Here is a 56,569-nt window from a genome sequence, read left to right on the forward strand (position 1 = left end):
GCGCGCATCCGCCAGCTGACCGCCCTGCTCCGCGAGGCCGAGATCGGCACGCCGCCCGAGAGCCACGGCGTCGTCGAGGCCGGCACGATCATCACCGCCGAGATCGCGGGCGACGAGTCGCGCTTCCTCCTCGGCAACCGCGAGATGGCCGGCGAGAGCGACCTCGACGTCTACAGCCCGCAGAGCCCGCTCGGCGGCGCGATCATGGGCCTGAAGGTCGGCGACTCCACCACCTTCGAGGCCCCGAACGGCCGCAGCATCACCGTCAAGGTCGTCGACGTCGAGACCTGGAACGGCCACTGACCCTCAGCGCTGAGTCACTCCGCGAGATGCCACTTGTGCGCCCGACACGCCGTGTCGGGCCGTCACAAGTGGCATCTCGCGGTTGAGGGCCGACTAGCCGTTCGAGAGGCGGGGCTGGTAGCCCGCGTCGCGGAGGACCTGGAGGACGCGGTCGGCGTGCTCGGGGCCGCGCGTCTCGACGCTGATCTCGAGCTCGACCTCGCTGATCTGCAGGCCGCGGCCGTGCCGGGTGTGCAGCACCTCGACGACGTTGGCGTTCGCCTCCGAGATCAGGTCGGCGATCCGCGCGAGCTGACCCGGCCGGTCCGGCAGGCCGATGCTCATCTTGAGGTAGCGCTCGGAGGCGGCGAGGCCCCGGCTGATCACCCGCTCCATCATCAGCGGATCGATGTTGCCGCCGGAGAGGATGACCGCGGTGCGTCCCGCGTTCCGGATCTGGCCGGTGAGGATCGCGGCGATCCCGACCGCGCCGGCCGGCTCGACGACGAGCTTCGCGCGCTCGAGCAGCACGAGCAGCGCGCGGGCGGTGTCGTCGTCCTCGACGGTGACGACCTCGTCGACGACCTCGCGGATGATCTCGAAGTTGAGCTGCCCGGGCTTCGCGACCGCGATGCCGTCGGCGATGGTCGGCGAGATCGTGATGGCGATCGGCTCCCCGGCCGCAAGCGAGAGCGGGTAGGGAGCGGCGTTCGCGGCCTGGACGCCGATGACGCGCAGCGTGCGCCCCTCCTGGGCCGCCTTCTGCTTCGCGGCCGAGGCGACGCCGGCGATGAGCCCGCCGCCGCCGATCGGCACGACGATGGTCTCGACGCCCGGCGCCTGCTCGAGGATCTCGAGGCCGATGGTGCCCTGGCCGGTGATCACGTCGGGGTGGTCGTAGGGCGGGATGAAGACGGCGCCGGTGCGCTCGGCGAACTCGGCGGCCGCGGCGAGGGCCTCGTTGAAGATGTGCCCGCTCAGCACCACCTCCGCGCCGTAGTCGCGGGTCGCGGCGAGCTTGGGCAGCGCGACGCCGATCGGCATGAAGATCGTCGCCTTGATGCCGAGCTCGCGCGCGGCGAAGGCGACGCCCTGCGCGTGGTTGCCGGCCGAGGCGGCGACGACCCCGCGCGCCCGCTCCTCCTCGGACAGGTGCGAGAGCCGGAACACGGCCCCGCGGATCTTGTACGACCCGGTGCGCTGCAGGTTCTCGCACTTGAGGAACACGGGCGAGCCGAGCACCTCGGCGAGGAACGTGCTCGTCTCCATCGGGGTGTTCGCGATGACGGGGGCGAGGACGGTTCGGGCCGCCTCGAACTCGCTCAGGGTCGGTCCGACGACGCGGCTAGTCTGCATGCTCTTCGGCAACTCTCTCGGGGGTTCGGGTCGGGGAGCGCCAGGCTCCGCTCGCGACGTAGTTGACCATGACGTTGAGGGTCGCGACCACGGGGACCGCGAAGAACGCGCCCGCGATGCCGGCGATGATCGAGCCCCCGGCGACCGCGAGGACGACGGCGAGCGGGTGCACCTTGACGGCGGAGCCCATGATCAGGGGCTGGAGGATGTGCCCCTCCAGCTGCTGCACGCCGAGGACGACGATCAGCAGGATCAGCGCGATGACCGGACCGTTGTAGACCAGCGCGATGAAGACGGCGAGCGCCCCGGTGACGACCGCGCCGATCACCGGCACGAACGAGCCGAGGAAGACGAGCACGCCGATCGGGATCGCGAGCGGGACGCCGAGGAAGAACGAGCCGAGGCCGATGCCGACCGCGTCGACGAAGGCGACCAGGATCTGCACCTTCACGAAGTTGGTCAGCGTGATCCAGCCCGCCCGGCCGGCGCCGTCGACGGCGCCGCGCGCGCGGTGCGGGAACAGCCGCACGACCCAGCGCCAGATGTTCGGGCCGTCGATCAGGATGAAGAGGGTCGAGAACAGGGTCAGCAGCACGCCCGTGAGCACGTGCCCGACGGTCGAGCCGACGCTGAGGGCGCCGCTGACCAGCACTCCCGAGTCCTGCTGCACGGCGGCGAGCGCCTGCTGCGCGTACTGGTTGATGTCCGACTCGGTCAGGTGCAGCGGCCCCTCGAGCAGCCAGGTCTTGAGATCGTCGTAGGACTCCACCGTCTGGCGGCTGAGGTCGTCGAAGCCGGAGTAGACCTGGGTGACGACGAGGAAGAGCAGGCCGCCGATCACGAGCACGATGCCGAGCTCGGCGACCACGATCGCGAGCCACTTGGGCCAGTGGTGGCGCTGCAGGAACATCGAGAACGGCACGAGCAGCGCCGCGATGACGATGGCCAGCAGCAGCGGGATGACGATCAGCCGCAGCTCGATCACGAGCAGGCCGAGCACCGCGAGCGCGCCGGCGACCACGAGGATCCGCCAGGCCCAGGCTCCGGCGATGCGCATCCCGGGGCTGACGAAGGCGGCGTCCGGGTCGAGCGGGCGGGGCTGCGGATCCCGCTCGGGAGCCGCGGTGGTGCTGACGGCGTCGCGGGTGCCGGACGTGCGGCGGGACCGGCCGAGTCTCATCCGCCCAGACTAATCCCCGCCGCATTCCGCGGGCGGTATCCGCGGGCGGTATCCGCGGCGGCTCACGACGCGGCGCGGACGGCCACCGGCCGCAGCGCGAGCGCGAGTCCGACCCGCTCCCCCGGTTCGAGCCGGATCCCGGCCGCGTGCTGCACGACCAGCTCCTCGCCCTGCTCGGTGCGGACCGTCGAGCGGCGCACCGGGCCGAGGAAGCTGGTCGCGACGACCACCGCCGGCAGGGCACCCGGAGCACCGCCCGGCACGATCTCGATGTCCTCGGGGCGGAGGAACGCCGAGACGGCGCCGTCCCCCGTCGAGCCGTCCACCAGCGGCAGGTGCGCGCCGAGCACCGCGACGCCGCCGGCCGAGACGACGCCCGGGACGACGTTCGAGAGCCCGACGAAGTGCGCGACGAACGGCGAGGAGGGCCGCGCGTAGAGGTCCTCCGGCGCGCCGAGCTGCTCGATCCGACCCGCGTTCATCACCGCGACGCGGTCGGCGACGGCGAGCGCCTCCTCCTGGTCGTGGGTGACGAAGAAGGTGGTGATGCCGATCTCGGACTGCAGGCGCTTGATCTCGTCGCGCAGCTGCACGCGGACCTTCGCGTCCAGCGCCGACAGCGGCTCGTCCAGGAGCAGGACGCGCGGGCGGGTCACGAGCGCCCGGGCGAGCGCCACCCGTTGCTGCTGCCCGCCGGAGAGCTGGTGCGCGTAGCGGTCGCCCAGGCCGCCGAGCCCGACCAGGTCGAGCGCGTCCTGCGCGGCCGTCCGCCGCTCCTTCGCCGCGACCCCGCGGGTGCGCAGGCCGAACTCCACGTTCTCGCGGGCCCGCAGGTGCGGGAAGAGCGAGTACGACTGGAAGACCATGCCCATGTCGCGGCGGGCGACCGGCAGGCCGGCGACGTCGCGCTCGTCGACCAGGATCCGGCCGGAGTCGATCCGCTCGAGCCCGCTGAGCGCGCGCAGCGCCGTGGTCTTGCCGCAGCCGGACGGGCCGAGCAGAGCGATGAACTCCCCCGGCGCCACGTCGAACGAGACGCCGTCGAGGGCTTTGGCGGCGCCGTAGTGCCGCGCGACGTCGAGGAACCGGACGCGAGCGCCCGGGGAGGAAGGAGCGGTCACGGCGTGCCTTTCGAGGCGCGGCGCCCGGCGGCGACGAGTCCGATCCGCGCGAGGCGGCCGATCCCGAGCAGCAGGGCGAAGGCGAACAGGAGGGAGAGGAGGGAGAAGATCACGGCGACGTAGGCGTCCTGCTTCGACACCTGCACGAGACCGGTCTGCAGCGTCGTGCGGCTGAGCAGCGAGGCGATGGTGTACTCGCCGAGGACCACGGCGACGGTGATCAGCGCGGCGGCGACGAGGCCGCGGCGCAGGTTCGGCAGCAGGACCCGGGTGAGCACGCCGAACGGGCCGGCGCCCAGCGAGCGGGCGGCCTCCGAGAGCGTGATCGCGTCGAGCCCGGCGAGGTCCGCGGCGATCGCGCGGTAGGCGTAGGGCAGCACGAGCACGCCGTAGGCGAGCGCGAGCGTCCACGGCGCGGAGCCGACGAGCCGCGTGATCACCGAGTACACCGGCGCCAGCCCGACGACCAGCACGATCGCGGGGACGGTCAGCGGGAGCAGGCAGACCAGCTCGAGCACCCGGCGCAGCCGCGGCAGGCGGATCTCGACCAGGAGCATCGTCGGCACCAGCAGCACCAGCACGATCAGGGCGGTGACCACCGCGAGGATCAGCGAGTTGCCGATGCCCTGGAAGAGCGCGCGGTAGCCGCGCTCGTTCTCCGGGTCCAGGATCGCGGTCCAGTGCGAGAGGTCGTAGCCGCCGGCGCCGCGGAGGGTGAACTCGGCCATCGCGATCAGCGGCACCGCGAAGGCGAGGCCGGTGACGACCAGGACGATGCGGGACAGCGCGCGGGTCACCGCTGCCACCGCCGCGCGCGGCGCTGCAGCAGCGCGTAGCCGGACATCAGCACGATCATCACGAGGAGCATCCCGAGCGCAAGCGCGCCGGCCAGGTTCTCCCGGCCCAGGACCGTCTCGCTGACGAGCGCCGCGCGGATCTGCAGCGGCACGATCTGCGCGCCCTGGCTGATCAGCGCGGCGGCCGTGGCGAACGAGGAGAACGCGTTGGCGAACAGCAGCAGCACCGAGCCGAGGAAGGAGGGGGCGAGGACGGGGACCGCGACGCGCCACCAGTAGCTCACCGCTCCCCCGCCGAGCACGGCGTTCGCCTCGGCCCACTCGGGGCGCAGGCCCTCGAGGGCAGGCAGGAAGGTCAGCACCATCAGCGGCACCTGGAAGTAGAGGTAGGGCAGGATCAGCCCGGGCAGCTGGTAGAGCCAGACGCCGTCGGCGTAGAGGTCGACGCCTGCGCCGGCCAGGAGGGTCGTGACCAGGCCCTGGACGCCGATCGTCGCGATGAAGGCGAACGCGAGCATCACGCCGCCGAACTGGGCGAGGACGCTCGCCGCGGCGTCGACGATCGTGCGGAGCGGTCCGCGCGGATCGGCGCCGAGCAGGGCCAGGCAGACGATGCCGCCGAGGACCGCGCCGACGACGGCGGTGAGGGCCGAGAGGCCGAGCGAGGCGCCGAACGCGGACAGGACGACGGGTTCGCCCAGCGCCGCGACGTTCGCGAGCGTCGGCCGGCCGTCGCCGTCCACGAAGCCGGTGCCGACCGCGAGGACGGTCGGCACGGCGAGGAACAGCAGGACGTAGACCGCGAACGGAGCGACGCCCAGCGCTGGGGGGAGACCGCGCCGTCCCCGGGGCGCGCGGGCCCCGGGGACGGCGCGGACGGCGGCGGTCGTCACTGGATCGCCGCGCCCCACTTCTCGGCCAGTAGGGCCGAGGCGGCCTCGGTCTGCTCGGAGGTGAACTGGACGAGGTCCTCCGGAGCGGCGCCGACGGCGTCGAGGGCCTCCGTGTCCACCGTGCCGGCGTCGACCATGGCCGCCAGGCGCACGGGGTAGGCGCCCGCCGCGAGGTAGAGGTTCTGCGCGGCGTCGGAGTAGAGGTACTCCTGCCACAGGCGCGCGGCGGCCGGGTGCGGCGCGTCGGCGTTGATCGCCTGGTTGTAGTAGCTGCCGACCGCGGTGCCGGGCAGCACCGTCGTCGTCCACTCGCGGGTGCCCTCGTTCGCCTTCGCGGCGGCGAGGTTGTTGTAGCTCCAGTCGAAGACGACGGGGGTCTCGCCGGAGGCGACGGTCGCGTCGGTCGGGTCCAGCGGCAGGAAGTTGCCCGCGTCGTTCAGCTTCTCGAAGAAGTCGATGCCGGGCTGCACGTCGTCGGCCGAGCCGCCCGACTGCAGGGCGGCGAGCTGCACGGCGGCGGCCGCGGCTCCGGCCTGGGTCGGGTCGCCGTTGATCGCGACCGAGCCGCGGTAGTCGGCGCCGAGCAGGTCGTCGAGCGACTCGGGGGCGGGCACGGCGTCGGCGTCGTAACCGATCGACATCAGGCCGGTGTAGTCGTTCACCCAGAGGCCGGTCTCCTCGCGGTTGCCCTCGGGGATGTCGTCCCAGGTCTCGACCTTGTACGGCGAGAACAAGTCGGTGTTCGCGAGTGCGACGGCGGCACCGAGGTCGAAGACGTCGGGAGCGGTGTCCTGGCCGGCGAGGTTCTGCGCGGTGCTGATCTCCTCCGCGGAGGAGACGTCCGGGTCGGCCGAGTTGACGGTGATGCCGTACTCGTCCTCGAAGCCCGAGATGAGCTCGCCGTAGTTGGCCCAGTTGTCGGGCAGGGCGATCACGTTGAGCTGGCCCTCGGCCTTCGCGGCCTCGATCAGGGCGTCGAGTCCGCCGAGGTCGGCGGCCGAGGTCGCGGTCGAGGCGTCGACGGACGCGTCGCCGGACGCGGAGCCGGACGAGGCGCCGGCGTCGCCGGAGCAGGCGGTCAGGGTGAGAGCGAGAGCGGCGGTCGCGGCGGCGAGCACGCCGGCGCGGGGGAAGCGCTGGGTCGTCAAGAGTCCTCCAGGAGTCGGGTGGGTGGGCCCCTGCGGGCGCCTCGGGAAACGTAGGGGCGGCTCCCGACATCCCGGGGCCGCCCGGATGAACCGGACGGGAACACTCGGCGCCGGGGCGGGATCCGCCGATGTCGGCGGCCTTCGCTAGCGTGGTGACACCATGACCGAGCAGCTCAGCCCCGCCCTCGCGCGCCGCATCGCCCTGGCCGCCCAGGGCTTCGGTGCCGCGCCGCCGCCGCGGGTCGGCACGCGGCAGATCCTCGGTGTGATCGACCGGATCCGGCCGCTGCAGCTCGACTCGGTCAACGTCTTCGAGCGGAGCCACTACCTCCCCGTCCTCGCCCGCCTCGGTCCCTACGACCGCGCCCTCCTCGACGCGGTCGCGTTCTCGCCGAAGGGCCACTACCTCGAGTACTGGGCGCACGAGGCGGCGCTGATCCGGCGTGCCGACCTCCCTCTCTACCGCTGGCGAATGGAGCACTACCGCCGCGTCCGCCTGCCCGAGCACGAGGGCTGGGCGGCCGAGAACCGGTCCACGCTCGACTGGCTCCGGGCCGCGCTCGCCGACGGGCCGCTGCGCGCCTCGGAGATCGAGCACGAGGCGAACACCCGCACGGGTCCGTGGTGGGGCTGGTCCGACATGAAGCGCGGTCTCGAGGTGCTCTTCCGCTGGGGCGAGGTGGTGACGGCCGGGCGCACGCGGTTCGAGCGCTCCTACGCGCTCGCCGAGCAGGTGCTGCCCCGCGAGGTGCTCGACGCCGAGGTCTCCACCGAGGACGCGGTCCGCGAGCTGGTGCGCCGCTCCGCCCTCGCGCTCGGCGTCGGCACCCTCGGCGATCTGGCCGACTACCACCGGCTGCTGAAGGCGCCGACGCTCGCGGCCGTGCACGACCTGGTCGACGCCGGCGAGCTGGTGCCCGTCGAGGTCCGCGGCTGGGAGCGCTCGGGCCGGCCGCTGCCGCTCTGGCGGCACGCGGCGGCGCGGCGCCCTCGCGAGCTGCGGGCCGACGCGCTGCTCTCGCCCTTCGATCCCGTGGTGTGGCACCGCCCGCGCGCCGAGCTCTTCTTCGACTTCCACTACCGGATCGAGATCTACACCCCCGCGGCCCAGCGCGTGCACGGCTACTACGTGCTGCCCGTCCTGCTCGACGACGTGATCGCGGCGCGGGTCGACCTCAAGAGCGACCGGCAGAACGGCGTGCTGCGGGTGCAGGCGGCCTGGCGCGAGCCGGGAGCGCCGCCGGACACCGCCGAGCGTCTCGCCGCGCTGCTCGTCACCGCCGCGCACTGGCAGGGGCTCGACTCGGTCGACGTCGTCGGCCGCGGCACGCTGGCGGCGGATCTCCTCGTCGCGCTCACCGCCGGGCACCGGGAGGTCCTCGCATGAGCGGTCCGCAGGAGCGGCAGGGGCCGATCGCGCTCGCCCTGTCGGAGAAGTGCGTGGGCCTGCTGCTCGAGCGCGGCACGATCAAGGGCGTCAGCTCGATCGATCTGGCGCACGCCGCGGGGATCTCGCTGCGCACCTTCCACCGCTACCTCGGCGGAAAGGAGGACTGCGTGCGGCCCGTGCTCTACGCGGCGATCGCCGCGATGGGGCGCGAGCTCGTGGCGCGGCCCGCCGCCGAATCGCTCAACACCGCGCTGGGCGCCGCGTTCGCCGCGGCGGCCTCCGGTCCGCAGCTGGAGCGGACGCTGCGGCTGATGCCGCTGCTCACCGAGACGCCCGGCATGCGCGCGGTCTGGGCGCAGTCGCTGCACGACGGCGAGGCCGCGCTCACCCCGAGCATCGCGCAGCGGATGGGGCTCCCCGCAGCGGACGAGCCGCGCGCGGCCGTGCTCGCCACGGTCGTGCTCGCGCTGGTGCGGCGGGCCCTCGTGGACGCCGTCGCGACGGGCACGGACCCGGCACCGGTCTTCGACGACTACCTGACGACGCTCGACGGCGGCCCGCTCGCGGCCGGCGCGCCTGCTGCGCGCTGAACGACGCCGGGTCTCGATACGCCGCTGCGCGGCTACTCGACCACCATGGCGGAAGCGCCGCTGTGCGGCCCCGCACCACCAGACCGCGCACTCTTCCATGCTGATCGAGTAGCCCGCGCAGCGGGCGTATCGAGATCCACCAGCGTCAGAAGTCGAGTCTGCAGACCTGGCGTGTTGATGACGGCGGGTCTCGATACGCCCCTACGGGGCTACTCGACCAGCATGACTGCAACGCCCCGCGGCTCAGCGACCAGCATGGATGCACCGCTCCGCGGTCACCCGACCGGCATCTGCCGGCCGCCTCCTCCGTGGCGTCAGAACTGGACGCGGGGCGGCTCCGAGATGGCGGCGAGGTCGCCGACCTCGAAGAACTCGCGCTCGGAGAAGCCGAGGCGGCGGGAGAAGAGCGTGTTCGGGAAGACGGTGACCTTGGTGTTCATCTCGCGGACGCCGCCGTTGTAGAAGCGGCGGGCGGACTGGATCTTGTCCTCCGAGTCGACCAGCTCGCCCTGCAACTGCAAGAAGTTCTGGCTGGCCTGCAGCTGCGGGTACGCCTCCGCCACGGCGAAGATCGACTTCAGCGCCTTCTGCATGTGGTCCTCGGCGGCCGACGCCTCGGCGGGCCCCTGCGCGGAGAGCGTCTCGGCCCGGGCGCGTGTCACCGAGTCCAACACCTGCCGCTCGTGCGAGGCGTAGCCCTTGACCGAGTCGATGACGTTCGGGATCAGATCCGCCCGCCGCTTCAGCTGGACGGTGATGTCGCTCCAGGCCTCGTCCACGCGGACGTTCAGCGTGACCAGGGAGTTGTAGGTCGCCCAGAGGTAGATCCCGAGGACCACGACGAGCACGACGACGATGATGAGCGGGACGAGCCATTCCATGCCGACAAGTGTAGGGAAGGACCCCGCGACGTCCGGCGGAGTCCGGCGCATTCGCAGAGAGACCGGCAGCGCTACTTCAGGGTCTTCTGCATCAGCACCGTGCTCAGCCAGCGCTCGAACTTGAAGCCGACCCGGCCCATCCGGCCGACCTCGACGAAGCCGTACTTCGCGTGCATCGTCAGCGACGCCTCGGCGCCCTTGTCCGCGATGACGGCCATGACCTGGCGGATGCCGACGGCCTTCGCGCGCTCGAGCAGCTCGGTCATCAGCGCCTTGCCGAGGCCCTTGCCGGTCGAGGCGGCGCGGAGGTAGATCGAGTTCTCGACGGTGAACCGGTAGGCGCGCTTGGACGACCACGGCGACACCATCGCGTAGCCCAGGATCTGACCGGACGGCGAGACGGCCACGATGAACGGCAGCCCGAGCTTCTGGTTCCGCGCGAACTTGGAGCGCCACTCCTTCAGCGTCGAGTCGTCCTCGTCGAAGGTCACCACGGTGTTCCGGACGTAGTGGTTGTAGATCTCCTGGATGTCCGGCAGATCGGCGTCGCGCGCCTCGCGGATCTCGAAGGAGAACTCCGGCTCGGGGGCGGGCTGTCGCCGCAGGTGCGGCGGGAGGACCCGGCGCTGCTCGTACTCTTCCTCGAGCATCTCGCTCCTTCTCGGCGGTGGTGGTGGGCGTCTGCGCTCCCGGGCGACGGCCGGGATCCGGGCCAGCGTAGCCGGGGCGGCGGAGCGCCGCACCCGCGGCGGGCCGCGCGCGGGTCAGTCCAGGAGAGCCCAGTCGACCGGTTCGGCCCCGCGCTCGGCCAGCAGCTCGTTCGCGCGGCTGAACGGCCGCGAGCCGAAGAAGCCGCGCGAGGCGGACAGCGGGCTGGGGTGGGCGCTCTCGACGATGCCGGAGTCGCCCAGCAGCGGTCGCAGATTCGCCGCGTCGCGCCCCCAGAGGATCGCGACGAGCGGCTGCTCCCGGGCGACGAGCGTGCGGATCGCGTGCTCGGTGACCCGCTCCCAGCCCTTGCCGCGGTGCGAGGCGGGCGCACCCGGTGCGACGGTGAGGACCCGGTTGAGCAGCAGCACGCCGCTGCGGGTCCAGCCGCTGAGGTCGCCGTGCTCGGGCGGGGCGACGCCGAGGTCGTCCCGCAGCTCGCGGTAGATGTTCCGCAGGCTCCGCGGCAGCGGCCGGACATGCCGGTCCACGGCGAAGGACAGCCCGATCGGGTGCCCCGGAGTCGGGTACGGGTCCTGCCCGACGATCAGGACGCGCACGTCCTCGAGCGGGGCCGCGAAGGCGCGGAGCACCTGCGCCCCGGCCGGCAGGTAGGGCCGCCCGGCCGCCGTCTCCGCGCGGAGGAAGTCGCCCATCGCCGCGATGTCGCCGGCGACCGGGGCGAGCGCCTCGGCCCAGCCGCGGTCGATCAGGCCGGCGCCGGCCAGCTCCCGCAGGTCCACGCTCAGCTCGCGGCGAGGGTGGCGACCGACACTCCGGCCTCGCCCGCGCTCGCGCGCCAGACCGAGCCGGCGCCGCGGACGCGCAGCGCGCCCGTGCCGACGGTGAGGACGGTCGACTCGTCGATCGCGACGCCGCCGTCGACCAGTCCGGCCTCGACGGCCGCGACCAGACGGCCGAGCGTGCCCCACTGCGCGGCGTGCACGTCGATCGAGACGTCGACGAGCCCGATGCCCTCGAGCACCGTCACCTCGTCCAGCTCCTCGGCCGCGTGCTCCGGCGCGACGGCGACGCCGCCGATCCGCGAGCCGCCGACGATCGCGCGGTCGGCGGCCACCGCCGCACCCGCCGAGTAGCCGGCGTAGGGCACTCCGGACGAGACGAGGTCGCGCAGGCGCGGGAACGACGCCTCGAGCGCGTCCCGGTACGCGGGCGTCAGTCCGCCGGCGACGAAGATCCCGTCGACGTCGTCGAAGACCGCCGGGTCGATCCGACCGCCCTCGGGCTTCATCACTGCCACCGGGAGGAGCTTGCCGGCCGTCGCGAGCGTCGCAGCCCAGCCGGCGTAGACCTCGGGGCCGAGTCCGTCGTGGACGACGACGATGGCGATCCGCGGGCCCTCGATGCGGCCGGCGTCGACGGCGCGGTCGTGCGCCTCGGTCAGGAAGGCGCCGTAGAGCTGCTGGTCGTGCTCGACTCCGCCGCCGCCGCCGATCAGGTGGACGCTCACTCGTCGTCCTCCGCGAGGGCCCCCGCCACCGGGGGCAGAGCCGACCACGGGAAGACGATCCAGCGCGGCGTGCGCCGCCAGAAGAAGTCGGGCTCGAGCACCGTGCGCGGCTTCGTGTAGAGGGTGACGGTCTGCACCTCCGCGCCCATCGCGCGGATCAGGTCGACCGAGAGGGCGAGGGTGTGGCCGGAGTCGGAGACGTCGTCGACCAGGAGGATGCGCTTGCCGCGCACCGACGCCTCGTCCAGCAGCGGCGGCAGCACGACGGGGGCGGCCAGCCGCGCCTCGACGCCGGTGTAGAACTCGACGTTCAGCGCACCGCAGCTCTTGATGCCCAGCGCGTAGGCGACCGCGCCGGCGAGCAGCAGGCCGCCGCGCGCGATGGCCACGACCAGCTCGGGGCGGTAGCCGGAGGCGACGACGTCGTCGGCGAGATGGCGAGCGGCGTCACCGAACTCGAGCCAGCCGAGGACCTCCTTCTCCGTGGCGGCGAGGAGGGCGGCGGAGTCGTCGGCGTCGGAAACCATGAGGGACAGGCTAGAGCGTCGCGAGGCCCCGCGTCACATCACGGGGCCTCGCGAGCGGCGCCTGTCACGCCTTCGGGGTGAGCGCGCCCTTGATCACCTTGTGCGGAGCGGCCTGCGCGACCGGCTTGATCGTCACCAGATCGAGGTTGACGTGCGGCGGCAGCTCGACGGAGGAGACGATCGCCGCGGCGACGTCCTCGGCCACCAGCGGGGCGGGGACCTCGGCGTAGACCTTGTCCGCCCGCTCCTTGTCGCCGCCGAAGCGGACGAGGGAGAACTCCTCGGTGTGCACCATGCCGGGCGCGATCTCGATCACGCGGATCGGCTCGCCGGCGAGCTCGAGGCGGAGGACCGCGACGAGCGCATGCGCGGCGAACTTCGCGGCGTTGTAGCCGCCGCCGCCCTCGTAGGCGACGTGGCCGGCGATCGAGGTGACGGTGACGACGTCCGCCGAGCCCTCGGAGCCGGCGTCGGCGATGCCCGCCCGCAGCAGCGGGAGCAGGGCGCTCGTGACGAGCTTGACCGAGAGCACGTTGATCTCGAACATCCGGGTCCAGTCGGCGGGGTCGGACGCCTCGACCGAGTCGAGGCCGAGGGCGCCGCCGGCGTTGTTGACGAGCGCGTGCACCGCGCCGGTCTCCGCGAGGTGGTCGCGCAGGGCGTCGACCTGGGCCGCGTCGGTCAGATCGGCGACGAACACGCTCGCACCGGTCTCCGCGGCGAGCGCCTCCAGCCTCTCCCGGCGGCGGGCGACCGCCACGACGTCCCAGCCGTGCTCGCGGAACAGGCGGACCGTCGCCGCCCCGATCCCCGAACTCGCTCCTGTCACCACGACGCGTCGAACCACGCTCGTCCTCTTTCCGTCAAGCCTCGGACACCATCGACTCCGTCGTCGGAGCCAACGCTAGCCTGGCCGCATGCAGCCCGCCGACCCGGCTCCCGTCACCGCCGGGTCGCCCACTCCCCCCAAGCGCCGCGTGCCCCTCTGGGACAACGCCCGCTTCGTCTGCGTCGCGCTCGTCGTCATCGGGCACGGGATCCAGCGGCTCACCGCCAACTCGGACACGTCGCTGATCGTCTACCTGACGATCTACGCCTTCCACATGCCGGCCTTCGCAATCATCTCCGGCTACTTCTCCAAGGGCGGAGCGCCGAACGCCCGCGCGATGCGCCGGGTGCTGACCGACATCCTGCTGCCCTACCTGATCATGGAGACGATCTGGACGCTGGTGCAGTTCGCGGTCGAGGGCAAGCAGGAGTTCAACCCGACCAAGCCGAGCTGGACCCTCTGGTTCCTGCTCGCGCTCGGCATCTTCCGGCTGGTCCTCCCCTATCTGGCGCTGCTGCGCTGGCCGCTGCTGATCAGCGTCGTCCTCGCGGTCGGCGTCAGCTACTACGACAACATCGACTCGACGTTCTCGCTGGCGCGCGCGATCGGGATCCTGCCGTTCTTCGTCTTCGGCTGGCGGCTGCGCGGCTGGAAGGCGGGCTCGCGGCTGCTGGTGGACCGCTGGCTCGATCTGACGCCGCGGCAGATCCTGCTCTCGCGGGTGATCGCCGTCGCCCTCTTCGCCGCGACGGTCGTCGTGATGACCGTCAACATCGACGCCTTCCGCGCGGCCGACCTGCGCTACTGGTTCTTCTACGACCGGCCCTACGACGCGCTCGGCGAGACGGCCTGGTGGGCGGGGCTCGTCCGCCTGGCGCTGATGGCGGCCGCGGTCGTGCTCTCGCTCGCGCTGTTCAGCCTGATCCCGCGCCGCCGCACGGCGATGACGGCCTGGGGCCAGTCGACGATGTACGTCTACCTGCTGCACAGCTTCGTCCTCTATCCGCTGCGGGAGTCGGGTCTGCTGTCGGCGACCGAGAGCACTCTCGCGCTCGTGCTGATGGTCGTCTTCTGCGTCATCGTCTCGGTGGCGCTCTCGCTCGGCTGGACGCGCACCGTGTTCCACAAGATCGTCGAGCCGAGGGCTCAGTGGCTGTTCGCACCGGTCGCCGACGAGCGGCCCGAGCGGGCGAACCGCGCGGACCCCACCGGGTCCAAGCGCGACCCGCAGCCGACCTCCGGGATCCGCACCCGCCGCTGACCCGGCGCGGTTACCCCGTGTGTCGAGCGCCCTGGCCGCGTCCACGGCCCGCACCTAGGCTCGTCGCGACGGGGAACGGCCCTCCGTTCCGAACCGACGATGCGATGGGATGCACCATGACCGACTCCGAGAAGTGGCAGTTCGAGACCAAGCAGATCCACTCCGGAGCCGCGCCCGATCCCGTCACCAAGGCGCGCGCGACCCCGATCTACCAGACCACCTCCTACGTCTTCGACAACGCCGAGCACGCGAAGAACCTCTTCTCGCTCGCCGAGTTCGGCAACATCTACACGCGCATCCAGAACCCGACCCAGGCGGTCGTGGAGGAGCGCCTCACCGCGCTCGAGGGCGGCTCCGGGGCGCTGCTGCTCGCGTCCGGCCAGGCGGCCGAGACCGCGGCGGTCCTCAACATCGCGCAGGCCGGCGACCACCTCGTCTCGTCCTCGTCGATCTACGGCGGCACCTACAACCTCTTCAAGTACACGCTGGCCAAGCTCGGCATCGAGACGACCTTCGTCGAGAACCAGGACGACCAGGAGGAGTGGCGCCGCGCGGTCCGCCCGAACACGAAGCTCTTCTTCGCCGAGACCATCGGCAACCCGAAGATCAACATCCTCGACATCCGCGCCGTCGCCGATGTCGCGCACGCGGCGGGCGTCCCGCTGATCGTGGACAACACGATCGCGACGCCGTACCTGATCCGGCCGTTCGAGCACGGCGCGGACATCATCGTGCACTCGGCGACCAAGTTCCTCGGCGGTCACGGCACGGTGATCGGCGGCGCGATCGTCGACGGCGGCACCTTCTCCTGGACCGCGAACGCGGCGAAGTTCCCCGGGCTGACCACGCCCGACCACTCGTATCACGGCGCCGTGTACACGGACGCGGTCGGCGACTCCCTGGCGTACATCATCAAGGCCCGCGTGCAGCTGCTGCGCGACCTCGGCGCCTCGATCGCCCCGGCGAGCGCCTGGCAGCTGATCCAGGGCATCGAGACCCTGTCGCTGCGGATCGAGCGCCACGTGCAGAACGCGCAGGAGATCGCGGAGTACCTCGAGAACCACTCCGACATCGCGACGGTCAACTACTCGGGGCTGCCCACCTCGCCCTGGTACGCGGCGGCGAACCACTACGCGCCGAAGGGCGTCGGCGCCGTGCTCTCGTTCGAGCTCAAGGGCGGGGTGGACGCGGGCCGCGCCTTCGTCGACTCGCTCGTGCTCTTCTCGCACCTGGCGAACATCGGCGACGTCCGCTCGCTCGTCATCCACCCGGCGTCGACCACGCACTCGCAGCTCACCCCGGAGCAGCAGCTCACCGCCGGCGTCACGCCGGGGCTCGTCCGCCTCTCGGTCGGCCTCGAGAACATCGACGACCTCCGCGCCGACCTCGCCCAGGCCCTGCAGGCCGCCCGCAGCGTCGTCGAGGCCTCCCGCGCCAACGCCTGAGCATCATGCTGGTCGAGCGACCGCGCTCCATGCTGGTCGAGTAGCCGCGCAGCGGCGTATCGAGACCCACCGTGCTGACAACGCCGGATCTCGATACGGCCGCTCCGCGGCCTACTCGATCAGCATGAAGCGTACGGCCGCGTTGTGACTTGCTCGATCAGCATGTGGCGTACGGCCGCGGCCGCGGCCTACTCGATCAGCATGGGTCCACGCCGCGACCTACTCGATCGGCGGGCGGGCGTCACCCCCGCGTAACAAAGGCGGGCGCCTCGCCGCACTCTGCCACGATGGACACCGCTATGGACTGGCAGCAGACACTCGAGGACACCGTCCCTTCGGCGTTCATCACCGAGCGCCAGCTCCGCTCGGTGATCGGCAAGCCGCCCGCCACCGGCGCCTGGCGCGAGGGCGACCACCCCGGCGGCCGGCGCTTCGTCGAGATCGGCCCGTTCGCCTTCGAGGCCGGCGGCCGCCTCCCGCACGTCCGCGTTGCCTATGAGAGCTGGGGCGAGCTCTCCCCCGCCCGCGACAACGCGATCCTCGTCCTGCACGCCCTCACCGGCGACTCGCACCTGATCGGCCGCGGCGACGCGGGCCACGCGACCGACGGCTGGTGGTCCGGACTCGTCGGCCCCGGCCTCGTGATCGACACCGACCGCTACTTCGTCGTCGCCCCTAACATGCTCGGCGGCTGCCAGGGGTCGACCGGCCCCGCCTCCCTCGCACCGGACGGGCACGAGTGGGGCTCCCGCTTCCCGTACACGACGATCCGCGACCAGGTCGGCGTGCAGACGCTCTTCTCCGACCGGCTCGGCATCGACCGCTGGCACACCGTCATCGGCGGCTCGATGGGCGGGATGCAGGCCCTCGAGTGGGGCATCGACCACCCGGAGCGAGTCGCCCGGCTCGCGGTCCTCGCCGCTCCCCCGCGCGCCACCTCGGACCAGATCGCGCTCAACTTCGTCCAGCTCGAGGCGATCCGCAACGACGCCGCCTTCGCGGGCGGCGCCTACTACGACGCCGGCGACGGCAAGGGCCCGTACCACGGCCTCGCGCTGGCGCGCCGGATGGCGCTGCTCAACTACCGCAGCCCGTCCGAGCTCAACGACCGCTTCGAGCGGAGCTGGCAGTCCGGGCTCAGCCCTCTCGGCGGCGGCGGCCGGTTCGCGGTCGAGTCCTACCTCGACTTCCACGGCAACAAGTTCACCCGGCGCTTCGACGCCAACAGCTACATCACCCTCGTCGAGGCGATGAACTCCCACGACGTCGGGCGCGGTCGCGGCGGCGAGGCCGAGGCGCTCGAGCGGATCACCAGCCCGACGCTCGTGCTCGGCATCGACAGCGACCGCCTCTTCCCCGTCGAGGGGCAGCGGATCATCGCGGCGCACGCGCGCGGCAACATCGACGGCGACGACGTCGCGGTGATCACCTCGACCTTCGGCCACGACGGCTTCCTGATCGAGGACGACGCGGTCGGCGGGCACCTCGCGAGGCTGCTCGCGGTCTGACGCGGCGAACCGGGGTCACCTCCCGGCCGTGCGGCGGGCAGTGACTATCGTGAGGAGGGGGTCCGCCCCGCGCCGCCCACCGGAAGGAGCGTGCCCGTGCCGTTGATCCGCAGCGCTCGCGAGCGCGATCGTCTCCTCCGCCAGTCCGCCTGCGGCATCGGCCTCCTGATCGACGCCACGGCGATCGCCCTGGTCCTCGGCCCCGCCGCCCTGCATGCCGACGCCGTGCCGTTCGCCGTGGCGCTGATCCTGGGGCTCGCCGTCGTCCACCTGCAGCTCGGCCGCAGCGGGCGGATGCTCTGGGTGCTCCTCCTCGCCGCCGGCGGCCTGCTGCTGAGCATCGGCCTCGCCGTGGCGGTCGGCACCGGCGCCGGCTTCGAGGGCTACGTGCTCGTCGGCACCGCCAACGCCGTCACCAGCACCGTCGCCGTGGTGGTGACCACCTCCGTCCGCCGACTGCTGCTGCTCCTGCCCGTCCTCGTGCCGAGCGTCCTCGTCTCCACGATCGTCGCGGCGGACGCGATGCTCTCGAACGCCCTCGTGCAGACCCTGCTCCCCTGGGGCACGCTCTGCGGCTTCGCCCTCTGGATCAGCACGGCGGTCCCCCGGGTCGTCCGGCGCATCGACAGCATCGGCAACGCGCACCGCGTCGAGCGGCAGGCCAGCGAGACGGAGGCGCAGCGCCGCCAGGGAGCGCGGCTCCTGCACGACACGGTGCTCGCGACGCTCACCCTGCTCGCCCACTCCGGCCGCGGCGTCTCCGAGGACGCGCTGCGCCGCCAGGCCGCGCAGGACGCCCAGCTGCTGCGCCAGCTGCGCCTCGGCGGCACGCCGACGCCGAGCGCGTCCGGCTCGTACCAGCTGACCAGCGTCACCTCGTCGCCGGCCGCGAACTCCCTCGAGGACGTCCGCGACCGGTTCGGGCGGCTGGGACTCGAGGTCGTCCTGCACGGCTCGGGCGAGGTCGTCCTCGAGGGCGCCGCACTCGACTCCTTCCTGCTCGCCCTCGCCGAGTGCCTCGAGAACGTGCGCCGGCACTCCGGGGTCGACTCGGCCGACGTGACGATCACCGAGGACGAGCAGACCGTCCGCGCGATGGTCACGGACGCCGGCGCGGGCTTCGACATCGACACCGTGCCCGCGACCAAGCTCGGCTTCAAGGAGTCGGTCGTCGCCCGGCTCGCGGACGTCGGCGGCCGCACCCGGCTGTTCAGCTCGCCCGGCTCGGGCACGACCGTGGTGCTGGAGGTGCCGAAGTGAGCGCCGGCACCGAGAACGCGTCACCGCTCCTCGGCGGGACCGGTGTCGGTTCGGCGCCTCGCAGTCGCTCGCCGCGGGCGGCGGGGGCGAGGAAGGGGCAGCAGGAGACGCTGGGCACCAGCTACCTCGGCAGCGGCCTGAACGGGATCGCGGCGGCGCTGATGGTCTACGAGCTCCTGGTCTTCCTCGTCACCGTCGAGGAGTACGACCGGCCCGGGCTGGTCGTCCTCGCCTGGCTGCTCCTCGTCGCCTCCTTCACCGCGACCGTCGTCGCCATCCACATCTGCGGTCAGCGCCTGCCGCCGGCCGCCTACCTCGCCCTGCTCATCGGGAGCGCCGGCGCGGTGGCGCTCGATCTGATCGCCGTCGCCGGGCACGGCCCGTCCGCCGCCGTCCCGACCGCGGCGGTGGCCGCCGCCGTCGCGCAGGCCGCGATGATCGTGCACCGCCGCAGCATCGAGATTCTCGCCGTCGCCCTCGTCATCGCCGCCGCCGAGCTCGTCGCGTACGGCGCGATGGGCTCGGGCGACGAGACCTCGTTCTCCGTGCGCATCAGCGCGATCGCCGTCACCCTCGCGCCCGCCGTCGTGGCCGTGGTGATGATGCGCGGCTTCCGCCGGATGGTCCAGCTGGAGATCGACCGCGCCCTCGTGCAGAGCACCACGCTCGGCCCGCGCTACGCGGTCGGCATGCTCGCCTCGGAGGAGCTCGCCCGCCTCGACCTCGCCGCGGAGCGCCTGCTCGCCGAGGTCGGCGACGGCACCACGGCCCTCCCCCTCGATCCTCAGCGCGCCGCCCACGCCGCCGCCCTCGCCACCAGCCTCCGGCTGCACCTGATAGAGGGGCGCCGCGAGACCTGGCTGCACCACGCGATCCAGGAGTCGGAGCTGCTCGCGCCGCTCGTCGAGCTGCACGACCCCGACGGAACGGCCGGGCTGCTCAGCCACCGGCAGCGCGACGGCCTGCTCTCCGCCATCTGGCTCATCCTCGACGGCGCCTCCGGGCTCACGGTCGTCCTGCACGTGGACGCCGGAGCACCGCGCGAGCCCGGCGACGACGCCCCGCCGCGCACCCTGCTGGTGCCGCTCACCCTGCAGTCCGAGGGCGTGCCCGTGCGCGGAGTCGATCCCGCGACGTGGGAGGCTATCGCACAGGTCGGGTCGTTCCGCGACACCTCCCACGACGACGAGCTCCGGATCGAGATCGACTGCCACGTCGAGAATCCGGCCGACCGTTGAGCAGCAACGACCGCCCCGCCCTCCCGCCGAGCCGAAGGACACCGATGACCTCCACCTCCGAACCGAAGATCACGCTCGCCGTGGTCGACGATCACAAGATGCTCCTCGGCGCCCTCACGGAATGGATCCGCGGCGCCGCCTCGGACATCCAGCTGGTCGCCGCGGTCGCCTCCTGGCCGGAGCTGCTCACCCACCCGGAGTTCCCCGTCGACGTCGTGCTCCTCGACCTCGACCTCAAGGACAACATCCCGATCTCGGTCAAGCTGTCGACCCTGAAGACCACCGGCGTGAAGACCGTGCTGATGAGCACCTACTCCGAGCCGGCCGTGGTCCGCGAGGCGCTCGCCTCGGGCGCCCTCGGCTACCTCGTCAAGACGGAGGACGCCGACATGATCGTCGAGGCGATCCGCGCGGCCAAGGACGGCCACTCCTACATCTCGCACGAGCTCGACATGGCGCTCTCCACCGGCGACTCCGACGGTGCCCCGAAGCTCAGCGCGCAGGAGCGTCGCGTCATGGCGCTCTACGGCGGAGGCGAGCCCGTCAAGTCCGTCGCCTTCGAGCTCGGCATCTCCGAGGAGACCGCGAAGTCCTACCTCAAGCGGATCCGCGAGAAGTACCGCGTGGTCGGCATCGACGTCGGCACCAAGGTCGCGCTGCGCAAGCGCGCGATCCACGACGGGATTCTCATCGAAACGGACTGAGTTCGATTGCGCGGCGGTCCCCGCCCGCCGCGCCGCAGTCGGCTCCGCGAGAGGGGCGCGTTCCGCAGAGCGTCTCGCGGCGGCTGCGGAGATCCGCTGGCACGCGGATCTCCGTCTGCGCCGCTGCGTGGTCGGCGGCGTCTGCAGACGCGACGGTCCGGGCGACGCCGACCCATGCTGGTCGAGTAGCGCTGCGATCATGCTGGTCGAGTAGCCCCGCAGGGGCGTATCGAGACCCGCCCACCGCACGCACGTGAGCTCGGCAGACCCGCCTTCTGACGGTGGTGGATCTCGATACGCCCGCTCCGCGGGCTACTCGATCAGCATGTGCGGTCCTCGCTCGCGCGAGATGCGTGCCCCCCTCGCATGCCTGCCGAGTAGCCCCGCAGGCGCGCTCCATGCCGGCCGAGTAGCCCCGCAGGCGCGCTCCATGCTGGTCGAGTAGCCCCGCAGGGGCGTATCGAGACCCACCGGCGTCAGCAGGGCGGCCTGCAGACCCCCCGTCCGGTGCCGGCAGGTGCGGCGGCGCCGCCCTACAGGGCGTTGATCGGGACGCTGCCGGTGGCGGGGCGGGCCGGGTCGCGCGGCGGGTCCACCGTGCCGCGAGCGCGGTCGATGGCGATGCTGGCGAAGGCGAGCAGGATGCCGGCGACGGTCAGGACGACGCCGACCCAGATGGGCGACAGGTAGCCGAGGCCGGCGGCGATCGTCACGCCGCCCAGCGCCGCTCCGACCGAATTGCCGATGTTGAGTGCCGAGTGGTTCAGCGCTGCTGCGATCGTCTGGCTGTCGCGGGCGACGTCCATCAGCCGGGTCTGGATGGCCGGCGACGCCCCCGCCGAGAAGCCCGCCGCGAGGAACGTGAACACGACCAGGCCCACGACCGACGTCGCGGTCAGCGCCAGGCCGATCAGAGACACGAGCACCCCGAGGAACAGCACCACGAGCGCGAGCCGCACGTTCCGGTCGGCCGCCCAGCCGCCGGCGAGGTTGCCGACCGTCATGCCCAGGCCGATCACCACCAGGATCCACGGCACCGCACCCAGCGGCAGCCCGGTCACCTCCGTCGACAGCGGCGTGATGTAGCTGTACATCGCGAAGAGGCCGCCGAAGCCGATCGCGCCGATGGCGAGGGTCATCCAGACCTGCAGCCGTCCGAAGGCCTTCAGCTCGTTGCGCATGGTCGCCCCCGGGTTCCCCTGCTGGAACGGCACGAGCAGCCAGACCGCGACGACGGTGACCGCGAAGATCGCCGCGACGACGAGGTAGGCGCTGCGCCAGCCCGCGTTCTGCCCCACCCAGGTGATGGCCGGCACCCCGACGACGTTCGCGATGGTCAGCCCCGAGAGCACGAAGGCGACGCCCTTGCCGCGCTTGCCCGGCCCCATCAGATCGGCGGCGACCAGCGACGCGATGCCGAAGTACGCGCCGTGCGGCAGCGCCGCGACGAAGCGGGCGGCCAGCACGAGCGGGAAGGTCGGCAGCAGCGCCGACGCGACGGTGCCGATCGTGAACGCCGCGAGCAGGATCAGCAGCAGGCGCTTGCGCGGCCAGCGCGCGGCCGCGGCGGCGATGGTCGGGGCGCCGACGACGACCCCGAGCGCGTACGCCGAGATCAGCAGCCCGGCCTGCGAGTTGGCCTGCTCGGAGCTGACCGCGTAGACGCCAGGGAGCAGGTCCGCGGCGAGCTGCGGCAGCAGGCCCATCGCGACGAACTCGGTCGAGCCGATGCCGAAGCCTCCCATCGCGAGGGCGAGCAGGGCGAGGCGGGTCCGGGCCGGGGAGAGGGTCACCGGACCACGATAGCGAGGAATCGGAGCGGATCGAAACGATTCGAGTCGGAGAGCGCTCCCGCGCGGCTCACTCCTCCAGCGCGCGGCCCAGTCGCTCGATCTTGGCGTCGATCTCGCCGGAGTAGCCGGGCCGGATGTCGGCCTTCAGCACCAGCGAGACCCGCGAGCCGTAGGCGCCGACCGCCTCGGTGGCGCGCTTGATCACGTCGAAGACCTCGTCCCACTCGCCCTCGATCTCGGTGAACATCGAGGTCGTGCGGTTCGGCAGACCGGAGTCGCGGACGATGCGGACAGCGGCGGCGACGGCGTCGTGGACGGAGGCGTCGGGGCCCTCACCGCCGGACGGAGCGACGGAGAATGCGACGAGCACGAGGGACCTCCCAGCGGATCCGACCACCGGACCCGCCGTCCAGCCTAGGCGCGCACGCCCTCGGCAGCGGGAGCGCGGCTCCCCGTCCGCCACAGCTCGCGGAGCACCCAGCCGAGCAGCACGAGCAGCAGGACGTTGCGCACGGTGAGCGCCAGCACCATCCCCGCGTTGGAGTAGAGCAGGAAGAGGTAGAGGTACGGGTAGACGATCTGCGTGAACACCGCGATCGCCAGCGTCAGCTTGGCCGGCGTCGCGAAGCCGCGACCGGCGACGACGAGCCCGACGATGACGGGCGGCGCCAGCCAGACGATGTACTGCGGCGAGAGCACCTTGTTGATGTCGATCAGGACGAGTACGAGCCCCAGGCTCAGCAGCGGCAGCAGCCGCACCGGCGACGCCTTCGCCCGCAGCGCCCGGAGGCCGAGCAGCACGGTGCCGATCACCGCGAGCGCGAGCGCCGGGTTCATCAGCTCGGCGGCGACGTTCGTGAAGGGGCCGTGCATCTCGAAGGTGTTGATGTCGGCCGCGTACCAGACGTAGCTGCCGGCCCAGCCGCCGATCGAGAGCCACATCCAGAGCATGCTGACGGGCGCCTCGATCTGCAGGCCGCGCGTCGTCTGGTCGGTGACGAAGCTGAAGACGTACTCGCCGCCGCCGAGCGCGTACACGCCGGCGATGATCGCGACGGAGAGCCCGGCGCCGACGGCCACCAGCCGCCAGCGGCCGCGCAGCACGAGGACGGCGGCGCCCAGCAGGGCCGCGGGCCAGACCTTGATCCAGGTGGCGACGGTGAGCGCGAGCGCGGCGATCACCGGCCGGCTCGAGGCCCAGAGCAGCCCGGCGATGGCGAGCGGAACGGTGAACGCGTCGATCCGGCCGACGGCGATCGGCCCGAGGAGCACCAGGAAGAGCAGCCACCAGCGCGCCGCGGCGAGTCGGGCCGGGATCCGCCGGTGCAGGAGCAGCGCGAAGGCGGCCGCGTCGACCGCGATCACGCCGGCGAGCCAGGTCAGGTCGTAGCCCGCCTCGCCGAAGAGCCAGGCGGCGCTGATCGGCACGAGGGCGAGGATCGGATAGACCCAGCCCGTGTCGAAGCCGACGAGCCCGCCACCCTCGACGGCGGTCCGCATCCAGCCCTTGTAGACGATGCTGACGTCGCCCATCGGCAGACCCGGGGCGAACAGGGCGAGCAGCGAGAGCAGCACGTGCACGAGCGCGAAGCCGCCCCAGAGCACGGCGGCGGAGTCGCGGTTCTCGCGCAGCCACGCGATCGGGCCCGAGGAGGCCCGGGGGGCGGCGGTCGCTGAGGCGGCAGGGGTCGGCACCGCGTCAGTGTAGAGGGCCCCCCGATCGCGCCCCTGAACGCCCGCGGGCGGCATCAGTAGCCGGCGAAGGCGTCGGTGCGGACCTTCTTCGCACCGGCCGCGCGCAGGGCGCCGCGGACCGAGTCGACGAACTCGGGCGAGCCGGAGACGAAGCCGACGCGGCGCGGGGCGTCCGGCACGGCGTCGGCGAGGCGCTCGGCGGTGATCCGGCCGGCCACGTGCGACCAGCCCTCGGGCAGCCGCGCCGGGGCCTCGGGCGAGACCAGCACGACACGGGCACCGGAGGCGCGCAGCAGCTCGCGGTACGCCACGTCCTCGAGCCGCGGCGCCGCGTAGACGACGACGACGTCCCGCTGCGGCCCGGCCGCGATCGCCGTCAGCTGGCTCGCGAACGGCGTGATGCCGATCCCGCCCGCGACCAGGAGCAGCGGCGTCGCCGGATCGGCCGGCAGCACGAAGTCGCCGCCGACACTCGTCGCGCGGACGACCGCGCCGGGCTCGAGTCCGGCGAGCGCCCGCTTGAAGCTGCTCGCCTTCTCGGGCAGGCGCATCGCGACGGCGATCTCGCCGTCGGCGGGAGCGGAGGCGATCGAGAAGGTGCGCCGGCTCCCCCGGCCGTCGGAGCGGTGCGGCACGTCGAGCTCGAGCCACTGGCCCGCCTCGAAGCGCACCGGCGTCCGCGGGGCGAAGCGGTACTCCGTGATGCCCGGCGCGATGACGCTCGAGGAGCGCAGCTCGAGCGAGAGCCGGCGGCGCTGGCCGAAGAAGAAGGCGATCGCGTTGCCGGCGACCAGGCCGAGCTCGGGGCTCGCGTGCAGCGGGCCGAGCGAGAACGGGACCGTCGTGAGCAGGGCCGCGACGACCGCGACGAGCAGCTGCTGGGAGCGACGCGGGGCGAGGGTCAGCGGCTCGGTCAGCATGAAGGCGCCGGCGAACACGAACGGGTAGGCGGTCAGGACGAGCGACAAGGCGGAACCCGGTTCCTGGCCGAGCACGACCGAGTTGAGCACGGAGACGGCGCCGGCGACGGCGATGTACACGACGACGATCGCCCAGCGGCGCACCCGCGCGACGACGATCAGTGCGCCCAGCAGCACCCACGGCCAGAGCGCTCCGGTGGGCAGGGCCCAGGCCGCGGCGGTCAGCGAGCCCGCGAACGGGGTGTCCTGCAGCAGTCCCTGCGCGATGCCGACGATCAGCACCGCGACGGCGGCCGGGTTGAAGAGGTGGCGCCCCCGCCAGACCAGCAGGTACTTGGAGGCGGCGGCGATCACGCCGATCAGCGCGACGACGAGCAGCGCGCGCGGCTCCGCGGTCGGGAAGAGCAGGAACGCGATCAGCAGACCGGTCACCAGCGAGGACTCGAGGTGGGCCGGCGACCCGACCAGCCGGGCGATCAGCCAGGTCGCCCCGGTCGTCGAGACGATCGCCACCACGGCTGTCGCCGCGATCTCGATCGGCGTGAAGAAGATCAGCCCGGCGGCGGAGTAGCCGAGGGCGACGACGAGGAGCGCGGCGAGCGTCAGCCAGACCAGCCGGTACATGGTGATGCGACCGAGGGCGCGATCGAGGGTGCCGATCATCAGAAGACCTCTCCGGGGAAGCGGGGCGAGTAGTGCAGCCGGCCGGTGCTGAGCACGCGGACGAACTCGAAGTCGAAGCGCTCGGCGAGCACCTCGGGCGGGCAGACGAAGAGGGCGGTCGCGAGTCCGTCGGCGACGAGGGTGCTGTCGGCGACGACCCAGGTCGCGACGACCGTGTCGACCGGGCGGCCGGTCCGGCCGTCGAGGACGTGGTGCAGTCCGTCGCCCCAGACCCGGCGGTTGCCCGCCGAGGCGCAGAGCGCGCGCTCGCCCGGGTCGGCGACGCCGATCGCCCGGCTCGCGTCGAAGGGGTGCTCGAGGCCGACGCGGTAGGCGCCCGCGCCTCGGGCGCGGAGATCGCCGCTCGCGTCGACGACGACCCGCTCGACGCCCACGCTCGCGAGCTCGTCGAGGACGAGGTCGACGAGCTGCCCCTTGCCGGCCGCGCCGACGTCGAGGACGACCCCGGCGGTGGTGCGGAGCGTCGCTCCCCCGCCGCCGCGGGCGTCGGACCAGGACGGCGCGGGCACGACCGGGCCGCGCGGCACCAGCGAGTAGGCCGGGTTGTAGCCGAGCTGCTCGAGCGCGTCGCCGACGAACGGCGTGACGCCTCCCCCGGTCAGCGCGAAGAGCGCGTCGTAGAGGGCGAACAGCTCGACCGCCTCCTCCGGGAAGACGTGCTCCCCAGGGGTGCCGCGCAGTCGCGAGGCGGCGGAGTCGTCGCGGAACCGCGACCACGTGCGGTCGTACGCCTCGATGCGGGCCTCGACCCGCTCGCGCACGACCGCGGCGAGGGGTGCTTCCGTGTCGATCTGCCAGGCGGTGCCGATCGCCTCGAAGCTCCAGGCGTGCTCGAGCACGCGCCGACTGTCGGCCGGCACGGTCTCAGGGTGCGGCGATTCAGGCGGCGGCATCGGCCTTGATCGTCTCGACGGCGTCGTTGAAGCCGCCGGAGGTGAGCGAGGAGCCGGAGACCTTGGTCACGTCGAGCTCGTCGAGGCTCTTGCCGACGACCTCGCCCGAGATGCCGCTGGCGAAGCGGCTCTGGTACTCCTGGCCGGTCGGGTTCTCGGACTCGGGGGTCACGGTGACCGCGGTGACGACGCCGGACTCGAGCGTCAGCGAGACGCCGACCGACTCGTTGCCGCCGGGCGAGGTGTAGGAGCCGTCGGCCTCGTAGGTGCCGTCGGCGTAGGCGCCCGTCGCGGCGGAGCCGGTCGAGTCCGTGCCGGTCGACTCGGAGGAGGCGCTGGAGGTCGCGGCGGGCGCACTGGTCGCGGCGGCGCTCGAGCCGGCGTCCTCGGTCCCGGCGGTGGCGGTGCTCGAGCAGGCGGCGAGGGCGGCGAGGGTGCCTGCTCCGGCGAGGAGGGTGAGGGCGTAGCGGACGGGAGTCGTGGTCTTCGCGATCATGTCTGTTCTCCTGAGTGGGGGGCGGACGCGGCTGTCGTCCCGACGCTAGGGCCGGGAGCCATGAGGTTCCGATGAGGCGGCTGTGCGGCTCCGATGCCCGGATCGCGCGGGGAGGCCGCCTCTCCTGGGACAACGGCGCGGGCACGCGATCGGTTCAGTTCAGGAGTCGCGCGACGACGCCGGGCAGCTGCTCGGCGATGTCGAGGGCGGCGATCGGTCCGCCTCCTGAGGCTGCGGCACCGGCCTGCGCGTGCAGGACGGCCGCGGCGGCGGCGACCGCCGCGAGGTCCTCGTCGCCGAGCGTCGCGCCCCGGCTCTCGGCGTCCGCGGCCCGGCCGGCCAGCAGCGCGCCGAGGACTCCGCCGAGCACGTCGCCGCTGCCCGCCGTCGCCAGCCAGGGCGTCGACCCGCTGACCTCGTGGCTGACGCTCCCCGAGACCACGTGCGTGGTGCTGCCCTTGAGCAGCACGCAGACCCCGAACCGCTCCGCCGCCCGGCGCGCCCACCCACCGGCGTCGGCGGCGATCGCGGCCGCGTCGACGTCCACCCCGGCGCGCGAGAGCAGGCCCGCCAGCTCGCGGTAGTGCGGAGTGACGACCACCGGCCCGCGGGCCTCGTCGATCAGGTCGAGCGCGCCCGCGTCGAGCACCACGGGGACCCCCGAGTGCAGCGGCTCGAGCAGGGCGGCGCGCTCGCCCGCCGAGCGGTCGTCCGCGCTCGTTCCCGAGCCGAGGAGCCAGGCCTGCACCCGTCCGGGCGAGGTGACGACCTCCGGCCGACGCGCGAGCACGAGAGCGGACGGCCGCTCGGGCCCGAGGTAGCGCACCATGCCGAGACCGGTGCGCACCGCCGCCTCGACCCCGAGCACCGCGGCGCCCGGGTACCGCTCGGACCCGGTCGCGATCCCGAGCACCCCGCGGCTGTACTTGTCGTCGTCCGCGCGCGGCACCCGCACGGCCAGTGCCGCCTCCGCGAGCCCGAACTCCCTCTGCCCATCCGTCATGCCGCCAGCCTAGGTCGCACCCCCGACGCCGCCCTCCGCGAGATCCACCCGCAGCAGAACCTCGTCACCCGCGCGCCTGCTGACGCCTGGTCTCCTAGGGAAAGATCACCTCATACGTAGGGGAGAACCATGCTGATCGAGTAGCCCGCGGAGCGGGCGTATCGAGATCCACCACCGTCAGCACGTGAGTCTGCAGACCCGCCCTGGCTGGCGACGGCGGGTCTCGATACGCCCCTGCGGGGCTACTCGACCAGCATGAAGGGCCGGCGACGCTGCCCCCGCAGCCGGCGACGCTGCCGCCGTGAAGCCCAGCCGGCGAAGCCGCTGCCATCCCACCGCAGTCGGCGAAGCCGCTGCCGCCCACCGCAGCCGGCGAAGCCGCTGCCGCCCACCGCAGCCGGCGAAGCCGCTGCCCCCCTCGCCAGAAGTGGAGGCGCGGGCCGGGGAGGTGGTGATCGCAAGGCGGAGGAGGGAGCGATACCGGCGGTATCGCGACCGACGACAACGCCGCGAGCGCCGCCTCCCCGGCCCGCGCCTCAGCGGCGGGTGGCGTCGTCGACTTCGCCGACCAACTCCTCGATGATGTCCTCGAGGAAGAGGACGCCGGTGGCCCGGCCCTGCTCGTCGAAGGCACGGGCCAGGTGCGCGCCGGTGCGGCGCATGATCGCGAGGGCGTCCTCGAGGTCGGTGGCCTCGAAGATCGAGGCGAGCTGGCGGATCCGCTTGGCCGGAATGGGCAGGCGGAACTTCGGCCCCTCGGTGTCGCCGTCGAGGTCGAGCACGTCCTTGAGGTGGATGTACCCCTCGGGCTGCCCGTCCTCGCCGAGCACGACGTAGCGCGAGAAGCCGTGCTTCGCGACGGCGCGCTCCACGTCGGCCGGCGACGCTCCGGCGGGGAGGCTGACGATCCCGTCGAGCGGCAGCGCCACGTCGTGCACCTTCTTCTCGGTGAACTCGAACGCGGCGAGGAGGGTGCCGTTGCTGCGCAGCGTCCCCTCGCGGGTCGACTGGTCGACGATCGTCTGCACCTCCTCGAGCGTGAAGGTGCTGTTCGCCTCGTCCTTCGGCTCGACCCGGAAGAGCCGCAGCACCCCGTTCGAGATCGCGTTGAGCGCGACGATGATCGGGCTGATCACGCGCGCGATCGCGACGAGCGGCGGCGCGAGCAGCAGGACGGCCCGGTCCGGCATCGAGAACGAGATGTTCTTCGGCACCATCTCGCCCAGCACGACGTGCAGGAACGACACGATCACCAGCGTGATCACGAACGCGACCGTGCCGGAGAACTCGTCCGGGATGCCGACCGCGTGCAGCGGCACCTCGAGCAGGTGGTGGATCGCCGGCTCGCTGACGTTGAGGATCAGCAGCGAGCAGACGGTGATGCCGAGCTGGGTCGTCGCCAGCATCAGCGTGGCGTGCTCCATCGCGGCGAGCGCGGTGATCGCGCTGCGGCGGCCGCTCTCGGCGAGGGGCTCGATCTGCGAGCGGCGCGCGGAGATGACCGCGAACTCCGCTCCGACGAAGAAGGCGTTCGCGGCGAGCAGCACCACGAGCCAGGCGATTCCTGCCCAGTCACTCATGGTCGGCCTCCTGGCGTCCTCGGTGCGGTCGGCCGACGTCGGCGAGCGGGTCGGGGATGCCCTCGCCCGCCGCGTCCGGGTCGGGGGTGAAGCGGAGCCGGTCGATGCGCCGGCCGTCGAGCCGCTCGACGCGGAGCGAGCCGCCCTCGACGGGCACCTCGTCGCCGACGGCGGGCAGGCGGCCGAGCTCGCTCATCACGAAGCCGGCGACCGTCTCGTACGGCCCCTCCTCCGGGATGACGACGCCGGCGCGGTCGCGGACCTCGTCGGGCCGGAGCATGCCGGGGAAGGTGGTGGAGCCGGGCAGCTTGACGACGTCGGGGCGCGAGCGGTCGTGCTCGTCCGCCACCTCGCCGACGAGCTCCTCGACGAGGTCCTCGAGCGTCGCCACGCCCGCCGTTCCGCCGTACTCGTCGACGACGACGGCGAGCTGGAAGCCGCGGCCGCGCAGCTCGGTGAGCAGCACGTCGAGCTTCATCGTCTCGGGCACCCGCAGCGGCTCGGAGCGCAGCGCGGTGACGGGCACCTCGGAGCGCTTGCCGCGCGGCACCGCGACCGCCTGCTTGACGTGCACGACGCCGACGATGTCGTCGATGTCGTCGTCCGTGATCGGGAAGCGCGAGAGGCCGGTGGTCCGCGCGAGGTCGAGGACGTCCTGCGCGGTGCTGGAGCGCTCGAGCGTCGAGAGCCGCAGCCGCGGCGTCATCACGTCGCCGGCCGAGAGCGCGGAGAAGCGGAGGGTGCGCCCGAGCAGGTCGGCCGTGTCCTCCTCGAGCAGTCCGGCGCTCGCGGAGTGCCGCACCAGGCTCGAGAGCTCCTCGGCGCTGCGGGCGCCCGAGAGCTCCTCCTTCGGCTCGATGCCGGCCAGGCGGAGCAGGGCGTTGGCGCTGCCGTTGAGCAGCGCGACGGCCGGGCGGAAGACGGTGGTGAACGCGGTCTGGATCGGCACGACCAGCTTCGCCGTCGCGCGCGGCAGCGCCAGAGCGAAGTTCTTCGGCACCAGCTCGCCGAGGATCATCGACAGCAGCGTCGCGATGACGATGGCGAGCACCGTCATGATCGGCGTGAGCACCTCGTCCGGGATGCCGAGGCCGCCGAACGGCACCCGCAGCAGCGACGAGAGCGCCGGCTCCATCGTGTAGCCGGTCAGCAGCGTCGTCAGCGTGATGCCGAGCTGGGCGCTGGAGAGATGCGTCGAGGTGACGCGGAGTGCGGCGATCGTCATGCCGAGGCGGGTCTCGCCGCGGTCGCGGCGGGCCTCGAGGTCGGCGCGGTCGAGGTTCACCAGGGCGAACTCGCTGGCGACGAACACGCCGGTGCCGAGCGTCAGCAGCAGGCCGACGCCGAGCAGGAGCCACTCAGTGCCCACGGGGATCACCTCCGGCGAGGAGGAGGCCGCTCAGGAGGACCGGGATCGAGGAGTGCCGGACGAGCCGGCGCGAGGGCGGATGCGCAGAAGGGGGGTCGTCCATTGTGGCGTCGAGTCTAGCGGGAGGACCGCCGCCGCAGAACTGCCCTCAGAGCCACTTCTTGCGCTTGAACACGGCGTAGAGCACGAAGCCGAAGACCAGCATCAACCCGATCGCCCACGGATAGCCGAGCCGCCAGTGCAGCTCCGGCATGTCGTCGAAGTTCATGCCGTAGATCCCGGCGACGAGCGTCGGCGCGAACAGGATCGCGGCCCACGACGAGATCTTCCGCACCACGTCGTTCTGCGCGAGCCCGGTCTCGGTCTGCCGGCGCGAGACCAGGGTCGAGTGCACGGTCAGCGCCTTGTCGAGGATCGCCCGCAGCGCGTCGACCGCCTCCGTCACCCGGATGGTGTGGTCGAGCACGTCGCGGAGCGACCGGTGCAGCTCGACGTGGTCGAGCGTCGCGTCGGCGCCCGGAGCCGCGTCCGGCGCCTCGGCGAGCTCGCGCAGCAGCGCCGTCAGCGGCTGGACCGAGCGCTGGAAGTGGATGACCTCGCGGGAGAGCCGGTAGATGCGCTCCGAGAGGCCGTCGTCGGTGCCGTCGCCGAAGAGCTGGTCCTCGATCTCGTCGACGTCGCCCTGCACGCCGTGCACCACGGGCGCGTACTCGTCGACGACCTGGTCGAGGATCGCGTACAGCACCGCCTCCGGCCCGCGGGAGAGCAGCGCCGGATCCCCTTCGAGCCGCTTGCGCACCGCCGCGAGGTCCGGCGAGTCGGCGTGCCGGATGGTGACGACGAAGTCCGGCCCCACGAACACGTGCAGCTCGCCGAAGACGACCGTCTCGTCCGCGTCCACGTAGCGCGCGGGCCGCAGCACCACGAACAGCCCGTCGTCGTAGCGCTCGAGCTTCGCCCGCTGGTGGCCGCTCAGCGCGTCCTCGACGGCGAGCGGATGGAGGCCGAACTCCTCGGCGACCGCCTCGACCTCCTCGCGGCTCGGGCGGTAGAGCCCGATCCACGCCATGCCGTGCTCGTCGCGCATCAGCTCGAAGGTGTCCTCGAGCGAGTCCGGGTTGCGGATGCGGTGACCGCCGACGTACACGGCGTTGTCGACGATCGTCATGCGCTCGGTTCTAGCACGCGCGCGCCGGGTGCCGGCTGACCGTCACCGGCTGACCGTCACCAGCTGACCGGCAGCGCCTTGCCCTCCTCGTAGCCCGCCGCCGACTGCAGCCCGACCAGCGCGCGCTCGTGGAACTCGGCGACGCTGCGCGCCCCCGCGTAGGTGAAGGAGGAGCGCACCCCCGAGGTGATCATGTCGAGCAGGTCCTCGAGCGAGGGGCGCAGCGGGTCGAGGTAGATCTTCGACGACGAGATGCCCTCGGCGAAGAGCCGCTTGCGGGTGAGCTCGTAGGGGTCGAGGCGGTCGAAGCGCTCCTGCACCGCCTTGGCCGAGGCCATCCCCCAGCTCTCCTTGTAGATCCGGCCGGCCGCGTCGCTGCGCAGCTCCCCCGGCGCCTCGATGGTGCCGGCGAACCAGGAGCCGATCATCACGGAGGCGGCGCCCGCCGCGAGCGCGAGCGCCACGTCGCGCGGGTAGCGCACGCCGCCGTCGGCCCAGACGTGCGCGCCGAGCTCGCGGGCCCGCTCCGCCGTCTCGAGCACCGCGGAGAACTGCGGCCGCCCGACCGCGGTCATCATCCGGGTGGTGCACATCGCGCCGGGGCCGACACCGACCTTGAGGATGTCCGCGCCCGCGTCGACGAGGTCGTGCACCGCGTCAGCGGTGACGATGTTGCCGGCGGCGATCGGCACGCCGAGCTTCAGCGCCGAGACGGTGCGCAGCGCGCGCAGCATCCCCTCCTGGTGACCGTGCGCCGTGTCGAGCACGAGCACGTCGACGCCCGCGGCGACGAGGGCGCGCGACTTGGCCGCGACGTCGCCGTTGATGCCCACCGCCGCGGCGATCCGGAGGCGCCCGTCAGCGTCCAGCGCCGGGTCGTAGATGGTCGAGCGCAGCGCGCCGGTGCGCGAGAGCGTGCCGACCAGCGCGCCGTGGTGCAGCACCGGGGCGAAGTCGAGATCGGCCGCGACCATCAGGTCGAAGGCCGCGCGCGCGGTGGGGACGTCGTCGGCGTCGATCGAGGCGGAGGCCCCGTGCACGAGGTCGCCGAGCCGGGCGTCCTCGAGGGCCGTCGCGAGCCGCGAGGCCGGGACGCAGCCGAGGATCGTGCCGTCCTCCTCCTGCACCACGAAGCCGTGGCCGGCGACGGCCGGAAGGATCGCGAGCGCCTCCTCGACCGTCGTCGACGGCGAGGCGGTGAGCGCGCCGGAGAAGGCGACCGGCTGGTCCTTCACCCAGCGGATCGCCGCATCGAGCTGCTGCAGCGGCAGGTCCTGCGGCAGGACGCCGAGCCCGCCGCGCCGGGCGAGAGTGGCCGCGAGCCGGGGGCCGGTGACCGAGTTCATGTTCGAGGAGACGATCGGGATGCTGGCTCCGGTGCCGTCACCGGGGGCGAGCGACACGTCGAGCCGGCTGGTCACCGAGGACCGGCCGGGTACGAGGAAGACGTCCGAGTAGGTGAGGTCGCCGGAGGGGGTTCCACCGTAGAAGCGCATGGAGACGACGCTACTCCGGCCCGCCTGGGGACGTTCGCCGGAGGATCCGGGCTAGGCTTGACGACCGGGACGGGACCGGGCGACGACGCCCAGATGCGTGTCGGATGCGACGGTGCCGTCCGGATGATCGAGAACGAATCAACGGAGAGAGTGGGCGATCGGCTGTGTCGAGCCAGTTGACCGGAGCGGGAACAGATCAGGGCTCGGAGGACTTCGGAGCCAACGAGTGGCTGGTGGAGGAGCTGTACGAGCAGTACAGCGCCGACAGGGCCTCGGTGGACGAGTCCTGGTGGCCGATCCTCGAGCGCTACGGCAAGCAGCTCGGCGGTGCCGCGCCCGCCGCACCGGACGCCCCCGCCGCCCAGGCCCCGGCCCCTGCGAAGGAGTCCGTCGCCGAGCGCGTGTCGACCAGCGCCGGCGGAGCGGTCAACCACCCCGCCACGTCGGCGACCTCGGTGTCGAAGACCACCTCGAAGCAGCCGAAGGCGCAGCCCATCCCGGCCGACGCGCCCGTGAGCAAGCCGGTCGAGGACGCCGCCCCCGCGGAGGAGGACGTCGTCTCGCCCCTGCGCGGCATGGCGAAGAGCCTCGCCACGAACATGGACGCGAGCCTGTCGATCCCGACGGCCACCAGCGTCCGCACCATCCCGGCGAAGCTGATGATCGACAACCGCATCGTCATCAACAACCACCTGCGCCGCACGCGCGGCGGCAAGGTCTCCTTCACCCACCTGATCGGCTGGGCGCTGATCCGCGCCCTGAAGGACTTCCCGAGCCAGAACGTCTACTACGACGAGCCGGGCGGCAAGCCCTCGGTCGTCGCCCCCGCGCACGTCAACCTCGGCATCGCGATCGACATGCCCAAGCCCGACGGCACCCGCGCCCTGCTCGTCCCGAGCATCAAGCGCGCCGACACGCTGAGCTTCACCGCCTACCTCGCCGCCTACGAGGACCTCGTCAAGCGCGCCCGCGGCAACAAGCTCGCCGCCGGCGACTTCGCCGGGACCACCCTCTCGCTGACCAACCCGGGCGGCATCGGCACCGTGCACTCCGTGCCCCGCCTGATGAAGGGCCAGGGCTGCATCATCGGCGCCGGCGCCCTCGAGTACCCGGCCGAGTTCCAGGGCTCGTCCGAGAAGACGCTCGTCGAGCTCGGCATCGGCAAGACCATCACGCTGACCTCGACCTACGACCACCGCGTCATCCAGGGCGCCGGCTCGGGCGAGTTCCTCAAGATCGTGCACGAGCTGCTGCTCGGCAAGCGCGGCTTCTACGAGGACATCTTCTCCGCGCTGCGCATCCCCTACGACCCGATCCACTGGTCGACCGACATCGCCGTCGACCTCGCCGAGCGCGTCTCGAAGACCTCGCGGGTGCAGGAGCTCATCAACTCCTTCCGCGTCCGCGGCCACCTGATGGCCGACGTCGACCCGCTGGAGTACGTCCAGCGCTCGCACCCGGACCTCGCCATCGAGAACCACGGCCTCACCTTCTGGGACCTCGACCGCGAGTTCGTCACCGACGGCTTCGGCGGCTCCCGCCAGCTGAAGCTCCGCGACATCCTCGGCATCCTGCGCGACTCCTACTGCCGCACCGTCGGCGTCGAGTACATGCACATCCAGGACCCGGAGCAGCGCGCCTGGATGCAGCAGAAGCTCGAGCGCGGCTACGAGAAGCCGGGCCACGACGAGCAGCTGCGCATCCTCGGCCGCCTCAACGAGGCCGAGGCCTTCGAGACCTTCCTGCAGACCAAGTACGTCGGCCAGAAGCGCTTCTCGCTCGAGGGCGGCGAGTCGCTGATCGCGCTGCTGGACGCCGTCCTGCAGGGTGCGGCGGACGCGGACCTCGACGAGGTCGCCATCGGCATGGCCCACCGCGGCCGCCTGAACGTGCTGACCAACATCGCCGGCAAGACCTACGGCCAGATCTTCCGCGAGTTCGAGGGCACCCAGGACCCCAAGACGGTCCAGGGCTCCGGCGACGTGAAGTACCACCTCGGCACCGAGGGCACCTTCCGCGGCGCCGGCGGCGAGGAGATCCCCGTCTACCTCGCGGCGAACCCCTCGCACCTCGAGGCCGTCAACGGCGTGCTCGAGGGCATCGTCCGCGCCAAGCAGGACCGCAAGCCCATCGGCACCTTCACCACCCTGCCGATCCTCGTCCACGGCGACGCCGCGATGGCCGGTCAGGGCGTGGTCGTCGAGGGGCTGCAGATGTCGCAGCTGCGGGCGTACCGCACCGGCGGCACGATCCACATCAACATCAACAACCAGGTCGGCTTCACGACCCCGCCGCACGAGGCGCGCACCTCGATCTACTCGACCGACATGGCGAAGACGATCCAGGCGCCGATCTTCCACGTGAACGGCGACGACCCCGAGGCCGTCGTGCACGTCGGCCAGCTCGCCTTCGAGTACCGCCAGCGCTTCAACCGCGACGTGGTCATCGATCTGATCTGCTACCGCCGCCGCGGTCACAACGAGGGCGACGACCCCTCGATGACCCAGCCGCTGATGTACAGCCTGATCGAGGCCAAGCGCTCGGTGCGCAAGCTCTACACCGAGGCGCTCGTCGGTCGCGGCGACATCACCGAGGAGGAGTACGACCGCGCGCACCAGGACTTCCAGGACCGCCTGGAGCGCGCCTTCGCCGAGACGCACGCCGCGCAGACCGGCGCGATCCCGGTGATCAGCGCCGACGGCGACTCGGTGGCCGACCTCGAGCTGCCCGACGCGCAGCAGGGCGAGGACTACCCCGGCGAGCCCGAGGTGACCGGAGTGAAGGCCGAGGTGGTCACCCGGATCGGCGACGCGTTCAACTCGCCGCCCGAGGGCTTCACCGTGCACCCGAAGCTCCAGCAGCTCCTCACCAAGCGCCAGGAGATGAGCCGCTCCGGCTCGATCGACTGGGCGTTCGGCGAGTTGCTCGCCCTGGGCTCGCTGCTGCTCGAGGACACCCCGGTGCGCCTGGTCGGCCAGGACACCCGCCGCGGCACGTTCGTCCAGCGCCACGCGGTGCTGCACGACCGCGACAACGGCCAGGAGTGGCTGCCGCTGATGAACCTGTCCGATTCGCAGGCCCGCCTGTGGATCTACGACTCGCTGCTCTCGGAGTACGCGGCGATGGCGTTCGAGTACGGCTACTCGGTCGAGCGGCCCGACTCGCTCGTGCTCTGGGAGGCGCAGTTCGGCGACTTCGCGAACGGCGCCCAGATCGTCATCGACGAGTTCATCTCCTCCGCCGAGCAGAAGTGGGGCCAGCGCTCGTCGCTCGTGCTCCTGCTCCCGCACGGCTACGAGGGCCAGGGCCCGGACCACTCCTCCGCCCGCATCGAGCGCTACCTGCAGATGTGCGCCGAGCGGAACATGACCGTCGCGCGCCCGTCGACGCCGGCGTCGTACTTCCACCTGCTGCGCCGCCAGGCCTACTCGCGCCCGCGCCGCCCGCTGGTGGTCTTCACGCCGAAGGCGATGCTGCGGCTCCGAGGGGCGTCGAGCCCGGTCGAGGACTTCACCTCGGGCCGCTTCGAGCCCGTGATCGACGACGCGCGGATCCAGGACGCGTCGGCCGTCACCCGGGTGCTCCTGCACGCCGGCAAGGTGCACTACGACCTCCGGGCCGAGCTGGAGAAGAAGCCGGACGACGGCATCGCGCTGGTGCGCGTCGAGCAGTACTACCCTGCGCCGATCGAGGAGCTGCGCGCGATCGCCGCGCGCTACCCGAATGCGGAGTTCGTCTGGGTGCAGGACGAGCCCGAGAACCAGGGCGCCTGGCCGTTCATCGCCCTGAACGTCGCGCCGCAGCTCGACCGTCCGATCCGCGTCGTCTCGCGGCCGGCCGCCGCCTCCCCCGCCGCGGGCTCGGCGAAGCGCCACGCCTCCGAGCAGGCCGACCTGCTGGGCCGGGCGCTGCAGCGCTGACGACGCCCGGAGCCGCCCCCTCGGCGGCGGCTCCGGCTCGCAGCATCGACGTCGGCTCGCTGGAATCCTCGGATCCGGCGAGCCGGACGTCGTTCCGCACGCCGAACTCCGTCGACCGCTTGCCCGGGACACCTCCGGCACGCAGAAACGCCTCCGGCTCGCCGGAACGGGCGGCTCCTGTGAGCCGAGCGCGTTCCGGCGAGCCGGAGGTCGTCGAGCGGGTGCGTCGAAGGGCTAGATGCGCGCCGGAGTGGCGGCGTGGCTCGCCTGGGCGTCGCGCAGCATGCCGAGCACCTGGGCGCGGAGGTCCTCCGGCGCCGTCTCCTTGCAGGCGCGCTGCACCGCGACGGTCAGCACGACGCCGACCTTCGCCTCACCGGAGCAGTCGGGGCAGTTCGCCATGTGCTCGCGGATGTCGGCGGCGTCCTCCTTGCAGAGCTCGTTGTGGAGGTACTCCTCGAGCTCGGCCTTCGCCTTCGTGCAGCCGCAGTCGGTCATTTCGTGCTCCCGGTGGTGAAAGCGGCGCGGATCCCGCGCTCGCGTGCGTAGTCGGTGAGTCGTTCGCGCAGCATGCGCCGGCCGCGGTGCAGCCGGCTCATCACGGTCCCGACGGGGGTCTTCATGATGTCGGCGATCTCCTGGTACGAGAAGCCTTCGACGTCGGCGAAGTAGACGGCGAGCCGGAAGTCCTCCGGGATCGCCTGCAGGGCCTCCTTGACGGCGGTGTCGGGGAGGTGGTCGATCGCCTCGGCCTCGGCCGAGCGGCTCGAGGTGGCGGTGGTCGACTCGGCGCCGCCCAGCTGCCAGTCCTCGAGCTCGTCGATCGCGCTCTGGTACGGCTCGCGCTGCTTCTTGCGGTACGAGTTGATGAACGTGTTGGTGAGGATGCGGTAGAGCCACGCCTTGAGGTTCGTGCCCTGCTCGAACTGCTTGAACGCGCCGAACGCCTTCGCGAACGTCTCCTGGACGAGGTCCTGGGCGTCGGAGGGGTTCTTGGTCATCCGCAGACCGGCCGCGTACAGCTGGTCGATGAAGGGCAGCGCCTGCTGCTCGAACAGCGCGCGGAGATCCACCGGGGCGTCAGGGGCGACGTCGTCGAGGGCCTCCTCGACGGTCTCCTCGATCGTCTCGGCCTCCTCCGTCGCGGGCGCCTCATCGGCGGTGCTGGGGCGTGTGCTGTCGTCGCGAGTCATCACACGCGATTCTAAGCCGCGGCGCCGGGAGGCCGCCTGTCGTGCCGGCCGGGGTCGCACGAGGTCGATCGTCGCAGTCATGCCTCGCCTCCCGCCTGATCCTGCCGTCGGTCCGTTCGCCGACTACTCTGACAACCGATGGTCTTCTCGCGTTATTCCGCTCCCGAGTTCGATCCGTACGGCGACGCCCGCGCGCTCCCCGGCGAAAAGGACTGGTCGGCGCCCGCTGCCGCCGGCGCCCTCGACGCCGTGGTCGAGCTGCCCGGCTCCAAGTCGCTGACGAACCGCGAGCTCGTCCTCGCCGCTCTGGCCGACGCTCCGTCCGTGCTGCGCGCGCCGCTGCACTCGCGTGACAGCGCGCTGATGATCGAGGGCCTGCGCTCGCTCGGCACGACGATCCGCGAGGAGGGGGCCACCGGCTCCTTCGGCGCCGACCTCGTCGTCGAGCCGGCCGAGGAGCTCTTCGGCTCCACGACGATCGACTGCGGACTGGCCGGCACGGTGATGCGCTTCCTGCCGCCGCTCGCGGGGCTCGCGCTCGGGCCGACCACCTTCGACGGCGACGCCTACGCCTACAAGCGGCCGATGGGAGCCACGATCGCCTCCCTCCGCTCGCTCGGCGTCGACGTCGCCGACGACGGGCGCGGCTCGCTCCCCTTCACCGTGCACGGCTCCGGCTCGATCCGCGGCGGCGACGCCGTGGTCGACGCCACCCGCTCGAGCCAGTTCGTCTCGGCCCTGCTCCTCGCCGGCGCGCGCTTCGACGAGGGCCTGCGCCTGCGACACGAGGGCGGCGCGCTGCCGAGCCAGCCGCACATCGACATGACGATCGCGGCACTCGAGGCCCGCGGCGTGAGCGTGGACGCGTCGACCCCCGGCGCCTGGACGATCGCGCCGCAGACGATCGCCGGCGCCGACGTCCTGATCGAGCCCGACCTCTCCAACGCCGCGCCGTTCCTCGCCGCGGCGCTCGTCACCGGCGGCACCGTCCGGTTCCGGCACTGGCCGGCCGAGACGACCCAGGTCGGCGCGCACCTCGAGCGCATCCTGCCGCTGTTCGGCGCGACCGTCGAGCGCGACGGCGACGACCTCGTCGTCCGTGGCGGCGACGAGATCCTCGGCGTCGACCTCGACCTCTCGGAGGGCGGCGAGCTCGCCCCCGCCCTCGCGGCCCTCGCCGCGCTCGCGAGCGGCCCGAGCACACTGACCGGCATCGGCCACATCCGCCACCACGAGACCGACCGCCTCGCCGCCCTCGCCACCGAGATCAACGGCCTCGGCGGCGCCGTCACCGAGCTCGAGGACGGCCTGCGCATCGAGCCGGCACCGCTGCACGCGGGGCGCTGGCGCACCTACTCCGATCACCGCATGGCGCACGCCGGCGCGCTGATCGGCCTCGTCGTTCCCGGCGTCGCGATCGAGGACATCGCGACGACCTCGAAGACCCTTCCGCAGTTCCCCGAGCTCTGGACCGCACTCGCGGGCGCGGTCTGACCCGTGTCGTGGTGGACGGACAGCGGCCTCGACGCCGACGGTGTGCTCGACGACTTCGACGGCTACGACGAGTCGGACGCGCGCGTGCGGCCGAACCCCAAGGGGACCAAGCCGCGCACGAAGAACCGGCCGGCCTACGAGGACGCCGAGATCGCGGTGGTGCTCGGCGTCGACCGCGGCCGCTACACGGTGATGATCGGCGACGGCACGCCCGAGGAGCACGAGTTCACGGCGGCGCGCGCCCGGGAGCTGCGCAAGCAGGCGATCGTCCCCGGTGACCGCGTCGACGTCGTCGGCGACTCCAGCGGCGACGAGGGCACGCTCGCCCGCATCGTGCGGATCCGCGAGCGCTCGACCCTGCTGCGCCGCAGTGCCGACGACACCGACGCGATCGAGCGCGTGATCGTCGCCAACGCCGACCAGATGGTCTGCGTGGTGGCCGCCGCCGACCCGGAGCCGCGCACCCGCCTCGTCGACCGCTATCTGGTCGCCGCCTTCGACGCCGGCATCACCCCGATGCTCTGCATCACCAAGACCGACCTCGCCGACCCCGCGCCGTTCCTGCGCAACTTCGAGGGCCTCGATCTGCGGGTGTTCCTCTCCAGCCAGGACGAGCCGCCCGTCGACGAGATCGCCGAGGCGCTGCTCGGCCACGAGACCGTCGTCGTCGGCCACTCCGGAGTCGGCAAGTCGACTCTCGTGAACAAGCTCGTCCCCGACGCGCACCGGGCGATCGGCCGGGTCAACACGGTGACCGGGCGCGGCCGGCACACCTCGTCCTCCACGGTCTCGCTGCGCGTCGAGCGCGGCGACCGGCACGGCTGGGTGATCGACACCCCGGGCGTGCGCTCCTTCGGCCTCGGGCACGTGAACACCGACAACATCCTCGGCGCCTTCACCACGCTCGCCGTGCTCGCCGAGAACTGTCCGCGCGGCTGCACGCACCTCCCCGACTCCCCCGACTGCGCGATCATCGAGGCGGTCGAGGGCGGGCTGCTCGGCGCGAGCGGGCCGGAGCGCCTCGACTCGCTGCAGCGCCTCCTGACCACCTTCGCCACCACCGACGGAAGCAGACGATGACCGACACCGCCCTCCCCCCGATCCCCGTCGACGAGCGCCTCGCCGCGGGCGACGCCGCCCCCGACTTCACGCTGCCCGACCAGGACGGCCGCCCGGCCGCCCTCGAGGGCCTGCGCGGCCGCCGCGTCATCCTCTTCTTCTACCCGCAGGCCGACACCCCCGGCTGCACCACCGAGGCGTGCGACTTCCGCGACAGCACCGCGGCCCTGCAGGCCGCCGGCTACGAGGTGCTCGGCGTCTCGCGCGACACCCCGGAGGCGCTGCGCCGCTGGGCGGACGAGCACGGCCTCGCCTACCCGCTGCTGAGCGACCCCGACATGGCCGTGCACCGCGCCTACGGCGTCTGGGGTGAGAAGAACAGCTACGGCAAGACGGTCGTCGGCGTCCTCCGCTCGACCTTCGTCGTCGGCCCCGAGGGCGCCCTCGAGGTCGCGCAGTACAACGTGCGCGCGACCGGCCACGTGCAGGCCCTCCGCAAGAAGCTCAAGCTGGCCTGACCCGCCGGGTCTCGATACGCCGCCTCCGGCGGCCACTCGACCAGCATGCAGGGAGGCCTCCTGCCGTTCCGGCGGCCCATGCAAGGCGTCCGCCCGCCGTTCCGGCGGTCCGGCGATCCGTCAGCCCATGCTGATCGAGTAGCCCGCGCAGCGGGCGTATCGAGATCCACGTGTGCAGACGGCCGGGTCTCGATACGCCGCCTCCGCCGGCAACTCGACCAGCATGAGGGGCCGCCTCCGGCGGCAACTCGACCAGCATGAGGGGCCGCCTCCGGCGCCTGCCCGGCCGGCACGATGCGGCCACCGCCCGCCGTTGCGGCGCACCATGCTGATCGAGCAGCCCGCGCAGCGGGCGTATCGAGATCCGCCGAGGGCTAGAAGCCCTCGTTGAAGCGCGGGGCGTAGTCGGCGCCGAGCGCGTCGAGCTCCTCGGGCGTCAGCTCGAGGTCGACGGAGGCGACCGCGTCCTCGAGGTGCTGCATCTTCGTCGCGCCGACGATGGGCGCGGTGACCGCCTCCTGCTGGCGGACCCAGGCGAGGGCGACCTGCGCGCGCGGGACGCCGCGCTCGGCGGCGATGCGCTCGACCGTGCCCGCCGTGCGGCGGTCGGCCTCCTCCTGCTGGTGGTAGAGCGTCTTGCCGTAGAGGTCCGTCTCGGTGCGCGAGGTGGTCGCGTCCCAGTCGCGGGTGAGGCGCCCGCGGGCCAGCGGCGACCACGGGATGACCCCGACGCCCTGGTCGAGGCAGAACGGGTGCAGCTCGCGCTCGTCCTCGCGCTGGATCAGGTTGTACTGGTCCTGCATGGAGACGAAGCGCGTCCAGCCCCCGAGGTCCGCGGTGTACTGCGCCTTCGCGAACTGCCAGGCCCACATGCTCGAGGCGCCGATGTAGCGCGCCTTGCCCGAGCGCACGACGTCGTGCAGGGTCTCCATCGTCTCCTCGATCGGCACCATCGGGTCCCAGCGGTGGATCTGGTACAGGTCGACGTAGTCGGTGCCGAGGCGGCGGAGGCTGTCGTCGATCGCGCTGAGGATGTGCCGGCGCGAGAGCCCGCCGCCGTTCGCGCTCGGACGCATCGTGCCGTGCACCTTGGTGGCGATGACGACCTCCTCGCGCACGGCGAAGTCGGCGAGCGCCCGTCCGACGAACTCCTCGCTCGTGCCGTCGGAGTAGACGTCGGCGGTGTCGAAGGTGGTGATGCCGAGCTCGAGAGCGCGGCGGAGGAAGGGCCGCGACTCCTCCTCCCCCATGCTCCAGCCGTGCGCCCCGCGGTCGGGGGCGCCGAAGCTCATGCAGCCGAGGATGATCGAGGAGACCTGGAGGCCGCTGAGGCCGAGTCGGGTGGAGTCCATGCAGTCGACGCTAGCCGCCCCGGGTCCCGCGCAGGGCCCGTCAGCCGAGACCGGGGTCCCGGCGGGTGGCGGCGACCGTGCTCGGCAGGAAGAGCAGCACCACGGCCAGCAGGGCGGGAGCCAGCAGCGCCCAGCCGATGTCCGGGACGGCGTACTGCCCCTGGAACGCGCCGAGGGCGACGGCCATCAGCACCAGCTGGATCGTGAGTGCGGAGGCGCGGATCCAGCTGCGGCGCCGGGCGGTGCCGACGGTCGTCGCGGCGACCCAGGCGAGGGCGACGAAGGAGAGCACGACGATGGCGATCCCGCCACCGATCGAACCGGCGCGAGTGGTGACCAGCTCGAGCACGAGCCACCCGGTGACGCACGCCACGGCTGCGGTCTCCAGCGCCAGAACGGCGACGAGCAGGAGCAGACCGAGGGGCCGCGGTCCGCTTCCCGGCCTGGTCGGAGGCCGGTTCCCGTCCATGATCACAGCTGCATCCCATCCAGCACTCTTGATTCGAGCCTGCCTCCGTGACAGGCTAGTGCAGTTCGTTTCACCGCTCACAGGGTCGTGGGTTACCGCCGATGTGAACTCCCCGATCCTGCTGCGCCGCGAGGCGCGAGTGCGAACGGGGCGATCTCCCGTCGGGAAGAACCGAGCACCGTCCGGTCCCGCCCGAACCGCCTCGCGCAGCTGCGTGAGGTCTCGTGGCGTGCGCTGGGGCAGGTGCTCGGTGCATGCCGATGGTTCAGACCGTCGGTGTGACTCGATCATCCCACCCGAACACTGCGTGGTTCCTCCACGCACGCTGTCACACAAGGAGCACCTGCATGGACTGGCGCGACAAGGCCGCTTGCCTCACCGCTGACCCCGAGCTTTTCTTCCCGGTCGGCAACACCGGACCCGCCGTCGACCAGATCGAGAAGGCGAAGACGGTCTGCGGTCGCTGCACCGTCACGGAGGTCTGCCTCCAGTACGCCCTCGAGACCGGTCAGGACTCGGGCGTCTGGGGCGGCCTCAGCGAGGACGAGCGCCGCGCCCTCAAGCGCCGCGCCGCCCGCGCCCGCCGCGCCTCGTAGCGCTCGGCGCCGGCACCAGCCGGCACCCGCACCACCTCGACCCCCGCTCGCCCTCGGCAGCGGGGGTCGCGTCGTCCCCGGGGACACCGAGCGGGAGCCGGACCCGCGCGGATCAGACCCGCGGGCCCTTGAGCCAGCGCAGCGGTACTTCGATGGTGACCTCGGTGCCGCGGCCGACCAGCGTGTGCCAGTCGATCGTCCCGCCGAGCTCGCCCTGGATCAGGGTGCGCACGATCTGCGTGCCGAGGCCCGAGCCGACCTTCCCCTCCGGCAGTCCGACGCCGGTGTCGCGCACCTTGACGGTCAGCTCGTCGTCGCCGCGGGTCGCGACGATCTCGACGTCGCCCTCGCGGCCCGCCAGACCGTGCTCGACGGCGTTGGTGACGAGCTCGGTCAGCGCGAGGGCGAGCGGAGTCGCGTACTCGCTCGGCAGATCGCCGAAGCTGCCGGTGAAGGTGGGGTGCACCGTGGTGTTGTGCGTCGAGGCGACCTCGGCGATCAGCAGCAGCACGCGGTCGAACACCGCGTCGAAGTCGACGTTCTGCGCGAGCCCCTCGGAGAGAGTGTCGTGCACGACCGCGATCGCGGCGACGCGGCGCATGGCCTGCGTCAGAGCCTCGCGGGCGAGATCGGAGTGGGTGCGCCGGGCCTGGATCCGCAGCAGCGAGGCGACCGTCTGCAGGTTGTTCTTCACCCGGTGGTGGATCTCGCGGATCGTCGCGTCCTTGGTGATGAGCTCCCGCTCCTGGTGGCGGAGCTCGGTCACGTCGCGGCAGAGCACGACGGCGCCGACGCGCTCGCCCCGGTCGCGGATCGGGATCGCGCGCAGCGAGACGGTGACGCCGCGCGCCTCGATGTCGGTGCGCCAGGGCGCCCGGCCGGTGACGACCAGCGGCAGCGACTCGTCGATGACGACCTTGCCGGCGACGAGTCCCGTGGTGACCTCGGCGAGCGACTCGCCCTCGAGCTCCTCCGCGAAGCCGATCCGGTTGAAGGCCGAGAGCGCGTTGGGGCTGGCGAAGGTGGTGATGCCGTCGACGTCGAGGCGGATCAGGCCGTCGGAGGCGCGCGGGGCGCCGCGACGCGGGCCGGTCGGCGCGCCGAGGTCCGGGAAGTCGCCCGAGGCGATCATCGAGAAGAGGTCGTTCGCGCAGTCGTTGAAGGTCAGCTCCTGGCGGCTGGGGGTCCGCGTCTCGCTGAGGTTGGTGTGCCGGGTCACGACCGCGATCGGCTGGTCCGTGGTCCCGGCGTCGGAGCCGCCGAGGCGCCGGATGACGGGCACGGCGCGCACGCGGGTCGGGGTCTCCTCGAACCAGTCCGGCGCGGAGGTGTCGACGATGCGGGCGCTCTCGAAGGCCTCGGCGACCTGGGCGCGCCACTCCGCCTTGATCTTCTGCCCGACGAAGTCGCGGTAGAAGAGCGTCGCCGCGCTCGAGGGCCGGGCGTGCGCGACGGCGACGAAGCCGCCCTCCGCCGTCGGCACCCACAGCACGATGTCCGCGAAGGCGAGGTCGGCGAGCAGCTGCAGATCGCCGACCAGGAGGTGCAGCCATTCGACGTCCGCGTCCGTGGAGCGGCCGTGGGAGAGGACGAGATCACTGAGGGTCGACACCCGACAAGCCTAGGTGCCGTCGTCGCGCGCACCGCACCTGCGGTGCCCCGCGCCCGGTTATCCACAGACCGGCTCTCGACCCGACGTGAGCATGGCTCGACTGCTTCGATGAGGGCACCCCGTCGCGCCCACCCCGGCACGATCCGCACCTTCCGAGCCGAGAGGTGACCCGAACCGTGAGTCGCTCGTCCTGCCTTTGGAGCACGCCGCATGATGCATCCCACCAATGCGTTCGATTACCGCACCCTGCCGCTCGAGGCCGGCGCCGCCGTCGCCGCGACGCCGACCGCGGCGTTCTTCGCGCCCCAGCCGGCGACCCGGGCGGAGCTGCCCGATCCCGAGCCGATCCTCCACTGCCTGACGCTGCTGGTGGTCGAGGTCCTGGGCGGCTCGCGGGAGATCGACCAGCTCGCGCGCTGGCTGAGTGACGACGTCTACCGGCACCTGCAGAAGCGGGTGGTGATGGCCGCCCGCGCTCGGAGCGTCAAGGGCCGCTCGACGCAGCGCATCCCGTTCACGGTCGGCCGGGTCGTCGTCACGGAGCCGCGGGACGGGATCGTGGAGGCCGTCGTCCTCGTGCACAACCGTGTGCGCACCCGCGCGGTCGCCATCCGGCTGGAGGGCACCGACGCCCGCTGGCGCGCGACCGCGATCAACGTGCTGTGACGGCGGTCAGCGCGTGCGGGTCGGCTCGGCGATCAGCGCTCGCGCGCGGCGGCCACCGGCGGCAGCACCACGCGCACGCCCTTCTCCCGAAGCGCCTCCTCGAGCTCCGGCGGCGGCGGCGCGTCCGTGACGAGATAGTCGGCCCGGCCGAGCTCCGCCACCTGCGCGAAGAGGGTGCGGCCGAACTTGGTCTGGTCGGCCAGGATCGCCACGCGCTCGCAGCGCGCGATCATCTCGCTCATCATCACGCCCTCGGCCAGGTTGCTGGTGGAGTAGCCGTTCTCGGCCGACACGGCGCCGACGGAGATCAGGCCGATGTCGCAGTGCAGATCGACGGCGGCGCCCTGCTCCGCGACCGCGAAGCCCACCGGCCCGACCGTCGACTGGCCGCCCAGCCGCACGGCACCGCCGAAGACGAAGAGGTCGCGGCAGGTCTTCGAGCCGATCTCGGCGGGGACGCGCAGGTTGTTCGTCGCGATCGTCAGCTCGCGGTGGTCGTTGAGGTGCCGGACGACGGCGAGCGAGGTGGTGCCGGCGTTGAGCATCACCACGGCCCCGTTGTCGACGAGGCCCGCGGCGAGCGCGCCGATCTTCTCCTTCGCGCCGCGCTGGATGCCGAGGCGCACGTCCAGGCGCTTCTCGGTGGCGGGCATCACGGCGAGGCTCACCGCGCCGCCGTGCGTGCGGACCAGGTAGCCGTCGGCGTCGAGCTGGTCGAGATCGCGCCGGACGGTGTCGGCCGAGACGGCGAAGCGGCGGGCCAGCGTGGTCACCGTGACCTCGCCCGCCTCGGCGACGTAGGCCGCCAGATCGGCCTTCCGGCCGGCCGGCAGACGGAGCGGAGCGTCGTTCGCGGAGGGGGCGTCGTCGGTGTCGGGCATGGGGGTTGTCTAACACCGCCGTGCAGGATGCTGCAACTCCTCGCGCCTGGAAGGCGGTCTTTCGTGCGATCTGGGCCGCGTTTGTCGCACAACTCGGCAATTTCCTGCCGGTTCTTGCATGTCCACGCACCGGCAGGTACATTCGCAGAACACAAGCGCAAGAATGCGCACACAACAGCAGATAACTGCAGAGTTGCAGGGAGTGACATGAGCAAAGGTGCTCGCATCAAGAGAGCCGTCGTCTTCACCGTCAGCGCGGCGTTCGCCGCGACGATGCTGACCGGCTGCAGCCAGGGTGGCGGCGATTCCGCGGCAGGCGGAGACGTCACCCTCGAATTCGCGCAGTGGTGGGAGCCCGAGCTCTCGGACGGCGCCCTCCGGGGCCTGATGGACGACTTCGAGGCCGCGAACCCCGGCATCACGGTCGACCTCCTCAGCGGTCCGTACGCCTCGACCAAGGAGCAGCTCTTCGCCGGCGCCGCGGCCGGCACGATGTCCGACGTCGTCGGGCTCGACGGCGCCTGGATCAGCGACTTCGCCAAGCAGGGCGCGCTGGCCGACCTCGGCCCGCTGCTCTCCGACGCCGGCTTCGACGAGAGCCAGCTCTCCTCGACCGTCGTCGTCGACGGCAAGACCGCCATGGTCCCCGTCGTCAACTTCGTCTACCCGCTCTTCACCAACGACGCCCTGCTCTCCGAGGCGGGCGTCAGCGCTCCCCCCTCGACCCGCAGCGAGTTCGAGACCGCGGCCAAGGCGATCACGGCGCTCGGCGACAACACCAGCGGCTGGGTGCTCCCGCTCTCGAGCGACGCGCCCAACGGGATCCAGAACGACGTCATGTCCTGGGTCTGGGCGTCCGGCGGCAGCATGCTCGACGACGGCAAGCCCGACCTCACCAACGACGCCGTCACCAGCGCGGTCGACTACATCGCGCAGCTCGACGCCGACGGCGTGATCGCCCCCGGCGCCGCGACGATGAAGGAGCAGGACAAGGTCGAGGAGTTCACGAACGGCCGCGTCGGCATGATGATCGACTCCCTCTCGCACATCGCCACCATCCGCGAGTCCAACCCCGACCTGAAGTTCAGCATCTCGGCCATCCCGGCCGAGGACGGCTTCAGCGGCGAGCGCGGCATCCCCTTCGCCTCCTGGGGCATCGGGGTCTCGGCCAGCAGCGAGCACCCGGCCGAGGCCGCGAAGCTCGTCTCCTTCCTGATGAGCGCCGACACGAACTCGAAGCTGTCCACGCTGGCGAACGCCTTCCCCGGCAACACCGCATCGACGCCGGACTTCTCGGACAGCGACCCGCTGTACCAGGAGGCCTTCGACATCTACTCGGCCGGCTACCCGGCGAACGAGTTCGTCGGCCTGCCCGTTGCGGAGCAGCTGATGCGCGACTTCGACGAGCAGCTGCAGGCCGCCCTCAACGGCGACCAGAGCGTCGACGAGGCGCTGGAGAAGTCCCAGGAAGCCTGGCTCGGCGAGTTCTGAGCCGTGACGCGTCCGTCCCCGATCGCGCCGCGGGAGTCCTCTCCCGCGGCGCGATCGCCCCTCACCCCACCCCCGATCCAAGGAGGACCGTCGTGGTCGCACTGCTGAGCACGCCGCAGCGTCCCGCCGCCGGCAGCCCCGCCCCCGCCGGTGCGCCGCGCCGGAAGCGCCGCGACCTCGCGCCCTACCTCTACCTGTCCCCCACGGCGATCGTGATGCTCGTCCTGATGCTCGTGCCGGTCCTGCTGGTGATCGGGTACTCGTTCTTCGACAACGTCATCACGAACCCGAAGCCCGCCTTCGTCGGCCTCGCGAACTACCTCGAGGTCCTGGGAGATCCGAAGTTCCGCACGGCGACCGGCAACACGATCGTCTTCGTCGGCGTCAGCGTCGCCGCCCACCTGGTGCTCGGCCTCGGCTTCGCGATGCTGCTCAACTCGCCGCTCGTGCCGACCGTCGCCAAGTCGCTCTTCCGTGTGATCTACGTCCTGCCGTGGCTGTTCACCGTCGCGATCATCGCGGTGCTCTGGCGGCTGCTGCTGAACCCGAACGGCGTGATCAACTACGCGCTGATCTCGCTCGGGCTGACCGACAAGGGCATCGAGTGGCTCGCCTCCCCCGCGACCGCGCTGCTCTCGGTGACCTTCATCAACATCTGGGCGGGCTACTCGTTCTACATGATCACGCTCCTGGCGGGTCTGCAGGGCATCCCGCACGACCTCTACGAGGCGGCGAAGGTCGACGGAGCGAGCGCCTGGCAGCGCTTCTGGAACGTCACGATCCCGCAGCTCAAGCCGATCATCATCAGCATGTCGGTCCTGGACATCATCTGGACCTCGCAGCAGTTCGCGCTGATCTGGATGACGACCGGCGGCGGCCCGATCGACGCGACCGAGATGCTCAGCACCTACACCTACAAGCTCGCGTTCAGCCGCTACGAGTTCTCGGTGGCCTCGGCGAGCGCCGTCCTGATCCTCCTCCTCACCATGGTCCTCGCGTTCTTCTACGTGCGGAACCAGAAAGCCAGGGACTGACGTGACCGCCACCGCCACCCGCCCGGCCGTCCGCACGCCGCGGCTCCTCGCTGCGAAGGCCGGGGTCTGGGTCCTCCTCCTGATCGGCGCCGCCTTCGCGGGCCTGCCGATCGTCTGGATGGCCGCCAGCTCGTTCAAGTCGAACACCGAGATCTTCGAGTACCCGCCCCGGCTGATCACGGACACGTTCTCGTTCGCGGCCTACGCCGGGATCCTGGGCGACCTGACCAAGGTCCGCTTCTTCATCAACAGCTACGTCGTCGCCCTCGCGGTCGTGGCGCTGACGCTGGTCGTCGCGATCCTCGCGTCCTACGCGTTCAGCCGCTACGAGTTCCGCTTCAAGCGCCCGATCAACATCATCATCGTCAGCGTGCAGGCGGTGCCGCCGATCACCCTGCTGATCCCGTTCTTCGGATTGATGGTGACACTGCGGCTCTACAACACCTACCAGGGGCTGATCCTCACCTATCTGGTCTTCACGCTGCCCTACGCGATCATCATGCTGACCGGCTACTTCAACACCCTCCCCCGCGATCTCGACGAGGCGGCGCGGATGGACGGGGCCGGCCCGATGACGGTGCTCTGGCGGATCCTGGTGCCGATCGCGATCCCCGGGATCGTCTCGGTCGGCGTCTACACCTTCATGATCGCGTGGAACGAGTACCTCTTCGCGCTCACCCTGACCCGCACCGACGACATGCGCACGGTGCCGATCGGCATCCAGCTGCTCATGGGCCAGAACTCCTACGAGTGGAACGAGATGATGGCGATGAGCATCCTCGGATGCGTTCCCGTCCTCCTCCTCTTCCTCTTCTTCCAGCGGTACTTCATCGGCGGCATGACCGCCGGGGCCGTCAAGAGCTGAGGCGCGCGTCCGCGCGTCCGGAACACCACCACCACCACGAGAAGGACAGTCAGAGAATGCTTGTTTCCGGAAAAGACCTGCTCGACGTCGCCAATGCGAACGGCTTCGCCGTCCCCGCGTTCAACGTCAGCGACTACGCCATGATGAACGGCCTCTTCGAGATCAGCGAGGAGAAGGCCTCGCCCCTGCTCATCGCGATCCACCCCGACGAGCTGAGCCACACCGGAGTGGACATCCTGCACGCGATCATCGCCCGCGCCCACCGCTCCAGCGTCCCGGTGACCATCCACCTCGACCACGGCGGCACCTACGAGCAGGTGCTGCTCGCGATCAAGTCGGGCTTCACCTCGGTCATGATCGACGGCTCGATGCTCCCCTACGACGAGAACGTCGCGATCACCAAGCGCGTCGTCGACGCCGCGCACGCCGTCGGCGTCTCGGTCGAGGGCGAGCTGGGCACCATCGGCAAGACCGACAACGAGGCGGAGGACGGCGCCGCGAACATCATCTACACCGAGCCCGACGAGGCGGTCGACTTCGTCGCCTCCACCGGGGTCGACAGCCTCGCCATCGCCATCGGCACCAGCCACGGCCTGTACCCGGCGTCGATGAAACCGGCGCTCAAGCTCGACCTGCTCGCCGAGATCAAGAAGCGCGTCTCCGTGCCGCTGGTCCTGCACGGCGGGTCGAACAACCCCGACGCCGAGATCGCGGAGTCGGTGAAGCGCGGCGTCAACAAGATCAACATCTCCAGCGACATCAAGGCCTCGTACCACAACAAGATGCGGGAGGTGCTCGCCGACCCGTCTGTCCGCGAGCCGAACACCATCCAGCCGCCCTCCATCGCCGCGATGAAGGAGACGGCCGCCGAGAAGATCGACCTGTTCGGCTCCGCCGGCAAGGCCGAGCTCTACTAGAACCGGCGCACGAGATGAACGAGAGGATCGTGCTCGGCCTGGGCGGGACCGTCGACTACGAGATCGACTGGGACGACGACGTCGTCCAGGCGCTCGCGGACGACTACGGGATCCGCACGGCCGAGCTGACGAGGACGGCGCCGGTGACCACCGAGCGCGAGCTCCTCGTGGCGCTCCTCGCGTTCCTCGTCGACGGTGCGGGAGGGGAGAGATTCGCCTCCTCCTCCCGCATCGTCGAGGAGTTCGCGCAGCGTTTCCCCCGGCGGATCACCCTCGGCGGGACGGGGGTGCGGGCCGGCTACGCGCTCGCCGTGCACGGCCTCGCCGCCACCCAGCACCTGGTGAGCATCGACGACCACGTCCGCCGGCTCCTGCCCCCGGGCACCGAGTACGTCTCGAGCGCGACCGCGGACAGCACCGACCCGCACCTGATCGTGCAGTTCCCGCCCGGCGCCCGGGTCCGGCTCGACGACCGCCTGCTGGTGGCTCCGCATCCCAACCGCGTGATCTTCGCGAACGATCCGCCCAACCGGGAGCTGCTGCTGGCGGAGGGGCTCGGCGGCGTGCTCGCCGACGCGGGCGTCTTCCTCGTCTCGGGCTTCAACAGCATCCAGGACGAGTCGGTGCTGGCGGAGCGGCTCGAGACGCTGCGGCGCCACCTCGCGGCGCTGCCCGCCTCGGCCGACGTCGTCTACGAGGACGCGGGGTTCCACCTCCCCGCCCTGCAGGACCGGGCCCGCTCGGCCCTGCTCGGCTGCGTCGACGTCGTCAGCATGAACGAGGACGAGCTGCAGGCGCTGCTCGGGCACCGACTCGACCTGCTCGACCCGGACGCGGTGGTCGAGGCGCTGGCGACCGCGGCGGCGCTGCTCCCCGGCCCCGTGCTCGTGGTGCACACCCGGCACTGGTCGGCGGCCGTCGGAGCAGAGGCCGAGCGGTTCCGCGCGGCGCTCCTCGGCGGAGTCACGATGGCGAGCACCCGCTACCTGCTCGGCGACGGCATCATCGCCGCCGACTACGACCGCGTCGCCCAGCTGCCGGCGCAGCCCGGCGGCGTCGCGGTCTGCGCCGCTGTCGAGGCGCGGCTGCCGGCGGTCTGCACCCCCGGCCTCGTCCTCGAGACCGACCGCCCCACCACGATCGGCCTCGGCGACGCCTTCGCCGGCGGCTTCGTCTCGGCGCTCGTGCGCTCCCGCGCCTGACCGGCCCCGCCGACGGCGAAGGCCCCGCTCCCCGCCTGAGCGGGGCCGGGGCCTTCGTCGTGTGTGGTCGGCGCTGGATCAGCGGCGCTTGGACTGCGCGCGGCGCTCCTGGCGGTTGTTCGGCGTCTCGTCGTCCGAGGCGGGTGTCTGCTGGCCGAAGGCGCCGGTGGTCGAGGCGTCCTCCGCGTCCTGCGGGCGCGCCTCGCGGGCCGCCGCGGCGCTGGCCTTGGCCGTCGCCGCCTGCTGCACGCGGCCGCGCTGGTCGCGGACCTCGACGCCGCCCGAGTCGCTCGGCGCGGAGTAGCTGAGCTTCTCGACCGGGGCGACCGGCTCGGAGAGGCCCTTCGCGGCGACACCGGCGACCTCGCCCTGCTTCTGGGTGACCTCGACCTCGAGGTTGAAGAGGAAGCCGACGGTCTCCTCGCGGATCTGGCCCATCATCTGCTGGAAGAGCGTGAAGCCCTCGCGCTGGTACTCGACCAGCGGGTCGCGCTGGGCCATCGCGCGCAGGCCGATGCCGTCCTTGAGGTAGTCCATCTCGTAGAGGTGGTCGCGCCAGCGGCGGTCGATCACCGAGAGGACGACGCGGCGCTCGAGCTCGCGCATGGCGGGCGCACCGAGCTGCTCCTCGCGGCCCTGATAGGCGAGCTTCGCGTCCGAGAGGATCTCGCGGCGCATGAACTCCTTGTTGATCCGGCCGCGGCTGCCGGCCTCCTGCACGACCTCGTCGATCGACAGGCTGACCGGGTAGAGCGTCTTCAGCTCGGTCCAGAGCGCGTCGAAGTCCCAGTCGTCGCCGTTGCCCTCGCCGGTGTGCACCTCGAGGATCTCGTCGATCACGTCGACGAGGAACTTCTGGGTGCGCTCGTGCAGGTCGTCGCCCTCGAGGATGTGGCGGCGGTCGGAGTAGATCGCCTCGCGCTGGCGGTTGAGGACGTCGTCGTACTTGAGGACGTTCTTGCGGATCTCGGCGTTGCGCGCCTCGACCTGCGACTGAGCGCTGCGGATGGCGCGCGAGACGACCTTGGACTCGATCGCCATGTCGTCCGGCACGTTGCCGCGGCCCATCAGGGCCTCCGCGGCGCCGGAGTTGAACAGGCGCATCAGGTCGTCGGTGAGCGAGAGGTAGAAGCGGCTCTCGCCCGGGTCGCCCTGGCGGCCGGAGCGGCCGCGGAGCTGGTTGTCGATGCGGCGCGACTCGTGGCGCTCGGTGCCGAGCACGTAGAGGCCGCCGGCGGCCTGGACCTTCTCGGCCTCCTCGGCGACCTTCGACTTGACGCCGGCGAACACGTCGTCCCAGGCGGCCTCGTAGTCGTCGGGGGTGTCGACCGGGCTGAGGCCCTTGGTCGACATCTCGGTGACGGCGAGGAACTCGGCGTTGCCGCCGAGCATGATGTCGGTGCCGCGGCCGGCCATGTTGGTGGCGACGGTGACGGCGCCGAGGCGGCCGGCCTGGGCGACGATCGCCGCCTCCCGCGCGTGGTTCTTGGCGTTCAGCACCTCGTGGCGCACGCCCTTCTTGGCGAGCAGGCGGGAGAGGTACTCGCTCTTCTCGACGCTGGTCGTGCCGACGAGGACGGGCTGGCCCGCCGCGTGGCGCTCGACGATGTCCTCGACGACCTGCTCGAACTTGACCTGCTCGTTCTTGTAGACGAGGTCGGCGTTGTCGATGCGCTGCATCTTGCGGTTGGTCGGGATGGAGACGACGCCGAGCTTGTAGGTCGACATGAACTCGGCGGCCTCGGTCTCGGCCGTTCCGGTCATACCGGAGAGCTTGCCGTAGAGGCGGAAGTAGTTCTGCAGCGTGACGGTCGCGAGGGTCTGGTTCTCGGCCTTGACCTGCACGCCCTCCTTCGCCTCGATCGCCTGGTGGATGCCCTCGTTGTAGCGGCGGCCGGCCAGGATGCGGCCGGTGTGCTCGTCGACGATCATCACCTCGCCGTTGAGGACGACGTAGTCCTTGTCCTTCTTGAACAGGGCGCGGGCCTTGATCGAGTTGTTGAGGAACGAGATCAGCGGGGTGTTCGCGGACTCGTAGAGGTTGTCGATGCCGAGGTAGTCCTCGACCTTCTCGATGCCGGGCTCGAGCACGCCGACGGTGCGCTTCTTCTCGTCGACCTCGTAGTCCTCGCCCTCGACCAGGCGCTTGGCGAGGCCCGCGAACTCGGCGAACCAGCGGTTGGCCTCGCCCGAGGCGGGGCCGGAGATGATCAGCGGGGTGCGCGCCTCGTCGATGAGGATCGAGTCGACCTCGTCGACCACGGCGAAGAAGTGACCGCGCTGGACCATGTCCTGCGCCTGCCAGGCCATGTTGTCGCGGAGGTAGTCGAAGCCAAACTCGTTGTTCGTGCCGTAGGTGATGTCGGCCGCGTACTGCTCGCGGCGCTGCTCCGGGGTCTGACCGGAGAGGATGACGCCGGTCGTCATGCCGAGGGCGCGGAACACGCGGCCCATCAGCTCGGACTGGTAGTTCGCGAGGAAGTCGTTGACCGTGACGATGTGCACGCCGCGGCTCGCGATGGCGTTGAGGTACGCCGGCAGGGTCGCGACGAGGGTCTTGCCCTCGCCGGTCTTCATCTCGGCGATGTTGCCGAGGTGCAGCGCGGCGCCGCCCATCAGCTGGACGTCGAAGTGGCGGAGGCCGAGCGTGCGGCGCGACGCCTCGCGGACGGCGGCGAAGGCCTCCGGCAGCAGGTCGTCGAGCGACTCGCCGTTCGAGTAGCGCTCGCGCAGCTCGACGGTCTCGTTCTTCAGCTCCTCGTCGCTGAGGTGCGTGAAGTCCTCTTCGAGGGCGTTGACGGCTTTCGCGTAGTTCTCGAGGCGGCGGAGGACCCGGCCCTCCCCGACGCGAAGGACCTTTTCGAGAACTGAGGCCACGGGGTACTCCAAAACGTAGAAGACAGGTGCCCGACGGCACAGCGCGGACTGCTCCACACTAGCCGGGGCGGGCTGTGCGCGGTCCGACAGGGCGCGAAGAACCTCCGGCGGAATCCGCCGGGGGCTCTCCGTCACGAGGACGGTGGGATCACACCGCCGCGGCCTCCGACTGCGCGTCGGCCTCGTCGCCGAGGCCGATCACGCCGTAGTCCCAGCCCTTGCGGCGGTAGACGACGCTCGGGCGGTCGGTGTCGGCGTCGATGAACAGGTAGAAGTCGTGACCGACCAGCTCCATGTAGTCGACGGCGTCGTCGACGCTCATCGAGACGGAGGGGAAGACCTTCGTACGGATGACGACGGGGCAGTACGGCTCCTCCGCGTCGTCCTCGTCCGCAGCGGAGTCGACCGGCGCCGGCTCCTCCTGCACGGGGATCACGCCCGTGCTCAGGCGCTCGAGCACCGCGGCGTCGGCCGGCTGGATCGCGACGACGCTGAAGTCGTCGGCCGCCGCGTCGCGCAGCGACGTCGGCCGATGCTGGCCCCGATGCACCTTCTTGCGGTCCTTGGCGCGCCGCACCCGTTCGAGCAGGCGCCCGAGCGCCACGTCGAAGGCGGCGTACTTGTCCGCGCCGCTCGCCTCGGCCCGGACGACGGGCCCCTTGCCGATCAGCGTGAGCTCGACCCGGTCGCCGGCGGCGGCGCCCTTGCCCTCGCTGTGACGGCTCGCCTTGATCTCG

The 56,569-nt window shown here is 71.9% G+C and carries 51 protein-coding genes (2 of these 51 only partly in view); 20 read left to right on the forward strand and 31 right to left on the reverse strand.

The window, feature by feature from the left end:
• A protein-coding gene (gene greA, locus HQQ86_RS02820) for a transcription elongation factor GreA (RefSeq protein WP_159985483.1) crosses the window boundary here: on the forward strand, positions 1-303 show its 3' portion. The gene continues 189 nt to the left of window position 1, outside the view; the window shows 303 of its 492 coding nt (coding positions 190-492); its start codon lies off the left edge, out of view; its stop codon occupies positions 301-303.
• Between the two features lie 93 nt (positions 304-396).
• Here the strand turns inward: greA and ilvA are convergent, their stop codons facing one another.
• The 6 genes from ilvA to HQQ86_RS02850 form a co-directional block, all read right to left on the reverse strand.
• The gene (ilvA, locus tag HQQ86_RS02825) at positions 397-1,638 is read right to left on the reverse strand and encodes a threonine ammonia-lyase (RefSeq protein WP_173286300.1); all 1,242 of its coding nucleotides are present in this window, start codon (positions 1,636-1,638) and stop codon (positions 397-399) included.
• On the reverse strand, positions 1,628-2,818 hold the full coding sequence (locus HQQ86_RS02830; RefSeq protein ID WP_173286302.1) for an AI-2E family transporter: 1,191 nt from the start codon (positions 2,816-2,818) through the stop codon (positions 1,628-1,630). The genes ilvA and HQQ86_RS02830 overlap by 11 nt, the downstream gene beginning before the upstream one ends.
• A gap of 62 nt (positions 2,819-2,880) precedes the next feature.
• Positions 2,881-3,939, reverse strand: a complete 1,059-nt coding sequence (locus HQQ86_RS21115) for an ABC transporter ATP-binding protein (protein ID WP_173286304.1) — start codon at positions 3,937-3,939, stop codon at positions 2,881-2,883.
• Positions 3,936-4,736 (reverse strand): ABC transporter permease, encoded by an 801-nt coding sequence (locus HQQ86_RS21120; RefSeq protein ID WP_367948527.1) that lies wholly within the window; start codon positions 4,734-4,736, stop codon positions 3,936-3,938. Before HQQ86_RS21120 ends, HQQ86_RS21115 begins: the two co-directional genes overlap by 4 nt.
• The gene (locus HQQ86_RS02845) at positions 4,733-5,557 is read right to left on the reverse strand and encodes an ABC transporter permease subunit (protein WP_173287478.1); all 825 of its coding nucleotides are present in this window, start codon (positions 5,555-5,557) and stop codon (positions 4,733-4,735) included. Before HQQ86_RS02845 ends, HQQ86_RS21120 begins: the two co-directional genes overlap by 4 nt.
• A gap of 68 nt (positions 5,558-5,625) precedes the next feature.
• A complete protein-coding gene (locus tag HQQ86_RS02850; RefSeq protein WP_173286306.1) occupies positions 5,626-6,777 on the reverse strand; it encodes an ABC transporter substrate-binding protein in 1,152 nt (383 codons plus the stop codon).
• 160 nt (positions 6,778-6,937) lie between these two features.
• Between HQQ86_RS02850 and HQQ86_RS02855 the strand changes: the two genes are divergently transcribed.
• Both HQQ86_RS02855 and HQQ86_RS02860 read left to right on the forward strand, forming a co-directional pair.
• On the forward strand, positions 6,938-8,164 hold the full coding sequence (locus HQQ86_RS02855) for a winged helix-turn-helix domain-containing protein (RefSeq protein WP_173286308.1): 1,227 nt from the start codon (positions 6,938-6,940) through the stop codon (positions 8,162-8,164).
• A complete protein-coding gene (locus tag HQQ86_RS02860; protein ID WP_173286310.1) occupies positions 8,161-8,757 on the forward strand; it encodes a TetR/AcrR family transcriptional regulator in 597 nt (198 codons plus the stop codon). The genes HQQ86_RS02855 and HQQ86_RS02860 overlap by 4 nt, the downstream gene beginning before the upstream one ends.
• Positions 8,758-9,071: 314 nt before the next feature.
• On the opposite strand, the gene HQQ86_RS02865 is transcribed toward HQQ86_RS02860, so the two are convergent.
• From HQQ86_RS02865 to HQQ86_RS02890, 6 genes are all read right to left on the reverse strand, one after another.
• The gene (locus tag HQQ86_RS02865) at positions 9,072-9,638 is read right to left on the reverse strand and encodes a LemA family protein (RefSeq protein WP_173286312.1); all 567 of its coding nucleotides are present in this window, start codon (positions 9,636-9,638) and stop codon (positions 9,072-9,074) included.
• A 71-nt stretch (positions 9,639-9,709) separates the two neighbouring features.
• Positions 9,710-10,288 carry a GNAT family N-acetyltransferase gene (locus HQQ86_RS02870; RefSeq protein WP_173286314.1) on the reverse strand — a complete coding sequence of 193 codons (579 nt, stop codon included), beginning with the start codon at positions 10,286-10,288 and terminating at the stop codon, positions 9,710-9,712.
• 114 nt (positions 10,289-10,402) lie between these two features.
• On the reverse strand, positions 10,403-11,095 hold the full coding sequence (locus HQQ86_RS02875; RefSeq protein ID WP_173287479.1) for a uracil-DNA glycosylase: 693 nt from the start codon (positions 11,093-11,095) through the stop codon (positions 10,403-10,405).
• Positions 11,092-11,817, reverse strand: a complete 726-nt coding sequence (locus HQQ86_RS02880) for a Type 1 glutamine amidotransferase-like domain-containing protein (RefSeq protein WP_173286316.1) — start codon at positions 11,815-11,817, stop codon at positions 11,092-11,094. The genes HQQ86_RS02875 and HQQ86_RS02880 overlap by 4 nt, the downstream gene beginning before the upstream one ends.
• A complete protein-coding gene (locus HQQ86_RS02885) occupies positions 11,814-12,344 on the reverse strand; it encodes a phosphoribosyltransferase (protein WP_123445400.1) in 531 nt (176 codons plus the stop codon). Before HQQ86_RS02885 ends, HQQ86_RS02880 begins: the two co-directional genes overlap by 4 nt.
• A gap of 64 nt (positions 12,345-12,408) precedes the next feature.
• The gene (locus HQQ86_RS02890; RefSeq protein ID WP_320526543.1) at positions 12,409-13,191 is read right to left on the reverse strand and encodes an SDR family NAD(P)-dependent oxidoreductase; all 783 of its coding nucleotides are present in this window, start codon (positions 13,189-13,191) and stop codon (positions 12,409-12,411) included.
• A 70-nt stretch (positions 13,192-13,261) separates the two neighbouring features.
• Here HQQ86_RS02890 and HQQ86_RS02895 point away from each other — a divergent pair, with 70 nt between their 5' ends.
• The 6 genes from HQQ86_RS02895 (at position 13,262) to HQQ86_RS02920 (ending at position 20,589) form a co-directional block, all read left to right on the forward strand.
• Complete coding sequence (locus HQQ86_RS02895; protein WP_173286318.1) at positions 13,262-14,434, forward strand: acyltransferase family protein; 1,173 nt, start codon at positions 13,262-13,264, stop codon at positions 14,432-14,434.
• Positions 14,435-14,550: 116 nt separating this feature from the next.
• Positions 14,551-15,879: a bifunctional o-acetylhomoserine/o-acetylserine sulfhydrylase gene (locus HQQ86_RS02900; RefSeq protein WP_123445398.1), complete on the forward strand. Its 1,329-nt coding sequence runs from the start codon at positions 14,551-14,553 to the stop codon at positions 15,877-15,879.
• Positions 15,880-16,178: 299 nt separating this feature from the next.
• Positions 16,179-17,387, forward strand: coding sequence for a homoserine O-acetyltransferase (locus tag HQQ86_RS02905; protein WP_173287481.1), 1,209 nt, complete (start codon positions 16,179-16,181; stop codon positions 17,385-17,387).
• Positions 17,388-17,483: 96 nt separating this feature from the next.
• Positions 17,484-18,647 carry a sensor histidine kinase gene (locus HQQ86_RS02910; RefSeq protein WP_367948528.1) on the forward strand — a complete coding sequence of 388 codons (1,164 nt, stop codon included), beginning with the start codon at positions 17,484-17,486 and terminating at the stop codon, positions 18,645-18,647.
• Positions 18,644-19,885, forward strand: coding sequence for a hypothetical protein (locus HQQ86_RS02915; RefSeq protein WP_173286320.1), 1,242 nt, complete (start codon positions 18,644-18,646; stop codon positions 19,883-19,885). The genes HQQ86_RS02910 and HQQ86_RS02915 overlap by 4 nt, the downstream gene beginning before the upstream one ends.
• 44 nt (positions 19,886-19,929) lie before the next feature.
• A complete protein-coding gene (locus HQQ86_RS02920; protein ID WP_173286321.1) occupies positions 19,930-20,589 on the forward strand; it encodes a response regulator in 660 nt (219 codons plus the stop codon).
• Positions 20,590-21,122: 533 nt separating this feature from the next.
• On the opposite strand, the gene HQQ86_RS02925 is transcribed toward HQQ86_RS02920, so the two are convergent.
• From HQQ86_RS02925 to HQQ86_RS02975, 11 genes are all read right to left on the reverse strand, one after another.
• Positions 21,123-22,334: an MFS transporter gene (locus HQQ86_RS02925; RefSeq protein WP_173287483.1), complete on the reverse strand. Its 1,212-nt coding sequence runs from the start codon at positions 22,332-22,334 to the stop codon at positions 21,123-21,125.
• Positions 22,335-22,449: 115 nt separating this feature from the next.
• A complete protein-coding gene (locus tag HQQ86_RS02930) occupies positions 22,450-22,752 on the reverse strand; it encodes a thiamine-binding protein (protein ID WP_123702710.1) in 303 nt (100 codons plus the stop codon).
• Positions 22,753-22,796: 44 nt separating this feature from the next.
• The gene (locus HQQ86_RS02935; RefSeq protein ID WP_173286323.1) at positions 22,797-24,077 is read right to left on the reverse strand and encodes a glycosyltransferase 87 family protein; all 1,281 of its coding nucleotides are present in this window, start codon (positions 24,075-24,077) and stop codon (positions 22,797-22,799) included.
• Between the two features lie 53 nt (positions 24,078-24,130).
• Entirely contained in the window at positions 24,131-25,660 is a 1,530-nt protein-coding gene (locus HQQ86_RS02940) for an RnfABCDGE type electron transport complex subunit D (protein WP_173286325.1), read from the reverse strand.
• Positions 25,660-26,541: an FAD:protein FMN transferase gene (locus tag HQQ86_RS02945; RefSeq protein ID WP_367948529.1), complete on the reverse strand. Its 882-nt coding sequence runs from the start codon at positions 26,539-26,541 to the stop codon at positions 25,660-25,662. Before HQQ86_RS02945 ends, HQQ86_RS02940 begins: the two co-directional genes overlap by 1 nt.
• A gap of 19 nt (positions 26,542-26,560) precedes the next feature.
• Positions 26,561-27,070, reverse strand: a complete 510-nt coding sequence (locus HQQ86_RS02950; protein WP_173286328.1) for an FMN-binding protein — start codon at positions 27,068-27,070, stop codon at positions 26,561-26,563.
• Between the two features lie 154 nt (positions 27,071-27,224).
• Positions 27,225-28,073 (reverse strand): ADP/ATP-dependent (S)-NAD(P)H-hydrate dehydratase, encoded by an 849-nt coding sequence (locus HQQ86_RS02955; protein ID WP_173286330.1) that lies wholly within the window; start codon positions 28,071-28,073, stop codon positions 27,225-27,227.
• Positions 28,074-28,609: 536 nt separating this feature from the next.
• Positions 28,610-29,653, reverse strand: a complete 1,044-nt coding sequence (locus HQQ86_RS02960) for a hemolysin family protein (protein ID WP_123444413.1) — start codon at positions 29,651-29,653, stop codon at positions 28,610-28,612.
• Positions 29,646-31,022 (reverse strand): hemolysin family protein, encoded by a 1,377-nt coding sequence (locus tag HQQ86_RS02965; protein WP_367948530.1) that lies wholly within the window; start codon positions 31,020-31,022, stop codon positions 29,646-29,648. The genes HQQ86_RS02960 and HQQ86_RS02965 overlap by 8 nt, the downstream gene beginning before the upstream one ends.
• A gap of 148 nt (positions 31,023-31,170) precedes the next feature.
• Positions 31,171-32,190: a magnesium/cobalt transporter CorA gene (gene corA, locus HQQ86_RS02970; RefSeq protein WP_173286332.1), complete on the reverse strand. Its 1,020-nt coding sequence runs from the start codon at positions 32,188-32,190 to the stop codon at positions 31,171-31,173.
• A gap of 56 nt (positions 32,191-32,246) precedes the next feature.
• Entirely contained in the window at positions 32,247-33,686 is a 1,440-nt protein-coding gene (locus HQQ86_RS02975) for a GuaB1 family IMP dehydrogenase-related protein (RefSeq protein ID WP_173286334.1), read from the reverse strand.
• 164 nt (positions 33,687-33,850) lie between these two features.
• Between HQQ86_RS02975 and HQQ86_RS02980 the strand changes: the two genes are divergently transcribed.
• Positions 33,851-37,606: a multifunctional oxoglutarate decarboxylase/oxoglutarate dehydrogenase thiamine pyrophosphate-binding subunit/dihydrolipoyllysine-residue succinyltransferase subunit gene (locus HQQ86_RS02980; protein WP_173286336.1), complete on the forward strand. Its 3,756-nt coding sequence runs from the start codon at positions 33,851-33,853 to the stop codon at positions 37,604-37,606.
• Positions 37,607-37,840: 234 nt separating this feature from the next.
• Here the strand turns inward: HQQ86_RS02980 and HQQ86_RS02985 are convergent, their stop codons facing one another.
• Positions 37,841-38,104, reverse strand: a complete 264-nt coding sequence (locus tag HQQ86_RS02985) for a zf-HC2 domain-containing protein (protein WP_173286338.1) — start codon at positions 38,102-38,104, stop codon at positions 37,841-37,843.
• Positions 38,101-38,799: a sigma-70 family RNA polymerase sigma factor gene (locus HQQ86_RS02990; protein WP_159985509.1), complete on the reverse strand. Its 699-nt coding sequence runs from the start codon at positions 38,797-38,799 to the stop codon at positions 38,101-38,103. Before HQQ86_RS02990 ends, HQQ86_RS02985 begins: the two co-directional genes overlap by 4 nt.
• 138 nt (positions 38,800-38,937) lie before the next feature.
• On the opposite strand from HQQ86_RS02990, the gene aroA reads away from it, so the two are divergent.
• Genes aroA through bcp form a run of 3 tightly spaced genes read left to right on the forward strand, consistent with a single transcriptional unit; the run spans position 38,938 to position 41,870 of the window.
• Entirely contained in the window at positions 38,938-40,293 is a 1,356-nt protein-coding gene (aroA, locus tag HQQ86_RS02995) for a 3-phosphoshikimate 1-carboxyvinyltransferase (protein ID WP_173286339.1), read from the forward strand.
• Positions 40,294-40,296: 3 nt separating this feature from the next.
• Positions 40,297-41,373, forward strand: a complete 1,077-nt coding sequence (gene rsgA, locus HQQ86_RS03000; RefSeq protein WP_173286341.1) for a ribosome small subunit-dependent GTPase A — start codon at positions 40,297-40,299, stop codon at positions 41,371-41,373.
• Positions 41,370-41,870, forward strand: a complete 501-nt coding sequence (gene bcp, locus HQQ86_RS03005; protein ID WP_173286343.1) for a thioredoxin-dependent thiol peroxidase — start codon at positions 41,370-41,372, stop codon at positions 41,868-41,870. The genes rsgA and bcp overlap by 4 nt, the downstream gene beginning before the upstream one ends.
• Positions 41,871-42,244: 374 nt before the next feature.
• On the opposite strand, the gene HQQ86_RS03010 is transcribed toward bcp, so the two are convergent.
• The gene (locus HQQ86_RS03010) at positions 42,245-43,222 is read right to left on the reverse strand and encodes an aldo/keto reductase (RefSeq protein WP_173286345.1); all 978 of its coding nucleotides are present in this window, start codon (positions 43,220-43,222) and stop codon (positions 42,245-42,247) included.
• A gap of 40 nt (positions 43,223-43,262) precedes the next feature.
• Positions 43,263-43,595 (reverse strand): hypothetical protein, encoded by a 333-nt coding sequence (locus HQQ86_RS03015; RefSeq protein WP_254071774.1) that lies wholly within the window; start codon positions 43,593-43,595, stop codon positions 43,263-43,265.
• A gap of 443 nt (positions 43,596-44,038) precedes the next feature.
• Between HQQ86_RS03015 and HQQ86_RS03020 the strand changes: the two genes are divergently transcribed.
• Positions 44,039-44,287, forward strand: a complete 249-nt coding sequence (locus HQQ86_RS03020) for a WhiB family transcriptional regulator (RefSeq protein WP_056045195.1) — start codon at positions 44,039-44,041, stop codon at positions 44,285-44,287.
• 112 nt (positions 44,288-44,399) lie between these two features.
• Here HQQ86_RS03020 and HQQ86_RS03025 read toward each other — a convergent pair whose 3' ends face one another.
• Entirely contained in the window at positions 44,400-45,899 is a 1,500-nt protein-coding gene (locus HQQ86_RS03025) for a PAS domain-containing sensor histidine kinase (protein ID WP_173286349.1), read from the reverse strand.
• 210 nt (positions 45,900-46,109) lie between these two features.
• Between HQQ86_RS03025 and HQQ86_RS03030 the strand changes: the two genes are divergently transcribed.
• Positions 46,110-46,565 (forward strand): Rv3235 family protein, encoded by a 456-nt coding sequence (locus HQQ86_RS03030; protein WP_254071775.1) that lies wholly within the window; start codon positions 46,110-46,112, stop codon positions 46,563-46,565.
• A gap of 32 nt (positions 46,566-46,597) precedes the next feature.
• Here the strand turns inward: HQQ86_RS03030 and HQQ86_RS03035 are convergent, their stop codons facing one another.
• Positions 46,598-47,446, reverse strand: coding sequence for a DeoR/GlpR family DNA-binding transcription regulator (locus tag HQQ86_RS03035; RefSeq protein ID WP_173286351.1), 849 nt, complete (start codon positions 47,444-47,446; stop codon positions 46,598-46,600).
• Between the two features lie 207 nt (positions 47,447-47,653).
• Here HQQ86_RS03035 and HQQ86_RS03040 point away from each other — a divergent pair, with 207 nt between their 5' ends.
• The 5 genes from HQQ86_RS03040 to HQQ86_RS03060 all read left to right on the forward strand — a co-directional run bounded on the left by HQQ86_RS03040 (position 47,654) and on the right by HQQ86_RS03060 (position 52,955).
• Positions 47,654-48,937 carry a sugar ABC transporter substrate-binding protein gene (locus HQQ86_RS03040; RefSeq protein WP_173286353.1) on the forward strand — a complete coding sequence of 428 codons (1,284 nt, stop codon included), beginning with the start codon at positions 47,654-47,656 and terminating at the stop codon, positions 48,935-48,937.
• A 92-nt stretch (positions 48,938-49,029) separates the two neighbouring features.
• Positions 49,030-49,971: a carbohydrate ABC transporter permease gene (locus HQQ86_RS03045; protein ID WP_367948532.1), complete on the forward strand. Its 942-nt coding sequence runs from the start codon at positions 49,030-49,032 to the stop codon at positions 49,969-49,971.
• A 1-nt stretch (position 49,972) separates the two neighbouring features.
• Positions 49,973-50,836, forward strand: coding sequence for a carbohydrate ABC transporter permease (locus HQQ86_RS03050; RefSeq protein ID WP_367948533.1), 864 nt, complete (start codon positions 49,973-49,975; stop codon positions 50,834-50,836).
• Between the two features lie 56 nt (positions 50,837-50,892).
• Entirely contained in the window at positions 50,893-51,753 is an 861-nt protein-coding gene (locus HQQ86_RS03055; protein WP_173286355.1) for a ketose-bisphosphate aldolase, read from the forward strand.
• 14 nt (positions 51,754-51,767) lie between these two features.
• Positions 51,768-52,955, forward strand: coding sequence for an ADP-dependent glucokinase/phosphofructokinase (locus tag HQQ86_RS03060; protein WP_173286357.1), 1,188 nt, complete (start codon positions 51,768-51,770; stop codon positions 52,953-52,955).
• 78 nt (positions 52,956-53,033) lie between these two features.
• Here HQQ86_RS03060 and secA read toward each other — a convergent pair whose 3' ends face one another.
• A complete protein-coding gene (gene secA, locus HQQ86_RS03065) occupies positions 53,034-55,832 on the reverse strand; it encodes a preprotein translocase subunit SecA (protein WP_173286359.1) in 2,799 nt (932 codons plus the stop codon).
• Between the two features lie 148 nt (positions 55,833-55,980).
• Positions 55,981-56,569 carry the 3' portion of a ribosome-associated translation inhibitor RaiA gene (raiA, locus tag HQQ86_RS03070; RefSeq protein WP_173286361.1) on the reverse strand. Its footprint extends 110 nt past the window's final position, so the window shows 589 of its 699 coding nt (coding positions 111-699); its start codon lies beyond the right edge, outside the window — the gene reads right to left on this strand; it ends in the stop codon at positions 55,981-55,983.

The sequence above is a fragment of the Rathayibacter sp. VKM Ac-2857 genome (genome assembly GCF_013205025.1).
Lineage (GTDB): Bacteria > Actinomycetota > Actinomycetes > Actinomycetales > Microbacteriaceae > Rathayibacter.

What these genes read in the sequence shown, in the direction of transcription:
- ilvA (WP_173286300.1), bottom strand. Translation starts at nt 1,638, where the DNA reads ATGCAGACTAGCCGCGTCGTCGGACCGACCCTGAGCGAGTTCGAGGCG.
- HQQ86_RS02830 (WP_173286302.1), bottom strand. Translation starts at nt 2,818, where the DNA reads ATGAGACTCGGCCGGTCCCGCCGCACGTCCGGCACCCGCGACGCCGTC.
- HQQ86_RS02855 (WP_173286308.1), top strand. Translation starts at nt 6,938, where the DNA reads ATGACCGAGCAGCTCAGCCCCGCCCTCGCGCGCCGCATCGCCCTGGCC.
- HQQ86_RS02860 (WP_173286310.1), top strand. Translation starts at nt 8,161, where the DNA reads ATGAGCGGTCCGCAGGAGCGGCAGGGGCCGATCGCGCTCGCCCTGTCG.
- HQQ86_RS02865 (WP_173286312.1), bottom strand. Translation starts at nt 9,638, where the DNA reads ATGGAATGGCTCGTCCCGCTCATCATCGTCGTCGTGCTCGTCGTGGTC.
- HQQ86_RS02870 (WP_173286314.1), bottom strand. Translation starts at nt 10,288, where the DNA reads ATGCTCGAGGAAGAGTACGAGCAGCGCCGGGTCCTCCCGCCGCACCTG.
- HQQ86_RS02885 (WP_123445400.1), bottom strand. Translation starts at nt 12,344, where the DNA reads ATGGTTTCCGACGCCGACGACTCCGCCGCCCTCCTCGCCGCCACGGAG.
- HQQ86_RS02895 (WP_173286318.1), top strand. Translation starts at nt 13,262, where the DNA reads ATGCAGCCCGCCGACCCGGCTCCCGTCACCGCCGGGTCGCCCACTCCC.
- HQQ86_RS02900 (WP_123445398.1), top strand. Translation starts at nt 14,551, where the DNA reads ATGACCGACTCCGAGAAGTGGCAGTTCGAGACCAAGCAGATCCACTCC.
- HQQ86_RS02905 (WP_173287481.1), top strand. Translation starts at nt 16,179, where the DNA reads ATGGACTGGCAGCAGACACTCGAGGACACCGTCCCTTCGGCGTTCATC.
- HQQ86_RS02920 (WP_173286321.1), top strand. Translation starts at nt 19,930, where the DNA reads ATGACCTCCACCTCCGAACCGAAGATCACGCTCGCCGTGGTCGACGAT.
- HQQ86_RS02925 (WP_173287483.1), bottom strand. Translation starts at nt 22,334, where the DNA reads ATGGGAGGCTTCGGCATCGGCTCGACCGAGTTCGTCGCGATGGGCCTG.
- HQQ86_RS02940 (WP_173286325.1), bottom strand. Translation starts at nt 25,660, where the DNA reads ATGATCGGCACCCTCGATCGCGCCCTCGGTCGCATCACCATGTACCGG.
- HQQ86_RS02950 (WP_173286328.1), bottom strand. Translation starts at nt 27,070, where the DNA reads ATGATCGCGAAGACCACGACTCCCGTCCGCTACGCCCTCACCCTCCTC.
- HQQ86_RS02955 (WP_173286330.1), bottom strand. Translation starts at nt 28,073, where the DNA reads ATGACGGATGGGCAGAGGGAGTTCGGGCTCGCGGAGGCGGCACTGGCC.
- HQQ86_RS02960 (WP_123444413.1), bottom strand. Translation starts at nt 29,653, where the DNA reads ATGAGTGACTGGGCAGGAATCGCCTGGCTCGTGGTGCTGCTCGCCGCG.
- corA (WP_173286332.1), bottom strand. Translation starts at nt 32,190, where the DNA reads ATGACGATCGTCGACAACGCCGTGTACGTCGGCGGTCACCGCATCCGC.
- HQQ86_RS02975 (WP_173286334.1), bottom strand. Translation starts at nt 33,686, where the DNA reads ATGCGCTTCTACGGTGGAACCCCCTCCGGCGACCTCACCTACTCGGAC.
- HQQ86_RS02985 (WP_173286338.1), bottom strand. Translation starts at nt 38,104, where the DNA reads ATGACCGACTGCGGCTGCACGAAGGCGAAGGCCGAGCTCGAGGAGTAC.
- HQQ86_RS02990 (WP_159985509.1), bottom strand. Translation starts at nt 38,799, where the DNA reads ATGACTCGCGACGACAGCACACGCCCCAGCACCGCCGATGAGGCGCCC.
- aroA (WP_173286339.1), top strand. Translation starts at nt 38,938, where the DNA reads ATGGTCTTCTCGCGTTATTCCGCTCCCGAGTTCGATCCGTACGGCGAC.
- bcp (WP_173286343.1), top strand. Translation starts at nt 41,370, where the DNA reads ATGACCGACACCGCCCTCCCCCCGATCCCCGTCGACGAGCGCCTCGCC.
- HQQ86_RS03010 (WP_173286345.1), bottom strand. Translation starts at nt 43,222, where the DNA reads ATGGACTCCACCCGACTCGGCCTCAGCGGCCTCCAGGTCTCCTCGATC.
- HQQ86_RS03020 (WP_056045195.1), top strand. Translation starts at nt 44,039, where the DNA reads ATGGACTGGCGCGACAAGGCCGCTTGCCTCACCGCTGACCCCGAGCTT.
- HQQ86_RS03030 (WP_254071775.1), top strand. Translation starts at nt 46,110, where the DNA reads ATGATGCATCCCACCAATGCGTTCGATTACCGCACCCTGCCGCTCGAG.
- HQQ86_RS03035 (WP_173286351.1), bottom strand. Translation starts at nt 47,446, where the DNA reads ATGCCCGACACCGACGACGCCCCCTCCGCGAACGACGCTCCGCTCCGT.
- HQQ86_RS03040 (WP_173286353.1), top strand. Translation starts at nt 47,654, where the DNA reads ATGAGCAAAGGTGCTCGCATCAAGAGAGCCGTCGTCTTCACCGTCAGC.
- HQQ86_RS03055 (WP_173286355.1), top strand. Translation starts at nt 50,893, where the DNA reads ATGCTTGTTTCCGGAAAAGACCTGCTCGACGTCGCCAATGCGAACGGC.
- HQQ86_RS03060 (WP_173286357.1), top strand. Translation starts at nt 51,768, where the DNA reads ATGAACGAGAGGATCGTGCTCGGCCTGGGCGGGACCGTCGACTACGAG.